Origin of the sequence: Pseudoduganella buxea (assembly GCF_009720835.1) — a bacterium.
GTDB lineage: Bacteria > Pseudomonadota > Gammaproteobacteria > Burkholderiales > Burkholderiaceae_D > Rugamonas > Rugamonas buxea.
Map to the genome: position 1 here is coordinate 56,123 of NZ_WNKZ01000007.1, position 55,562 is coordinate 111,684.

Here is a 55,562-nt window from a genome sequence, read left to right on the forward strand (position 1 = left end):
CGGCGTCATCAGCCAGCCGGCCAGGCGCGTGCCGTCCTTGGCGCGCAGCACGACGGCGCGCGTGCGATGCCCGGCGCTGCGGGGACTCTGCACCTCGCGGATCAGGGTCGGGTTGAACAGCAGCTTGCGCTGGCTGGCCGCGATCATCGACACCAGGCTGGCCCACAGGAAGCTCGCCACACCGACCGTCACCACCACTTTTTTCGAAGTATTCATGAGCAGAGTCTACTCCCAAACCCGGCCGCACGTCGCGTATGGCATTGCGCTTTTATGTATGAAAATTGCACCGGTGTGAAGTAGTTAACTCAGCAGTGGCTGGCCTTGGGCAATGTCGCCCGAACACCGGTCGGTCCGCCACAGCGGTCTGACCGCTGCGGCGGACCGACCGGACTGGGGCGGCGTCAGTGCGAGCGCGTGGGGGTGCCCGCGGCGCGCAGCCGGTCGAGCTTGGCGGCGTAGAGTTCGTGGTCGCGCCGCGTGGTGCTGGCGTCCTTGGCCAGGCGCATATGGCGTTCGGCCGCGCGCAGGTCGCCCAGCTGGTAATGGGCGGCGGCCAGCCAGAAGTGGAACTCGTGATACGTGCCGTCGCGGCGCAGCTCGCGCTCGAACATGGCGCGGGCGCGGCGCCAGTCGCCCGCGGCCATGGCCTGCTGGCCCAGCTGGAAGTAGCGGAACGGCGGGTCGGGCTGCAGCAGGGCCAGTTGTGCTTTCAGCTGCGCCGCTTCGTCGTGGCGGCCCAGGTTTTCCACCACCTGGGCCAGGTTCGACAGGGCCATCGCATTGCGCGGCTCGCGTTGCAGGGCGTAGCGCAGCGTGGTTTCGGCGTGGGTCAGGTCGCCGTGGCGGCGGTAGACGACAGCCAGGGTGTTGTAGGCATACAGCAGGTTCGGATCGGCCAGCACGGCGTTGCGCGCCCACCAGTAGGCGTCATCGAGCTGGCCGCGCGCCAGCGCCTCGGCGGCGCGGTTGTTCATGAACATGGCGACGACGGTGCGCCGGCCGATGGCGATGCCCTCCTTTGCCCGACCTTCCGGCGGCGGCTGGAAATCGATGACGGTGTAGTGCTCGGGATCGTAGCTGCCGGGTCCTTCGCGCAGGATGCGGCCCAGCTTCAGGTTGACGTGGCCGCTGTTGAAGTAGATGTCGCCGCTGCGGCTCCAGCTGTCTTCCACGGGCACGCTCTGGAACACGACGGGGATGTTCAGTTCGTGCGCCAGCGCGGCCGTCATGATGACGAGCGACAGGCAGTTGCCCTGCCGCGCCTCGAAGGCCTGGGCGGCCGTGCGCGTCATGGCCGAATCGTATTCGAGCTGCAACTGGTCGCGGCGGTACAGGGCGTCGAACAGGGCGCGTCGGATTTCCTTGCCGCGCCGTTCGTGCAGCACGGCGGCCGTGTAGGCGCGCATGGCCGGCGTCAGGGCGAAGATCTGCTCTTCGGAGAGCTGGACGGTGGAAGGCTGGAACAGGCGGTCGCCGAACACGCCGGCGGGCGGCGCGGAGACTATCGGGCTGCTGGCGCAGGCCGACAGCAGCAGCACGGCGCAAAGGACGTGCAGTCGGGCCAAGGATGAAGCGAAAGACCGGGCCAGAGACGGGGCCAAAGGCTGAGCCAAGGACCGGACCCACCAGGGGTTGCAGTGACGCGGCAGGGATGGAAACTTCATGGCGCAAGTCCTCCTGGCCCAGTATCCCTCCGCTGCCGCGGCTTGTCAAAACGCGTTCACGCGTGCCGCGCTGTCCCGGTGTTACGGCGACGGCAGGACCAGCACCTCCAGGCCGGACGCCGTGGCCGGCGCGTGGTACACCCGCTGTGTCGCCTTCCTGAAGTCCTCCGGCTTGGCCTTCGGGATGTCCGTGAAGGTCTGCGGATTCAGGTCGACCAGCGGGAACCACGTGCTCTGCACCTGGACCATGATGCGGTGGCCGCGCCGGAACGTATGGTTGACGTCACCCAGGTGGTAATTCACCGCCTCCACCTTGCCGGGGGTGAACGGCTCGGGCTTCTCGAAGCTGTTGCGGAACTTGCCGCGCAGGGGATTGCCCCGCACCAGCTGCTGGTAGCCCGCCATCGAAGGCGCCGGCGGCGGCACGTCCTTGCTGCGTTCGCGCTTGGCGTCGGCCGGATACTCGTTCGGGTACACGTCGATCAGCTTGACCACCCAGTCCGCGTCCGTGCCGGTGGTCGACACGAACAGCTTGGGCCGCACGGGGCCGGCAATCGTCACGTCCTCTTCCAGGGGTTCGGTCTGGTACACCAGCACGTCCGGCCGGGTCGATGCGAAGCGCTGGTCCGACACCATGTACTCGCGCGGCACATTCGTGGCCGGGTAGCCGATATACGGTACCGGCTTTTTCGGATCGCTGACGTATTCGTCGTAGCCGGGGCCCGATTCGGGCTGGGTGGCGGGCTTCTGCCAACCCAGGCCGCCACTGGCGCCGAAGTACAGCACGCGGGGCTTGGCCTGCTGCGGCGGCCACGCCGTGTACTGGCGCCACACATTGCTGCCCGTCTCGAAGGCGGTCACCTCGGCGATGGCGCGCGCCGGCTTGACGCCTTTCAGGTGCTGCTCGAAGAAGGGGAACTGGATGTTCTTGCGGTAGTACTCGCCCGTCTTCGAATCGAACTGCACCCGGCCCAGGCTCTTGCCGTCGTTGCGCGCCCAGCCGCCGTGCACCCACGGGCCCATCACCAGGCCGCTGAAGGTGCCCGGGTTGTTGCGCTTGATGGCGCTGTAGGTGGTAAACGGTCCCTGCGCATCTTCCGCATCGAACCAGCCGCCCACCGTCAGCACGGCCGCCTTGATGTTCTTCAGGTGCGGCGCGATACTGCGGCTCTTCCAGAACCCGTCGTAGGTGGTGTGCTCGATGGTGGGCTGCAGCAGCACGCGCTGCTTTTCCGTGAGGCTCGACAGGATGTTCGACAGTGTCAGGCGCTGCAGGAAGTAGTCGTAGCCGTCGGCCACGCCGTAGTCGAACTGGGCCCACGTCTTCGGCAGCGGCGTCGGATTGGGTTCCTCCGTGAAGGCCGAATAGAAGCCGAAGTTCGCCGCCAGCATGAAGGCGCCGCCGTGGTAGGAATCGTCGCCCATGTACAGGTCCGTCACGGGTGCCTGCGGCGAAGCGGCCTTGATGGCCGGGTGCGAGTCGATGATGCTGGCCGACGTGTAGAAGCCGGGGTAGCTGATGCCGTGGATGCCGACCTTGCCGTTATTGTTCGGCACATGCTTGAGCAGCCACTCGACGGTGTCGTGCATGTCCTGGCTCTCGTTGCCTTCGCCGGCCAGGCGCGCCGTCTTCGCATGCGGTGTCATCTCCTGCCATTTGCCTTCGGACATATAGCGGCCCCGCACGTCCTGCTCGACGAAGATATAGCCGCTGTCCTCGAACTCGCGGGACGGGCCGATCGTCTCGGGCATGAAGTCCACGCCATAGTGCAGCTGGTCGTCGTCGCCTTCGACGCCGGCGCTGTACGGCGTGCGCTGCATCAGGAAGGGATAGCTCCTGCCCGTATCCTTGGGCACGTAGACGACGGTGAACAGCCGCGTGCCGTCGCGCATCGGAATGCGGTATTCATATTTGGTGTAGTGCTCGCGCAGGCTGCGCTTGGGTTCCTTGGCGTCCGCCGCCTCGGTGGTGGCGGCATGCGACTCCAGGCCGTGCGCGTGGGCCGCGCCGAATGCCAGCGCCAGCGACAGGGCCAGGAGGGAGAAGTGACGGGGCATGGTTTCCTTCGGTCAGTGAATACATGGGCTCGCCAGTGTAGCCGAGATCGAAGGATAGATTAAGCGAAGTTCCGTGGCTTCAGCGCCGCAGCACCTTGTCCTCATGCCCGCGCAGCCGTGCCAGCTTGGCGGCATAGATGTCGCGGTCGGCGCGCGTCGTGCTGCCGGCCACCGCCTTGGCCAGGTGATGGTCCGTTGCCGGCCGGTCGCCCAGTTGCGCCGCCGCCAGCGCCAGCCAGAAGTGGAACTCGTGGTAGTCCGGGTCGCGCCGCAGCTCGCGTTCGAACAGGCGGCGCGCGCCGGCGGCATCGCCCGCGGCCATGGCCTTGCGGCCCAGTTCGAAGAAGTGGAAGGGCGGATGGGGCTGCAGCGCCGCCAGCCGCGCCTTGACGGCCTGCGCTTCCCCGGGGCGGCCGGACTGCTCCAGTAGGTAGGCCAGGTTGGACAGCATCATCGTATTGTCGGGATCGAAGCCGAGCGCGTGGCGCAGGGCCGCTTCGGCCAGCGCGCCATTGCCGCGGCGCTGGTGCACGATGGCCAGCGTGTTATACGCCGGCAGCAGGGCCGGTGCGCTGGCGATGGCGCCCTTGGCCCACCAGTAGGCGTCGTCGACGTCGCCCCGCGCCAGGCTTTCCGCAGCGCGGTTGTTCATGAACATGGCCGTGACGGTGGCCTTGTCGATGCGCTCGGCGCGCAGCAAGGCGGCCTCGCTGGGCGGCAGGAAGTCCACCAGCGAATAGGCGTCCGGATCGTACAGGGGGCGAGTGCCGCTGGGCGGGCGCCCCAGCAGCAGGTTGACATGGCCGACATTGAAATACAGGCTGCCGCTGCGGGTCCAGGCCGCCTCCGACGGCACGCTCTGGTAGAGCACCGGCACGCCCAGTTCCTCGGCCAGCGCCGCCGTCATGATCACCAGCGACAGGCAATTGCCATGGCGCGCGGCGAAGGCCTCGGCGGCCGTGCGCGTGACGGCCGAATCGTATTCCAGCTGCAGCTTGTCGCGGTAGTAGAGGGCGTCGACCAGCGCCAGGCGCGCTTCCTTGCCGCCCTTGTTCTGCCGCACGGTGCGGGCATAGGCCTTCATTTCCGGCGACAGCGCGTGGATCGCTTCGGCCGCCAGCACGTGCCTGGGCGGCTGGAAGCGGCTGTCGTCGAACAGTCCCGGCGGCAGCGCCGCCGTGCGCACGCCGGCGCAGGCGCTCAACATCAGGACAATGAACAGTATCGACAGCCGTTTCATGATCGTCTCCCCAGCGTCCGGCCAGTATCCTCCGGCCCGCCGCGGCTGTCAAAAAGGCGCCAAAGAAACGGAATAATCCGGGAAACGGCCGCCGCTTAGTCGGGGCGCTGCGGGTTGACAGGCCGCCCGCCGGCGTCGAACCGCTCGGCCACCAGCACGTCGTCGATGCCAAGGGTAGCCAGGGCGTCGCGCACGTCGTCCACTTCCAGTTGCAGGTCGCTGCCCAGGTCGAACGGCCGCTCGCCGCTGGCCAGCAGCGTGTCGCCGGCCATCAGCTGCACCCGCAGCACCATGTCGCCGCCGGCATCGGCAGGTGCGATCACGGCCGTCGCGGGCCCTGCGTGGGCCGCCAGCGCTTCGTTCAGGACGGCCATCAGCGCCAGCATGGCGCGCTCCGCCATGCCCTGCTGGCGGGCACCGAAGAACAGGTCCTGGTAGAGGAAGTTCAGCTGCAACGAAGCGGCCCGCTCGCCCGTGGCGAGGCAGCGCGCCACCAGCGGCGCGGCGTCCTCGGTCCACTGGCGGTAGCGTTCCATGCGCGCGGCAAAATAGGCATCGGCTGCCGCTTCGCCCTCCGGCACCCGGTAGAACGGGTCGTCGGCGCGCTTCAGGGCAAAGCCCACCAGGAAGCGCAGCTCCACCGCCTCGTCGCCCGGGCCGAAGCCGGACGGCTGCCAGCCGGCGATGCTGCGCAGCAGGGCGGGCGCCTCGCTGACCTTTTTTTCCGTCAGCGCGGCGGCCGCCTCGCGCGCCATCGCGTTCAACTGGCTGTAGGTGATGCGGGCCGCTTCTTCGGCATCGTAGGCGTGGCGTACCAGCACGATCTTGGCCCGTTCGCTTTCCAGCCCGCCCGTGCGAAAACTTGCCAGCAGCGCCTCGTAGGCCTCCTCGTCCTGGAAGCCTTCTGCTTCCACCAGCCCGCCCTTGCTGTGCACGAACAGGGGAATGGCAAAGGCGTCGATTTCCTGCACCGGTGCGTTGTCGCGGCGCAGCTGGACGCTGGCGGCCGCTTCCTCGACAGCCGCACGCAGCAGCTGCCAGGCGCCGACATCCTCGTGACTGGCCAGGTCGATGGCGCCGTACAGGATGTCGTCCTTGCCCTGGGCCAGGTAGCGCCGCACGGTGCGGCCGAAGTCGGCGTTCTTGCGCGCCAGCTCGTCCGCCTCGGACTCGGCTTCTTCCTGCTCGGCCAGGTCCAGCGCCAGGCCGCACAGGGCGGCGATCAGCACTTCTTCCTTTTCCTCGGCGGGCGGGGCGGACTTGCGGGGGGCGGGGCGTTTATTCTTGGGCATGATGGAACCGGCGCAAATTGGAGTGGCGCCGATTCTAACCGATCGGGCAGGGCCGATCAGTGATGCTCGATATGGAAGGTCTCGTGCAGTTCGTCGAGCAGGTCCTCGGCCTCGTCGGCTTCCAGGCCCAGGTGGCGGCAGGCCGGCTCGCCGCCTTTTTCCCATTCCAGCGACGCGCCGTTGCCGTGGTAGCGCTGGATGCCCCGTTCGGCCAGCACCGAGGCGGCCACCAGCGAGCGGATGGCGTCGTCGGTGGCTTCGTCGTCCAGCACGGCGTAGTCGTGGTGATGCAGGATGGCCCACGACACGTCCGGCGACAGGCCCCAGTTGCGTGCCAGCAGGCAGCCGATGGCGGCGTGGTTGGTGGCGTGGCGCGCATCCTCGATGGCGGTGAAGCCACGTTCGCCGTCTTCGGCCGCGATGGCCAGGGTGTCGGCATAGTCCGTGAAGCGGTCCATCAGCAGCGGCACGCCGATGTCGCAGAACAGGCCGAAGGTGTGCGAGATGTCCGGTGGGGCGATGCGCAGGCGGCGTGAAATGAACACCAGCGCCTGGGCGCGGCGGGCCGACGTGTCCCAGAACTGGTTCAGCGAGCCGTCCTTGCCGTCGATGGCCTGGCGTGCCAGCAGCCCCGTCATCAGGGCCGCGCACTGGTTAATACCGAGGAAATTGATGGCCTGCTCGACCGACTTGGCCTTGCGGGCGGCGCCGAAGTAGGGCGAGTTCGCCAGTTTCAATAGCGCCCCGGACATGCCGACGTCGTTGCCGATGATGCGCGCGATGCGGCGCGGCGACGGGTCGTCCTCCGCCAGTTCCCGCTGCAAATCGACCAGCAGGCTGGGACGGGGCGGAATGCGGATCGAGCGCAGCAGGGCATCCTCGACGGAGGAATCCTTGGCGGGAGCGTGGGCTGTCGTCATGATGGTTTGATAGGGACTGCAATGGCGCCATTATCGCCTGTTTCGTTGCGGCAATACCATCCGGCGTCAGGAAAATCTTCGATTTCTGTGTCTAAAACAGCCTATCTGCGCCCTTTCGATGGCGAAAAGACAGCCCTATTTGTCAGCTTGCCAAGGCTGCCGGGCTTGCCGCGCGCGCCGCCGGACGCGGCCGCGCTACAATCGGCGCATGTCTACTCGCGTCTCTAGTGTTCTTGCAGGAATCGATTTCGAAGCCCCCGCGCAGGACGTCGCCCGCCTGCTGATCGGGGTCACGGTACTGGTCGATGGCGTCGGCGGGCGCATTGTCGAGACGGAGGCGTACGACCGGGAAGATCCCGCGTCGCATGCGTTTTCCGGCCCCACCTTGCGCAATATGGCCATGTTCGGCCCCGCCGCCCACGCCTACGTCTACCGCTCCTACGGCATCCACTGGTGCCTGAACTTCGTCTGCCGCGAGGCCGAGCATGGCGCCGGGGTGCTGATCCGCGCCATCGAGCCGGTGCAGGGCCTGGAGACGATGCGGGCCCGGCGCGGCGTGGAGGAAGCGTGGCAGCTGTGCTCCGGCCCCGGCAAGGTGTGCCAGGCGCTGGCCGTCACGCGCGAGCACAACGGCCTGTCGCTGGCGGCGCCGCCCTTCCAGCTGCTGCCGCGCACGGAGGAAGTCGAGATCGTCGCCGGGCCCCGCATCGGCATCTCCAAGGCGATGGACGTGCCGTGGCGCTTCGGGCTGGCCGGCTCGAAGCACCTGAGCCGGCCCTTCCGCGCACTGGCCGCCTGAGCGGCGCCCCCGGGTCAGGCGTGGCGCCGGGGCCGCGCCGGCCGCGCCATGGCGATGCCGCGCATCGGGCTGGCGGCGGCGCGCCGCTCCACTTCGACGATGCCGTCGTCCTTGTCCTCTTCCTCGGCTTCGTCGTCGTCGTCGTCCTCGTCGTCGTCGTCGGGATACTGGTGCGCCGCCGGCGTGCTCGCTCCCTGGTCGAACTCGAACACGTCCACCGCACGCGACAGGTTGATGGCCTGCTCTTGCAGGCTCTCGGCGGCGGCGGCCGCCTGCTCCACCAGGGCCGCGTTCTGCTGCGTCACGTCGTCGATCTGGCCCACCGCCACGTTCACTTCCGAAATGCCGTGCGCCTGTTCGGCGCTGGCCTCGCTGATGCGTTCGATGATGTGATTGACCTGTTGGACCGAGCCGACGATGTCGCCCATGCTGCTGCCGGCCAGGCTGACCGAGGCGGCGCCGTTGTCGATGGTCGTCACCGACGTGGCGATCAGCTCCTTGATCTCCTTGGCGGCGGCGGCCGAGCGTTGCGCCAGGGTGCGCACTTCGGATGCGACGACGGCGAAGCCGCGGCCCTGTTCGCCGGCCCTGGCCGCTTCCACGGCCGCGTTCAGGGCCAGGATATTGGTCTGGAACGAGATGCTGTCGATGACGCCGATGATCTCGACGATCTTGCGCGAGCTGGCGCGGATCGATTCCATCGTCGTCACGGCCTGGGCCACGGCGTTGCCGCCTTTTTCCGCCATCGTCGTGGCGGTGGCGGCCAGGCGGCACGCTTCGCGCGCATTGTCCGCGTTCTGGCGCACCGCCGTCGTCAGGCTCTCCATCGCGCTGGCCGTTTCCTGCAGCGAGCCGGCCTGGCGCTCGGTGCGGTTCGACAGGTCCAGGTTGCCGCTGGCGATTTCATGCGAGGCCGTGTCGATCGACTGCACGGCGCCGCGGATGGTGCGCAGGGTCTGGCCCAGGTTGGCGATGCTCTGGTCCAGCACGCGCGCCGTTTCGGCGATTTCGTCCTTGCCGTGGTTGGCGCGGCCGCCCGTCAGGCGGCCTTCGGCAAGGCTGCGCACGACGTCGGCGATCGAGCGGATATCGCGCAGCAGAACACTGCGCACCCGCATCGACACCAGCAGCGACAGCACCACCGACAGCAGACACAGGCCCGTCATCGTCATGCCCAGCTGGCGGAAGTCCGCGCCGGCTTCGGCGTAGGCCGTTTCGCTCAGCGCCTTCTCACGCGCGGCCAGGCGCACCAGGGCCGCGTCGAGCAACACGAACTGGCTTTCCGCCTTCTGCATCGAATTGGTGGCGATGGCCACGTCCATCTGCGCCATCTCGATGGTTTCCAGCACGCCCTTGCGGTAGGCCGCCAGCGCCGCCGCCGAAGCATCGACCAGCTTGCGCTCCTCGGCGTCGGCCAGGCGTCCCAGGCGGCCCAGCTCCTGCTCGACGGCCTGGTGCCGGCCTTTCAGTTCGGCCGTCAGCGCATCGAGCCGGTTCTTGGCGAAGCTGCCGTTGGTCCAGGCCAGCAGCTGGTAGATATTGGCGTGGGCCTGGCGCGTTTCGCCCGACACGTCGGCCACGGCCTTCAGTCGCGCCGCGCGCACCTGCACCAGGTTTTCCATCGACGCGTTCTGGCGCACCATGCCGTACCAGGCGCAGACCGTGATGGTCACCAGCAGGATCAGCACGACGCCGGGCGCCAGCAGCAGTTTCGGACCGATTCGTAATTTGTTCAGCATGACGACTCCCCGCCAGGGCCCGATGAACTGCCGCGTCGCCGGTGCGCGCGGACAGCCAGGGCCCCGCAATTATTTTTTATAGATGCCCGCTTCCAGCACGACTTCGCCGACGCGCAGGATGTAGGTGGTTTTCGGCTCGATCTTGCCGCTGACGGGGTTCTTGTACATGTAGTCGACCCAGCCCTTGCCGCTCTTGGCGGCCAGCTCGATGATCTCGCGGCGGTACTTCTTGCCGCTGGGGTCCGGCACGTCCGTCAGGTCCTTGCCGACGATGGAAGGATTGATGGGATGGGCCAGCACGATGCCCGTCTTCAGGTCGCGCATGTCGACATACAGCTCGCCCTGGACGAACTCGGGATCCTTGGCGGCCAGCTTCTTCATCATTTCGTCCTTGCCGTGCGCCTTGATGAAGGCGGCGCCCCGTTCGGCCATGGCGATGGCGTCTTTTTCGGTCGGTTCGGTGGCGGCAAAAGCGCTTGCCATGGCCAGGCAGGCCAGGCTGCCGATCAGCAATTGTTTCATGACGGGTTCCTTGAAAGGGTGGGGGTGAAAGGCGAGATGAAGTTCTCGGGAGTAATTTACGTCGCGCCCGGCCGTCCGGATTTGCGCTGGCGCAAACCGTGTCATTTCTGTGTGGAATTTGATTTCTGTCGGGATATTGATATATGGCAACGTCCAATCGTTGCCCGGTGGATAGCATTGACGTTCTCACCGCCCCGCCCATCAGGAGAAAGTCAATGACCTCGGAGTTCGCACCCCAGAAGTTCAAGCCCTTCACGCGCCAGAGCATCCGTCAGGCGCGCCAGTGGCAGTCCTTACCCCCGGACCTGCAGGAAGCCGTGCAGGTGGTGTCCCACGTGATGCCGTTCCGGACCAATGAATACGTGATGGACCAGCTGATCGACTGGAACAACGTGCCGGACGATCCCATCTACCGCCTCGTGTTCCCGCACCGCGACATGCTGCCGATCGACGAATACCGCACCTTGCGCGACCTGGTGATGGTCAAGCAGGACGATGCCGCCATCGCCGCCTACGTGCACCAGATCCGCATGCGCATGAATCCCCATCCGGCCGGCCAGATGACGCACAACGTGCCGCGCGTGAACGACACGCCGCTGCGTGGCCTGCAGCATAAATACAACGAGACGGTGCTGTTCTTCCCCAGCTCCGGCCAGACCTGCCACGCCTACTGCACCTTCTGCTTCCGCTGGCCGCAATTCGTCGGCATGGACGACATGAAGTTCGACGCCAAGGAGACGACGGAGCTGGTGTCGTACCTGAAAAACCACAAGGAAGTAACGGACGTGCTGATCACGGGCGGCGACCCGATGATCATGAACACCCGCTCCCTGGCCGAGTTCATCGAGCCGCTGCTGGGGCCCGAGCTGGCGCATATCCAGAACATCCGCATCGGCACCAAGTCGGTGGCGTATTGGCCACAGCGCTTCGTCACCGACCGCGATGCCGACGACCTGCTGCGCCTGTTCGAGAAGGTGGTCGCCTCCGGCAAGAACATGGCCATCATGGGCCACTACAACCACGCGGTGGAGCTGCGCCAGGAGATCGCCCAGAAGGCCGTCAAGCGCATCGTCGGCACAGGCGCCACCCTGCGCATGCAGGGGCCCCTGATCCGCCACATCAACGAAGACCCGCACAGCTGGGCCGAACTGTGGCGCACCGGCGTGCGCCTGGGCGCCATCCCTTACTACATGTTCGTCGAACGCGACACGGGCCCGCGCGAGTACTTCCAGCTGCCGCTGGCGCGCGCGCACGAGATCTTCCAGCAGGCCTACCAGATGGTGTCCGGCCTGGCGCGCACGGTGCGCGGCCCGTCGATGAGCGCCTTCCCCGGCAAGGTCGCCATCGACGGTGTCGTCACCATCAACGGCGAAAAGCTGTTCGCCCTGCAGTTCCTGCAGGCCCGCAATCCGGACTGGGTGCGCAAGCCCTTCTTCGCCAAGTACGATCCCGAGGCGACCTGGCTCGACCACCTGAAGCCGGCCTTCGGCAAGGAGAAGTTCTTCTTCGAGGAAGGCGGCACGCCCGACCAGGTGCCGCACGGCGCGGCCGTGGAGCGCAAGGTGATTCCGATCGCTTCCAGGCGCGAGGCCTGCGCCACCCACGGCAACGCGGCATAAGCCATGGGCAGCGCGCTTCCGAGGCATGACTGCGGCGCGGACCCGGCGGCGCGGGCGGGCCGGACCGGCCTGGAATGCCCGGTGGTGCCGCTGGCCGCCGCATGCGGCCCCGCCACGGCCGATCCGGTCCCCGCCGCGACGCCGGCGCGGGCCGGGTGGGGCGGGCGCCAGTACGTGCCGGGTGAGTTGTCCGGCGTGGCCGTGCTGTGCCTCGTCTTCATTCCCTACGCGCTGGGGCATTACCTGTCATGCCTGCTGCGCACGGTGAACGCGATCCTGGCGCCGCAGCTGATGGCGGCCGCCACGCTGACGCCGGCCGAACTGGGCGTGCTGACCAGCGCCTACTTCTTCGCCTTCGCGCTGGCCCAGCTGCCCGTGGGGCTGGCGCTGGACCGCTACGGCCCGCGCCGCGTGCAGTTCGCCATGCTGCTCGTGGCCAGCGTCGGCACCCTGGCCTTCTCCGGCAGCCAGACCTTCATGCAGATGCTGGCCGCGCGCACGTTGATGGGCCTGGGCCTGGCCGGCTGCTTCATGGCGGCGGTAAAGGCCGTGTCGACGTGGATCGCGCCGGCCAGGCTGCCGTCGGTGCAGGGCTACCTGATCGCGGCCGGCGGCCTGGGTGCGGCATCCGCCACCTTGCCGGTGCGGCTGTTCCTGCAGCTGGCCGACTGGCGCTGGCTGTTCATCTGGCTGGCGGCCGGCTGCGCCATCGCGGGCCTGTTGATCCTGTTGCTCGCGCCGACGCCGCCGGCCGCGCCGCACAAGCGCTTCGACCGCAAGGCCCTGCTCGACGTCTACCGCCACCCTGTGTTTCGCGAGACGGCGATGCTGGTGCTGATTCCGCACACGGTGTTCTTCGGCCTGCAGGGCCTGTGGATCGGCCGCTGGCTCACCGACGTGGGCCGGTTCCCGGAGCAGAGCGTGGCCTGGCTGCTGTACCTGGGCATGGCCGCCGTGATCTTCGGCGCCATCTCCGTCGGCATGGTGACGGAGTGGGCCGCCAGGCGGGGCGCCGACGCGATCACCGTGGCCGGCGTCGGCGTGTCGCTGTTCCTCGTCGTGCAGTGCGGCTTCCTGCTGGGGTGGAAGCCCAGCTTCCCCTTGCTGTCCGTGCTGTTCACCTTGATCGGGACGATTACCGGCATCGAGTACACCATCGTCGCGCAGGCCATGCCGCCGGCACTGACGGGGCGTGCCTCGACCTGCCTGAACCTGCTCATTTTCACGGGCGCCTTCATCGTGCAGGCGGGCTTCGGCGAGATCGTCGGCCTGTGGCAGCCGGATGCCTCGCACCGGTATCCGGCCAGCGCCTACCAGGCCGCGTTCGGCGTCGTGGTGCTGCTGCAGCTCCCCGGCATCGCCTGGTTTGTCTGGCGCCGCCGCAGGGTCGTCGCGCGGAACACTGTAGAATCTGCGTTTTGACAGCTGCAGTGTGTGGGAGAAAAAATGAAATTGGTGCGTTACGGCCGTATCGGCAAGGAGAAGCCTGGCCTGATCGACGATGAAGGCAAGCTGCGTGACCTGTCCGGCGTGATCGGCGACATCGGTGGCGCGAACCTGTCGGACAAGGCACTGCGCAAGATCGCCAAGATCGCGCCCGATACGCTGCCGCTGGTGCGTGGCAATCCGCGCTTCGGCGTGCCCGTCGCCGGCGTCGGCAAATTCATCGGCATCGGCTTGAACTATGCCGACCATGCAGCCGAATCGGGTCTGCCGATTCCCACCGAACCGATCGTGTTCATGAAGGCCATCAGCAGCCTGTCCGGCCCGGACGACGACATCATGCTGCCAAAGGGCTCGAAGAAGACGGACTGGGAAGTGGAGCTGGGCGTCGTCATCGGCACGCGCGCACGCTATGTCAGCGAGGCCGATGCGGAGAAGTACATCGCCGGCTACTGCGTCGTCAACGACGTCTCCGAACGGGAGTACCAGCTCGAACGGGGACCCCAGTGGGACAAGGGCAAGGGATGCGACACCTTCGGCCCCGTCGGCCCGTGGCTGGTCACGCGCGACGAAGTGTGGGACCTCGACGACCTCGACCTGTACCTGGAAGTGAACGGCAAGCGCATGCAGACGGGCAGCACGGCGACGATGATCTTCAAGGTGCCGCAGCTGGTCAGCTACCTGTCGCAGTTCATGACCCTGGAACCGGGCGACATCATCGCCACCGGCACGCCGCCCGGCGTGGGCATGGGCCGCACGCCCAAGCGCTTCCTGAAAAAAGGCGACTTCCTGCGCCTGGGCATCGCCGGCCTGGGCGAGCAGCAGCAGGAAGTCATCGGCTTCCAGCAGTATTGAAATATTTCCCGGAAAATGGGGACAGACCCCATTTTCCGGGCAACTTTTCAGCTTGGCCGGATCGCTTCCAGCGCCCGCGCCAGCCCATCCGACAGCCTTGCCACGATCTGCCCCAGGTCCGCTTCGGTGGCGATGAACGGCGGGGCCAGCAGGATATGGTCGCCGCGGCGGCCGTCGATCGTGCCGCCCATCGGATACACCATCAGGCCGCAGTCCATCGCCTTCTGCTTCACCGCCGCGTGCAGCTTCAGGTCCGGGTCGAAAGGCCGTTTGGTGTCGCGGTCCTGCACCAGTTCCAGTCCCAGGAACAGCCCGCGGCCGCGAATGTCGCCCACGTTCGGGTGGGTGCCGAAGGCGTCGCGCAGCATGCGCCGGAACGTGGCGCCCCGCACCGTGACGGCGCCCAGCAGGCAGTCGCGCTGGATCAGCTTCTGCACCGCCAGCGCGGCGGCGGCGGCCACGGGGTGGGCGTTATACGTGTGGCCATGCTGGAACACGCCGCTGCCCGCGCGTAAACGCTCGACGATGTGATCGCGCACCAGCACGGCGCCCACCGGCTGGTAGCCGGCCGCCAGGCCCTTGCCGAGGGTGACGATGTCCGGCACCACGCCTTCCTGCTCGATCGCGTACAGGGTGCCCGTGCGGCCCATGCCGCACATGACTTCATCGGCGATGAACAGCATGCCGTACCTGTCGCACAGCGCCCGCACGCCCTTGAAGTAGCCGGGCGTGGGCGGCACGGCGCCAAGGGTCGCGCCCACCACCGGCTCGGCGCAGAAACCGATCACGTTCTTCGGCCCGATATCGAGGATCTTCTGTTCCAGTTCCGCCAGCAGGTCGGCCGTGTACTGGTTGACGTCCTGGCCGGCAGGGCGCTCGCGGTATTCGTAGCAGGGCGACACGCGCGCCACGTCCATCAGCAGCGGTTCGAAGGGCTTGCGGCGCCACTCGTTGCCGCCCAGCGCCAGCGCGCCCAGGGTGTTGCCGTGGTAGCTCTGGCGCCGCGCCAGGAACACGCGCCGTCCCGGCTCGCCGCTTTCGACGAAGTACTGGCGCGCCAGCTTCAGCGACGTCTCGATGGCCTCCGAGCCGCCCGACACGAGGTAGACCTGATTCAGGTCGCCCGGCGCATCGGCCGCCAGGCGCGCGGCCAGTTCCTCGGCGACGTCGGTGGTGAAGAAGCCCGAGTGGGCGTAGGCTGTCGTCTTCAACTGTGCCTGCATTGCCGCCAGCACGTCCGGATGGCTGTGGCCCAGCGACGACACGGCTGCACCGCCGCTGCCGTCCAGGTAAGTCTTGCCTTCGCCATCGCGCACGTACATGCCGAAGGCGCAAACGGCGGCAGGCGGGGTCTGGCGCAGGTTTCTATGGATGAGTTGGGTCATGAAGGGTCTCTTTTTTCAGGTGTTGACGATCGACAATAGCCCGCGCCCCCCACGCCCACTTTGATTTTTCCCTTGCCCTATGCGAATATTTCCCTCATGACAGATCGCCTCGGCCCCATCCCCTTCGACAGCATGACGCCCGCGCAACAGGCTGCCGCCCAGACCGTCATCGACGGCCCCCGCGGCGCCCTGTATGGACCCTTCGTGCCATTGATCCGCAGTCCCGAACTGATGCTGGCTGCCCAGCAGATGGGCGAATACCTGCGCTACCGCAGCGCCATCGGCACGCGCCTGTCCGAACTGGCCATCCTGGTGACGGCGCGGCACTGGAACCAGCAGGTGGAGTGGGCCATCCATGCGCCCATCGCCGCGCAAGAAGGCATCGCCCAGCATGTGATCGACGCCATCGCGGCACGCCGCGTGCCCGAAGGCCTGCGGCCGGACGAACAGGCGGTCTATGATTTCTGCAGCGAGCTGCAGCGGGACAAGGGTGTCGCGGATGCGACCTATGCCGCCGCGCTGCACCTGTTCGGCGAGCACGGGGTGACGGACCTGATGGGATTGAACGGCTACTACACGTTCCTGGCGATGGTCATGAACGCGGCCCGGTCGGCGGTGCCGCCATCGATGGCGGCACCGCTGCCGGAATAATTACCGCCTGGGACTACGCCAGCACCTTCTTCAGCCAGGCGCCGATGTGCACGACCTCTTCCTGGCACAGCGAGTGCTGCATCGGGTACTCATGCCATTCGACCTGGTAGCCCAGTGCCAGCAGCGCGTCGCGCGAGGCGATGGCGCGCTGCACGGGAATGACGGGGTCCATGCGGCCGTGCACGAGGAAGATCGGCGTCTGCTTCGAGGCCTCGGTGCGCTCCGCGGCGACCTTGTCGGCCAGCGGCAGATAGCCGGAAAGGCACATCATGCCGGCCAGCTTTTCCGGATGGCGCAGGCCCGTCTGCAGGGTCATCGCGCAGCCTTGCGAGAAGCCGGCCAGCACGATGCGGCTGGCGGGGATGCCGCGCGCCTTTTCGCGGGCAATCAGGGCTTCCACCTGCAATTGCGCGGCGCGCAGGCCTTTTTCGTCTTCCTGGCGGCCCAGGTCCGTGTGGACGATGTCGTACCACGAGCGCATCACATAGCCGCCGTTGATCGACACGGGCATCGTGTTCGCGTGGGGGAAGACAAAGCGGATGCCCGGCAGGCCGGCCAGGTCCAGTTCATCGACGACGGGGACGAAGTCGTTGCCGTCCGCGCCCAGGCCGTGCAGCCAGATGACGGCGATTTCCGGCTTGTCCGAGGTGCACACTTCGATGTTCTGTAACAGGTCGCTCATGGTTTCCTAGAGTTTTAAAGGCGCGGGGGCAGGGCGCACGGCCGACTTGGGCCGGAACGCCTGGCACACGGCCGCGTCGGTTTCGATATACGGACCGCCAATCAGGTCGACGCAGTAGGGGACGGCGGCGAAGATGCCGGCGACGAGCTGCTTGCCGTCCGCATCCTTCAGGCCTTCCAGCGTTTCCCGGATCGACTTCGGCTGGCCGGGCAGGTTCATGACGAGCGCGGCATGGTCGGCGCTCTCGCGGATCACGGCCACCTGGCGCGACAGGATCGCCGTCGGCACGAAGCGCAGGCTGATCTGGCGCATCTGCTCGCCGAAACCGGGCATTTCCTTGGTGCCGATGGCCAGCGTGGCCTCGGGCGTGACGTCGCGCCGCGCCGGGCCGGTGCCGCCCGTGGTCAGCACCAGGTCGCAGCGGACCGTGTCGACCAGGTCGACCAGCGTCGCCTCGATGACGGCACGTTCATCCGGGATCAGGCGCGTCTCGACCCTGAAGCTGGTCGTGATGGCGCCCTTGAGCCATTCCTCCAGCGCCGGAATGCCCTGGTCCTGGTAGACGCCGCCGCTGGCGCGGTCGGAGATCGAGACGAGGCCGATCAGCAGCTCGCGCGCCGTGGCCCCGTGCTTCACTTCATTCGTCATCGCGGTCCTCGCGGCCATTGTCGTAATCGCCGCCATCCTCGTCCTCGTCCTCGTCTTCCGAAGCGCCGGCGGCGGCCTTGGCGGCGCGGCGTGCCTTGGCATCGAGGTCCTTCAGGATCTGGAAGATCTCGCGGTAGGCCTTGGGCGGCTTGTGCTCGGCCTGTTCCTTGCGGGCGTTGCGGATCAGGGTGCGCAGGTGCTGGCCGTCCAGTTCCGGGTGCTCGCCCAGCAGGGTGGTCAGGGCCTTGTCGTCGGCCAGCAGCTTCTCGCGGCGGCGTTCCAGCGCGTGCAGCGCGGCCGTATCGGCCTTCGATGCGCCCTTCCAGCCTTCGATGGTGCGCACGATGACGGCCACTTCCTCGTCCGACAGGGAACGCATCTTCTTGCCCACGTACTGCAGCTGGCGGCGGCGACCCTCGTGGTTCTTGATGTTCTGGCATTCCAGAATGGCATCCTTGACGTCGTCCGGCATCTCCATGCGCTTGACGCGGTCACGCGGCTGGTCGACCAGCTCATGTCCCAGCGCCTGCAGGGCGTCGGACTGGCGTTTCAGTTCGGTTTTGGAAGGGCGCTCGTACTCTTGTTCGAACTCGGTGGACTGGAAGCCGACGGCACCCCGGTTTGCATTTGGCATGATATGGACGGCGCACCGCGAAAGCGCGCCTGTAAAAACGGTAAACGGCTGCTATGATAACTGTTTTAACGCTTGGACCACCAAAACACCCCATGAGCGACTCCCACTTCACCCACAGCCAGGATCAGTTGAAACAGCTTGCACAGGACGTTCTGGCCTATGCACGCGAGAAGGGCGGCACCGATGCCGCCGTCGAGATCAGCGAAGGCAGCGGGTTGTCGGTGTCGGTCCGCAAGAGCAAGATCGAGACGATCGAGCAAAACAAGGACAAGGGCCTGGGGGTCACGGTCTTCGTCGGCAAGAAGCGTGGTAACGCCTCCACGTCCGACTTTTCCGCCGCCTCGCTGCGCGCCACCGTGGAAGCGGCATACAACATCGCCCGCTTCACGGCCGACGACGATTGCGCAGGCCTGGCCGAAGAGGAGCTGCTGGAAAAGAACCCGCGCGACCTCGAACTGTTCTACCCATGGGACATCACCACCGAGCAGGCCGTGGAACTGGCGCAGCGCGCCGAGGCGGCATCGTTCGCCGTCGACCCGCGCATCACCAACAGCGAAGGCGCCGGCGTGCACGTGCAGCAGTCGCACTTCGTGTCGGCCAACTCGCGCGGCTTCATGGGCGGCTATCCGTATTCGCGCCACACGCTGTCGGCCACGCCGATCGCCGGCAAGGGCGCGCACATGCAGCGCGACGACTGGTACACCTCGGTGCGCGATCCGAAGAAAATGGCCACGCCCGAAGCGGTGGGCCGCTACGCCGCCGAACGCGCGCTGGCTCGCCTGAACGCGCGCCAGATGACGACGCGCACCTGCCCCGTGCTGTTCGAGGCGCCGCTGGCCGCCGGCATCCTGGGCGCCTTCGTGCAGGCCACGTCGGGCGGTGCGCTGTACCGCAAGTCGACCTTCCTGCTCGACACGCTGGGCAAGGCCGTATTCCCCGACCATATCCAGATCAACGAAGATCCGCACGTGGTGGGCGGCATCGGTTCGGCCCCGTTCGACGAGGAAGGCGTGCGCACGCAGTACCGTGACGTCGTCAAGGACGGCATCCTGCAGGGCTACTTCCTGTCGACCTATTCGGCCCGCAAGCTGGGCATGCAGACCACCGGTAACGCGGGCGGCTCGCACAACCTGTCGATGACGTCGACCCTGACGCAGGCGGCGGACGATTTCGCCGGCATGCTCAAGAAGATGGGCACGGGCCTGCTGGTCACGGAACTGATGGGCCAGGGCACCAACTATGTGACGGGCGACTATTCGCGCGGCGCCTCCGGCTACTGGGTCGAGAACGGCATCATCCAGTACCCTGTCGAGGAAATCACCATCGCCGGCAACATGAAGGAAATGTTCCAGCAGATCGTCGGCATCGGCAACGACGTGCTGGTGCGGGGCACCAAGCAGACCGGTTCGATCCTGATTGAAAAGATGGTCGTCGCGGGGAACTGACCTTTCCATTTTTCTGATTGCCAGTTTTACAGCGTTTCCCTACACTGTCTCCAGCAGTAACGTTTTCCGAGCGTAAAAAAATATCCCCAGGAGACAAACGTATGGAACGTCGTTCATTCATCACCAAGGCGGCCGCCGGCGCGGGTGCCGGCATCATCGCCGCGCCCGCCCTGGCCCAGGCCCTGCCGACCATCAACTGGCGGCTCGCCTCCAGCTTCCCCAAGTCGCTCGACACCATCTTCGGCGCCTCCGACACCTTCACCAAGCGCATTTCCCAGCTCACCGGCGGCAAGTTCAATATCCGCTCCTTCGCGGCCGGCGAGATCGTGCCGGGCCTGCAGGTGATGGATGCCGTACAGGCCGGCACAGTCGAATGCGGCCACAGCGCCTCGTACTACTACTTCGGCAAGGACGCCACCTTCGCCTTCGACTGCGCCGTGCCGTTCGGCCTGACGTCGCGCCAGCACACGGCCTGGTACGACCAGGGCGGCGGGCGCGAACTGACGCGAGCCTTCTTCAAGGACTACAACATCATCAATTTCCTGGGCGGGAATTCCGGCACGCAGATGGGCGGCTGGTTCCGCAAGGAGATCAAGTCGGTGGCGGACCTGAAGGGCACCAAGATGCGCGTGGCCGGTTTCGCCGGACGCGTGCTGGAACGCCTTGGCGTGGTGCCGCAGCAGCTGGCCGGCGGCGACATCTACCCGGCGCTGGAAAAGGGCACCATCGACGCGGCCGAATGGGTCGGCCCGTACGACGACGAAAAACTGGGCTTCTTCAAGGTGGCGCCGTTCTACTACGCGCCGGGCTGGTGGGAGCCGTCGGCCTCGTTCTCCTTCTACATCAATATCAAGGAATGGGAAAAGCTGCCGAAGGAATACCAGGCCGCCATCGAAGTGGCCAGCTATGAAGCGCACGTGGGCATGCAGGCCGAATACGACGTGAAGAACCCGACGGCGCTGGCGCGCCTGTTGAAGAACGGCGTCAAGCTGCGCAACTATCCGAAGGACGTGATGGACGCCTGCTTCAAGACGGCGACCCAGGTGATGGACGAGGAAGCGGCCAAGAACGCCAAGTTCAAGAAGATCTACGAACCCTGGAAGCGCTTCCGCCAGGACCAGAACCAGTGGGCTTCCGTGGCCGAGGCAACCATGCAGAACTACCTGATCAGCGCCGGACGGGCGCCGAAGTAATCCCGCCAGCGCTGTCCTGACGGTGCCCCGCATGCGGGGCACTTTTCATTGATGGGCCTTACTTGCACAAGGCGCTGCGCGGCACGCCGCAGCTGATCAGGCTCCCTACGTCCGGATTGGCCAGGTAACCCAGGTGCGCATCGACCGGGTTTTCCAGCCAGCCGAAATACGTCCGCGCATTCGACACCAGCACGTTATGCACCTGCGCACCCTGGGCGCGGTAGCGTTCCGGCGGCAGCGTGTACGACAGCACGTCGTTCGGGTCCGTGAAGGCGATCAGCACCAGCGGGCCGCCGGCCGGCGTGCGGCGCTCGCGCGCCGGGGCACGCCGTTTCGCCAGCAGCTGCGCCAGGCTGTCCGGCGGCGCAGCCTGCATCGTCAGGCTGGCGCCCGCCTGCGGCACCTGCTCGGCCGTCTGCAACAGCGGAATCTGGTTGGCCGCCATGATCAGGTAAGCCATCCTTTCCACGTCGCGCTGGGCCGTCTGGGCCGCGCGGCTGCCCGCTTCCTCTTCGCTCATCGCCAGCAAGGTGTCGAACAGGATCTTGCTGCCGAGGCTTTCCGAGATCACCACCAGCGGCGCGGCCGGGTCGGCGCCTTCCGTGGCGGCCAGGATGGCATCGCGCATGCGCGCCTGGATCTCGCGCCGCGCCACCCCCTGGTAGACCAGCGCGTCGGGCAGGCAGTCGTCCACCAGCCAGTCCTTGACCTGTGCATTGATGCGCGCCCGCGTGGCGGGGAAGGGCGGGGTGCCCGTGCAGATGGCCGATTTATCGGTCTGGTCGTAGCACAGCTGCTGCTTGATGGGCGTCGTCAGGCCGGACCAGATCAGCGACTTGACCTGCAAGGTGCCGTGCGGCGCGGCGATGGTGGCGGGAATGATCTCGATGCCGGTGCCGCCGGTCCGGCTGCGTGGCGCGCTGGTATTGGCCGCCAGTTGCGCGGCCAGGGTCGCCACCGTCTCCGAGGCCCAGCTCGCATCGTGGGTGCACATGCCGTGGACCAGCAGCACGTCGGCGCGCTTGTTCTCGGCGCGGGCGACGAAGTCGATCAGGCCGGGGAAGCGGGTGTCCGCCTCCATGAACTGGGGCGGGCGGTAGGGCATCGTGCAGCCGGCCAGCAGGGCCAGTGCGGCCAGGCCGGCGGCCGAGGTGCGGGAAAAGGTGCGGGAGAAGGTGCAAAAGGAGCTTTGAAGGGAGCTGTGAAGCGAAGTACGCATGATCGTCTCCAGGTGGTCTTGTCATCGCCCTACTTTGCAAGCATTGATGCGCCTGGCGCTGCGCCCGCGCAAATCCGCGGCGCCCAGCGTTCGATCCTGGTCACCGGACCGTCGTCACCTTCGTCGCCGGATCGAGATTGCGGGCGAAACGCACGATCGAATCGGTGGTGATGGTGTCGATATGGCCCGTCATGCGGCGGTCGAACGGATGGTCGTCGAAGGCCACGTTGGCGCGGAACATGCGTGCACCCAGCCGCGTGCCGGAACGGATGCGCAAGGTGATCGGCTCGAAGCCGGCTTTTTTGAGCCAGGCCTGCGCCTCGGCGCGCGTTTCGACCTGGCCGGCCGGCGCGCTGGCGGCGGCATAGGTCTCCAGCACCCACTGGTTCGAATTCTGGTAGCGTGTCGAGAAGGCATACGACAGCATGTTGTACTGCGGCTCGTGCAGGCGGCGCGCCGTGCGGCTGGCCACCAGCTGGGCCAGGCGCGCCTGCGTGTCCGCATTGGGCACGACGATCTCGGCCTCGTAGCGGAACAGGCCGGACATGAAGAAATTGCCCAGTCCCTCGTTGTACAGGTTCGACGACGCCGTGCCGCACTCGTTCAGTTCATGCACGACGGTCCAGCGGCCTTCCGGATGGTCGCGCACGACAATGCCCATGTGCGAGTAGGTCAGGCCGTACTTGCTCAGGTCCTGGCCCACGCGCGAGAGCAGCGCCACCTGGGCGCCACTGGCGTCGAGGGCGGCGAAGGTCTTCTGCGCCAGGTCCATCGACTTGACGGCATCGTCGACGGGCATCGGGTTTTCCTCGCAGGAGCGGCCGGCCCACGCGGGCGCGGCCAGCACCAGGCAGGCGATCAACAGCAGGCGTTTCATCAGACCTTGACCTCCGAATGGTGCAGCAGCACCTTGCCCAGTTCATTCGGGATAAAGGCCAGCACCTTGCCCGAAGCGACCAGCAGATGGCCCGTGGCGCTGGCGACCACCTCCAGCGCGGCGCCCGTGCCGACGGACAGCCCGTGCGCCGCCTTGCCCGAGAACTGCACGGTGGCGCGGCTGCCGTCGGCCACGTTCCTGATGACGACCTCGATGCCTTCGCCGATGGTCTTGACCGATTCCACCACCACGCTGCCGGCACCGCCGACGGTGACGATGGAGCCCAGCACGACGAGGCCGGACAGGTAGCTCAGGCCTTCGGACCCGGCCGAAAGATTGGCCGCCTGGGCCGGCACGGCGGTAAAGTGAAGGGACGCCAGCAGCAGCGCGCAGGCAAGGGAAGGTTTCATCGGTACTCCAGGAAAATCGTCACGCAGCGATCATCGCCCGAGCAGCCCGTTTGCGCAATGCCCCCGGTGCAGCTAGCAGATTGCCAGTAACCGGCGGCAGTTGCCGAAACCGACCGGATGCCTCAGGAAGCCGGCGTGCTGCGCAGCAGCGCCTTGCCCGCTTCGTTGGGGATGAAGGCGATGGCCTTGCCGGACATGACGAGCATGTGGCCGGTGGAACTGGCGACCACCTGCAGCACGGTGCCGGCCGCAATCGACAGTTCCTTGGCCGCCTTGCCCGTGATGCGCACGGTGGCCCTGCTGGCGTCGACGGCATTCTTCAGCACCAGCTCGATGCCATCGCCGACCTTGTCGACGCTGACCACGATCAGGCTGCCGCCGACCAGGCTGGCGACCAGCGAGCCGGCTACCACATAGCCCGACGCTTCGGCGGAAGCATGCGACGGTGCCGAGGCATCGGCGGCGGCGGGGCCGCTGGCGGCGAAGGCGATGGCGAAGAGGGCGGCGAGCAGCTTGGCTTTCATTGGGGGATCCTGTTTGGTGAAGTGCCGCCATCATCGCCGGGTCCGCCCGGAGCCGCAAGCGCCGCGCATGGCGTATCCGCCAGGAAAGCTCGTGGTATCATTTTTCGATACTATTTCCCGAAAGAGAACGATAAATGTCCAGCTCGACACTGCTGATCGACGCGCTCAAGCGCCAGTTGAAGGCGCGCGGCATCACGTATGCGGCGCTGGCGGCGCGGATCGGTATGTCTGAAGCGAGCGTCAAGCGCATTTTCGCCCAGCGTAATTTCTCGCTGGAGCGGCTCGACGAAATCCTGGCCGTGCTGGACATGGACCTGGTCGAACTGGCCCACGCCGCGGCCGACGCGCCGCAACTGATCGCGCAGCTGACGTACGCGCAGGAGGAAGAGCTGATCGGCGACCCCCGGCTGCTGCTGGTGGCCGTGGCGGCGCTGAACGAGGTGCCCGTCGAGGCGCTGGTGGCCACGTATCGCATCAGCGAGGCCGAAGCGGTGCAGTGCCTGCTGCGGCTGGACCGCATCGGCTTCCTCGTCCTGAAGCCGAACAACCGGGTCAAGCTGCTGGTGGCGCGCACCTTCGGCTGGATTCCCGACGGCCCGATCCAGAACTGGTTCCGCCAGGAGGCTTATGGCGATTATCTCGACACTCACTTCAACGGCCCCGGCGAGCTGCTGCGGCTGGTGAGCGTGATGCTGTCGCCCGCTTCATCGCGTGCGCTGCTGGAGCGCCTGCGCCAGGTGGCGGACGAATTCGCGCGCCAGCACCAGGACGATGCGCGCCTGCCCTACGAGGAACGCACCGCCGTTACCTTCCTGCTGGCGGCGCGACCCTGGCTGCCGCAGGCCTTCCAGCAGATGCTGCGCACATGACGTCCACCAAATGAAAAGCCCCGCAACGGCGGGGCTTGCATGCGACGCAGCAGCGGCGAGAATCAGCCGCGCAAGGTGCGCAGCACCGGCTGCAGGATGGCCGCGCCCAGCTTCATCGAGCGGGCACCGTTCCAGCCGTTGACCGGGTCCGGGTCGTTGGCATTGTCCTTGAACGGCATTTCCAGGGTCAGCGCCAGGCAGTCGAAGGCATGGGTGATGTGCGGGGAGCCCATCGTCAGCACTTCCGGCGTGAACGGCGCGTCCGGGTAACCGAACTCACTCTGGAAGTCCGGGCTGGCGACCTTGAAGTCCTCGATGAACTTGTCCTGCTCGGCCTTCTGCGCCGGCGTGAAGTTCTCCAGCGAGTCGCTGCCGGCCACGAACACGTACGGCAGGCCTTCGTCGCCATGGATGTCGAGGAACAGGTCGCAGCCCGTTTCCAGCATCTTCTGCTTGACGAGGAAGACTTCCGGCGAGCGCTCCATCGATGGCGTGTTCCATTCGCGGTTCAGGTTCGCACCTGCCGCGTTGGTGCGCAGGTTGCCGCGCACCGAGCCGTCCGGGTTCATGTTCGGCACCACGTAGAACACGGCCTCCTTCAGGCACTGGCTGGCGAACGGATCGGCCGGGTCCAGCAGCGCTTCGAGCATGCCTTCGACGAACCATTCGGCCATCGTCTCGCCGGGGTGCTGGCGCGCGATGACCCAGACCTTCTTCGGTGCGTCCTCGTCGCCGACGATCAGCATGTTCAGGTCGCGCCCGTCGATGGTGCTGCCCAGGTCGACCAGCTGCGTCAGTGCCGACAACTGGGCGCTGTCCAGCAGTGACAGGTGGCGTTCCCACGAATACGGCTCGAAGTAGGCGTAGTAGACGCTGTCGTATTCCGGCTCGTGCTCGATCGTCATCACGTCGCCGTCGAAGCTGGTCGGCACGCGGAACCACGTGTCGCGGTCATAGCTGGCAACGGCCTGGTAGTCCTTCCAGCCATCCGGGTAGGCGGCCTGGCCGGCATTGAGGAAATTGATCGTCAGTGGGGTCGAGCGCGCGCCTTGCACGCGGAAGTAGAACCACTGGATGATGTCGGCGTGGGAGTCCTTGCGGATGTTCACATCGATATCGCCGGCGCTGGTAACGCCCACGACGTCGATGGCGCCAGCATCGAACTGGCTGCTGATCTTGATAGACATTGTGTGTCCTGGTTAAATGGGGAGCGTGCGTGACGCGACAGGCGCATGATACCGGCTTTGGCGGCCCGCCGCACCGTGGCCGTGGCCTTTTCGACATCCGCCGGCCGACCCGCTACAATGGGCCGGCGCCGGCGCCTCATCCATATGGCGCCCCATGTCGCCTTGATCGAACCATCATTCGACACCACAAGAACCAGCAGGAGACTTCATGCAACGTCGTTCCTTTCTGAAGAATACCGCCGTCGCCGCAGGCGCCGGTACCATCGCCGCGCCGTCCCTGGCGCAGGCGCAGGCCACCGTCAACTGGCGCCTGGCATCGAGCTTTCCCAAGACCCTGGACACCATCGCCGGCTCGGCCGACCACTTCGTCAAGCGCGTGGCCCAGCTGACGGGCGGGAAGTTCCTGATCCGCCAGTTCGCCGCCGGCGAGATCGTGCCGGGCCTGCAGGTGATGGACGCGGTCCAGGCGGGCACGGTGGAGATCGGCCATACCCCGGCCTACTATTACTTCGGCAAGGACCCCACGTTCGCCTTCGACTGCGCCGTGCCGTTCGGCCTGACGTCGCGCCAGCAGACGGCCTGGTTCGACCAGGGTGGCGGGCGCGAGCTGCTGCGCGAGTTCTACAAGGGCTACGGCATCGTCAACTTCATGGGCGGGAACACGGGCACCCAGATGGGCGGCTGGTACCGCAAGGAGATCAGGTCCGTGGCCGACCTGAAGGGCCTGAAGATGCGCGTGGCCGGTTTCGCGGGCCGCGTGATGGAGCGCATGGGCGTGGTGCCGCAGCAGATTCCCGCCGGCGACGTCTACGCCGCACTGGAGAAGGGCACCATCGACGCGGCCGAATGGGTCGGCCCCTACGACGACGAAAAGCTGGGCCTGGCCCGCGTGGCGCCGTTCTACTATTCGCCCGGCTGGTGGGAAGCGGGGCCGCAGCTGTCGTTCTACGTCAACGCCAAGGAGTGGGACAAGCTGCCCAAGCAGTTCCAGGCGGCGATCGAGGCGGCCAGCTACGAATGTCACGTCGTCATGCAGGCCGAATACGACACGAAAAATCCCGGCGCCCTGGCCCGCCTGATGAAGAACGGTGCCAAGCTGCGCAACTTCAGCAAGGACGTGATGGACGCGGCCTACAAGCAGTCCACCCAGGTCATGGAAGAAGAAGCGGCGAAGAACGCCAAGTTCCGCAAGATCTACGAACCCTGGAAGCGCTTCCGCCACGACCAGAACCAGTGGGCGTCCGTGGCCGAAGCAACGATGCAGAACTACCTGATCAGTTCGGGCCGCAAATAACCCCGTCGCCTGCGGCCGGGGCCGCGTCCGCCTTGTTGGGGGTGAAGGAGGGGTTTCAAGGAGCACGGCTCCTCGCCTACGCAGCGGGCAATGGCATGAATGCCAGGGCCTCCTTACAGACCCCGACAAAGACACGAGCTGGACAGTTGTGCAGAAGACGCGTCGATGTGGCTCATAGCCGAGGCCGTGTCCATGTCGGGGTCTGACCCCAAGGTGGACACAGACTCGGCAGTGGGTGGATCAGCCCAGCCCGCCAAACCGGTCATGGAAAGCTTCATGCGCCAGCGGTGCGGCCGGGTCTTCGCGCCGCAGGGCGGCAACGATATGCTCCTCGGCCGCCACATATGAAAGCTTGTACAGCTCGCGCGCCAGCTCGAAGGCGGCGGCGCCGGGCCAGGGGTCGGGCAGCAGCTCGACGGGCAGTTGCGGGTCGTGCAGCTGGACGCGGCGGTAGGCGTGAATCACCAGGGTGCGCACGATAAAGGCCTGTTCGGCCGGCAGCTGGTTCTGCTGCAATTGGCGCAGCAGCTCGCGCAAGGGCGCGAAGCGCTCGACGAAGCGCTCGTAGCCGCTCGCCACTTCCGATAAATCCCACCCCTCGGCCACCAGGTCGCCCAGCGGCTTGCCCTGCACGCCCGGCAGTTGCGCGGCCTGCACGACATACACTTTTCCCCGCAAGTCCAGGCGCCCCAGCAAATCGTCCAGCGCGGCCGCGTCGCCGGCCGGGTGTCCCGCGATACCGGGCGCGATCACGGCATAGCCCTCCCATACCAGCTCCTTGCGCAGCGCAGCCCGTTCCGTGGCCGTGAGGCCGTTCGCGCCCAGCAGGATGGTCCAGCTGCCGTCCCAGTGCACGCTGGGCGCCGCATACACGCGCCGGAACGCGCGCGTGAAGCGCTGCATCGCCTCAGGCGTGATGGCGTAATTGCTGCGCCGCCCGTCCCGCTGCGCGCCCAGCCAGCCTTCCTGCGCCAGCCGGAATACGGACGTGCGCAGCAGCCGGTCGTTGATGCCGAACGGCGCCGTCAGCTCGATCAGGCTGCCCAGCCACGCCAGCCCGCCGTGGGGCACGACGGCATCGCCGAAAATCGTCATCACCAGGGACTTGGAGCGGGGCGGGTCGAGCGTCAGGGACTGGTCGATCCAGTCGTTCAGGGTGGTGGGCGTGCGCATGGGCATATTGTAAGCGGGCCAATCGCCCGCTCAACAGGATACGGGAAAATAAAGTGACACAAAAAAACCGTAGTCAAAGCAGAATTCGTATCGTATTATGTTTCGAACGAGGAAGCGAACCCCGAGGAGACAGCATCATGTATGCACAAATGGTGGAAACCGGCCTGAAGAATGTCCGCACGGCGGCCGACATGGGCGACGATGAGCGCGCCTTCCAGGACCGCATCGACGCCGGCATCAAGATCGAGGCGAAGGACTGGATGCCCGAGGCGTACCGCAAGACCCTGATCCGCCAGATTTCCCAGCACGCGCACTCCGAGATCGTCGGCCAGCTGCCCGAGGGAAACTGGGTCACGCGCGCGCCGACCTTGAAGCGCAAGTCCATCCTGCTGGCCAAGATCCAGGACGAAGCGGGCCATGGCCTGTACCTGTACAGTGCCGCCGAAACCCTGGGCGTCTCGCGTGACGAGCTGCTGGCCGCCCTCCACTCGGGCAAGGCCAAGTACTCCAGCATCTTCAATTACCCGACCCTGTCGTGGGCCGACATGGGGGCCATCGGCTGGCTGGTGGATGGCTCGGCCATCATCAACCAGATTCCCCTGTGCCGCTGCTCGTACGGGCCGTATGCCCGCGCCATGATCCGTGTCTGCAAGGAGGAATCCTTCCATGCGCGCCAGGGCTACGACATCATGATGTCGCTGGCCAAGGGCACGCCGGAGCAGAAGGCGATGGCGCAGGATGCGCTGAACCGCTGGTGGTGGCCGTCGCTGATGATGTTCGGCCCGTCGGACGCGGAATCGGTCAACAGCGCCCAGTCGACGCAGTGGCGCATCAAGCTGTTCTCGAACGACGAGCTGCGCCAGCGCATGGTCGACCAGACCGTGCCCCAGGCCGAGTACCTGGGCCTGACGATTCCCGATCCGGACCTGAAGTTCAACGAGGCCACCGGCCACTACGAATTCGGCGAGATCGACTGGAGCGAATTCCACAATGTCCTGAAGGGCAACGGCCCGTGCAACCGCGAGCGCCTGCGCACGCGGGTCAAGGCCTGGGAAGACGGCCAGTGGTTCCGCGACGCGCTGGTCGCCCACGCGGACAAGCATGTGAAAACCAAGGCCGCGGCCTGAGGAGACAACGATGAGCAAGGAATGGCCCCTGTGGGAAGTATTCATCCGCAGCCAGCACGGCCTGGCCCACAAGCACGTGGGCAGCCTGCATGCGCCGGATGCGGAAATGGCGATCAATAACGCCCGCGACGTCTACACCCGTCGCAATGAAGGCGTGTCGATCTGGGTGGTGCGCGCGGCCGACATCGTCGCCAGCAGCCCGGCCGACAAGGGTGCCCTGTTCGAGCCGGCCAACAGCAAGGTCTATCGCCACCCCACCTTCTTCCCGATGCCGGAAGAAGTGAAGAACCTGTAGTCGAAGGAATGCGCATGGACGCCAAGACCAACTACCTGCTGCGCCTGGGCGACAACGCCCTGGTGCTGAGCCAGCGCCTGTCGGAGCTGTGCGGCAAGGGCCCCGCGCTGGAAGAAGACATGGCGCTGACGAACGTGGCGCTGGACCTGCTGGGCCAGGCGCGCATGTGGCTGACCTATGCGGGCGAGCTGGAAGGCCGGGGGCGCGACGAGGATGCTCTGGCCTACCGCCGCGATGCCCATGACTTCACCAACGTGCTGCTGGTGGAGCAGCCGAACGGGAACTATGCCGACACCCTGATGCGGCAGTTCTACTTCGATACCTGGCACTACTTCCTGATCGGCGCGCTGACCAAGTCCAGCGACGAGCGCATTGCCGGCATCGCGGAAAAGTCGCTGAAGGAGGTGACATATCACCTGCGCCGCAGCGGCGACCTGGTCGTCCGCCTGGGCGACGGCACCGACATCAGCCACCGCTACGCGCAGACGGCCGCCGATGAACTGTGGATGTACAGCGGTGAAGTGTTCAACTACGACGCCGTCGACGACGCGATGGTCGCAGCGGGCATCGCGCCGCCTGCCGCCCACCTGCGGCAGCAATGGCTGGACCACGTGGCCGACATCTTCGCCGAAGCGACGTTGACGATGCCGCCTGCCGACGCCTGGATGCAGAAAGGCGGCAAGCAGGGACGCCACAGCGAACACCTGGGCTACCTGCTGGCCGAGATGCAGTTCCTGCAGCGTGCCTACCCCGGCGCCGAGTGGTGACATGCAGGCCGCCGCGCAGCTGAGGGAAGAGCAGGTCTGGACCTGGCTGGCGGCCGTGCCGGACCCGGAGATTCCCGTGATCTCCGTGGTCGACCTGGGCATCGTGCGCGCCGTGCAGGTTACCGGCGACGATGCCGTCAGCGTGACGATCACGCCCACATATTCCGGCTGCCCCGCCATGCAGGTGATCGAGGATGCCGTGCGCGACGCGCTGCACCAGCGAGGCATTGGTCACGTCGATATCGTCACCCGGCTGTCGCCCGCATGGACGACGGACTGGATGAGCGAGGAGGGCAAGGTCAAGCTGAAGGACTACGGCATCGCTCCACCGTCGCAGCAGGCCAGCGACTTGCAGGTCATCGACACCAGTGGGCTGAAAAGCGGGCTGAAGAGCGGCCTGGCCGGCGCCGTGTCGCGCCGCGCCGTGCCGCCGCCCGTCGTCGCCTGCCCCCACTGCGGTTCGACCCACACGCAACTGACCAGCCAATTCGGCTCAACGCCGTGCAAGGCCCTGTACAAGTGCCTGGACTGCCGCGAGCCTTTCGATTACTTCAAGTGCCACTGACACCATGAGCAAATTCCACCCGCTGCCCGTTTCGAAAGTGCAAAGGGAAACGCGCGACTGCATCGCCGTCACGTTCGACGTGCCGCCCGAGTTGCGCGACAGCTTCCAGTACCAGCAGGGCCAGCACCTGACCTTGCGTGCCCTCGTCAACGACGAAGACCTGCGCCGCTCCTACTCGATCTGCTCGGCCGTGCAGGACGGCACGCTGCGCGTGGCCATCAAGCGCACCCAGGGCGGCGCCTTCTCCACGTGGGCGAACGAGACGCTGCAGCCAGGCGCCGTCATCGAAGTGATGCCGCCCATGGGCCACTTCAACGTGCCGCTGGACGCCGCCAGCCGCAGGAACTACCTGGCCTTCGCCGCCGGCAGCGGCATCACGCCGATCCTGTCGATCGTCAAGACCACCTTGCTGGCCGAGCCGCACAGCCGCTTCACGCTGTTCTACGGGAACCGCGCTTCCTCGTCCGTCATCTTCAAGAACGAATTGATGGAGCTGAAGGATATTTATATGGAGCGGCTCAACATCGTCTACGTGATGAGCCGCGAGCAGCAGGACATCGAACTCTTCAACGGCCGCATCACGAAGGAAAAGACGCGGCAATTCCTGCAGCACTGGATCGATATCGCCGACTACGACACGGCCTTCATCTGCGGCCCGGAAGACATGATGCACGGCGTCTCCGAAGCGCTGCAGGAAGGGGGCATGCCGAAGGCGGCCATCAAGGTCGAGCTGTTCGCCGCGTCGATCCCGAAGCACCAGCACAAGCCACGCGCCCAGCTGGACCTCGATGCGGCGCACCAGCTGACGGAAGTGACGGTGATCCAGGACGGCAATGCCGCCACCTTCACGATGGAGAAGGACAAGGAATCGATCCTGGACGCGGGCCTGCGCGCCGGCCTGGAAATGCGCTACTCGTGCAAGGGTGGCGTGTGCTCGACGTGCCGCTGCAAGGTCGTCGAGGGCAAGGTAGACATGGACGTCAACTACGCGCTGGAAGACTACGAGATCGCGCGCGGCTTCGTGCTCAGTTGCCAGAGCTTCCCGGCCACCGACAAGGTGATCGTCGATTTCGACCAGGCCGAGTAATCGATTACTGAGCAAATACGCAGCAAAGCACGGCGCAAATACGGAGGAGACAACGATGACCGAACAAAAAACCTACGACAACATCCTGTTCACCATCAAGGAAGGCATCGCCCAGCTGACCTTGAACCGGCCCGATAAGCTGAACAGCTTCACGCAGGCGATGCACCTGGAAGTGCGCGACGCCTTCGAGCGGCTGCGCGCGGACCAATCCGTGCGCGTGCTGCTGCTGACGGGGGCCGGCCGCGGCTTCTGTGCCGGCCAGGATCTGTCGGACCGCGCCGTCGAACCGGGCAGCGGTGCCAAGCGCCCCGACCTGGGCGACTCCGTCGAGCGCTTCTATGCACCGCTGGTCATGGCCATCAAGGATTTGCCGATGCCCGTCATCTGCGCCGTCAACGGCGTGGCCGCCGGCGCCGGCGCCAACCTGGCGCTGGCCTGCGACATCGTGCTTGCGGCCAAATCGGCCTCGTTCATCGAAGCCTTCTGCAAGCTGGGCCTGATCCCCGACACGGGCGGCACCTGGCACCTGCCCCGCCTGATCGGCCATGCCCGCGCCATGGGCCTGGCCCTGCTGGGCGAAAAGCTGACGGCCGACCGCGCCGAGCAGTGGGGCCTGATCTGGAAGGCGCTGCCGGACGAGACGCTGATGACGGAAGCGCTGGCGATGGCCGAGCACTTCGCCTGCGCGCCCACCAAGGGCCTGGCGTTCACCAAGCGGGCGATCCAGCTCAGCTACGCCAACAGCCTGCCCGAGCAGCTCAAGCTGGAAGGGGAGATGATGCGCGAGCTGGGTTACAGCCACGACTACCGCGAAGGCGTGGACGCCTTCATCAACAAACGCACACCGCACTTCAAGGGGGAATGATGGCCGCGCTCCAGCCAGGCAGTATCGTCGCCGTCATCGGCAGCGGCGCAATGGGTTCCGGCATCGCCCAGGTGGCGGCCGCCGCCGGTCATACCGTCAAGCTGTACGACACGCGTCCGGATGCGGTGGCGATCGCGCTGGCCGGCATCGGCAATATCTACAGCAAGCTGGCCGACAAGGGCAAGATGACGGGCGCCGAAGCGGCGGCGGCGCGTGCCCGCGTGCATTCCGTGGCCAGCCTGGCAGACGTTGCCGATGCGGCGCTGGTAGTGGAAGCCGTCGTCGAGGACCTCGACGTCAAGCGCGGCCTGTTCGCCGAGCTGGAAGGCATCGTCGCCCACGATGCGATCCTGGCCACCAACACGTCGTCGATTTCCGTCACGGCCATCGGCGCCAAGCTGCACCGCCCGGAACGGCTGGTTGGCATGCACTTCTTCAATCCCGTGCCGCTGATGCAGCTGGTGGAAGTGATCAGCGGCGTGGCCACCGAAGCGGCCGTCGCGCAGACCGTCTACGACACGGCGGCGAGCTGGGGCAAGAGCCCCGTGCACGCCAAGTCGACCCCCGGCTTCATCGTCAATCGCGTGGCGCGCCCGTTCTACGCCGAAGCGTGGCGCCTGCTGCAGGAACAGGCCGCCGATGCGCCCACCATCGACGTCGTGCTGCGCGAGGCGGGCGGTTTCCGCATGGGCCCCTTCGAGCTGATGGACCTGATCGGCCATGACGTCAATTATTCCGTCACGCGCTCCGTGTTCGATGCGTACTACGGCGATCCGCGCTTCACGCCGTCCGTGCTGCAGCAGGAACTGGTCAATGCCGGCTACCTGGGCCGCAAGACGGGCCGGGGCCTGTACCCATACGGAACCGACCACACGCCGCAGCCGGTGGCTACCGAGGCGGCCCAGCCACGGCCGGATTACGTCGGCCACAGCCTGGAAGCGGGCGCTGACGGCCGGCTGACGGCTGCCATGCTGGCCCGCTTCAAGGCCCAGGGTATCGACGTCCACACCCGTAATTCCACCGAAGGCCACCAGCACCGCGAGGCGCCGGCCTTCCATTGCAACGGCGCGGCCATCTACCTGACGGACGGGCGCACCGCCACGGCGCGCGCGCGCGACAACAGCCACGCCGATACCGTGCTGTTCGACCTGGTGCTGGACGCGGCCGGTGCGACCCGCATCGCCGTGGCCTGCGCCGACCAGTGCAGCCCGGCCGCCTTCCACGCCGCCGTCGGCCTGTTCCAGTCGGCCGGCTTCGCCGTCACGCGGCTCGATGACGTGCCCGGCCTAGCCGTGATGCGCACCGTCGCGATGCTGGCCAACGAGGCGGCCGATGCCGTCCACCAGGGTGTGTGCAGCGCCATTGCCGCCGACACGGCCATGCAGAAGGGCGTCAATTATCCGCGCGGGCCGCTGGCATGGGCCGATGCCGTCGGTGTCGACCATGTCGTCACGGTGCTGGAAAACCTGGCCGCCAGCTATGGCGAAGACCGTTACCGCGTGTCGCCGCTGCTGCGCCGCCGCCAGGCGGCGGGCACCGCCATCCACGCAGGAGTGCTGCATGCCTGATACGCGCACAAACACGGGCACAAACGCGGCGGTGGACGCGCAGGCGCTGGCCGAAGCGGCCGGCGCGGCCATGTTCGAACGCGACCCCGCCAGCCGGGGCCTGGGCATGAGCCTGGACGACATCCGCCCCGGCTACGCCCGCATGTCGATGGCGATCCGCCCGGACATGCTCAATGGCCACGGCAGCTGCCACGGCGGCTTCATCTTCACCCTGGCCGACAGCGCCTTTGCCTTCGCCTGCAACAGCCATAACCTCGTCACCGTGGGCGCCGCTTGCACCATCGACTACCTGGCGCCGGGCCGGCCAGGGGACGTACTGACGGCCGAAGCCATCGAGCGCACGCTGGCCGGCCGCACCGGCATCTACGACGTGGACGTGCGCAACGAGGAAGGCCGCGTCATCGCTACGTTCCGGGGCAAATCGCACCGCATCGGTGGCGATGTGGTACCCGCCCACGCCTAGGTTTCACCAAGTTTCATTCACAGGGGAGACACCCATGGTCCAACGCATTCCCGCTTCGGCGGACCTGGAACCGATCGAGCGTGCCAGCCGCGACGAACTGCAGGCCTTGCAGCTGCAGCGCCTGAAGCAGTCGCTGCGCCATGCCTACGACAACGTGGCGCACTATCGCGCCGCCTTCGATGCCAAGGGCGTCCATCCGGAAGACCTGAAAACCCTGGCGGACCTGTCGAAGTTCCCGTTCTCGGACAAGAAGACCCTGCGCGACAACTACCCCTTCGGCCTGTTCGCCGTGCCGCGCGAGAAGGTGGTGCGCATCCACGCTTCCAGCGGTACCACGGGCAAGGCCACGGTGGTGGGCTACACGCAGAACGATATCGACATGTGGGCCGACATGGTGGCCCGCTCGATCCGCGCCGCTGGCGGCCGGGCCGGCGACATGGTGCACGTCTCCTATGGCTATGGCCTGTTCACGGGCGGCCTGGGTGCGCACTACGGCGCCGAACGGCTGGGCTGCACGGTGGTGCCCATGTCGGGCGGGCAGACGGAAAAGCAGGTCCAGCTGATCCAGGACTTCAAGCCCGCCATCATCATGGTCACGCCGTCGTACATGCTCAACATCATCGAGGAATTCCAGCGCCAGGGCCTGGATCCGGCTGCGTCGTCGCTGCAGGTCGGCATTTTCGGTGCGGAGCCGTGGACGGACGCCATGCGCCGCGAAATCGAGGTGCGGGCCGGCATCGATGCCGTCGATATCTACGGCCTGTCCGAAGTGATCGGCCCGGGCGTGGCCAGCGAATGCATCGAGAGCAAGGACGGCCCCGTCATCTGGGAAGACCATTTTTATCCGGAGATTATCGACCCCGAAACGGGCGAGGTGCTGCCGGACGGTTCGGAGGGCGAACTGGTCTTCACGTCGCTGACGAAGGAAGCCATGCCCGTGATCCGCTACCGCACCAGGGACCTGACCCGCCTGTTGCCGCCGACCTCGCGGACGATGCGCCGCATGGGCAAGATCACGGGCCGCTCGGACGATATGCTGATCATCCGGGGCGTCAACGTGTTCCCCACCCAGATCGAGGAACTGATCCTGAAGATGCCGAAGCTGGCACCGCAGTACCAGCTGGTCGTCACGCGCGACGGTCACCTCGACAAGCTCGACGTCGTGGCCGAGCTGCGCCCCGAAGCGACGGTTTCGCTGACCGTCGGCGAGGTGGAGAGCCTGGCGCGCGAGCTGGAACACCATATCAAGACCCATGTCGGCGTCACCACCCGCGTGCGGCTGCTGGCCGCCGACAGCATCGAACGCACCGCCACGGGCAAGGCCCGGCGCGTGCTGGACCAACGCCCACGCGGCTGAGAAATCAGCTTTGAAGACAACCGAGGAAACCATGAACGAAGCCTTTATCTGCGATGCCATCCGTACCCCGTTCGGCCGTTATGGCGGCGCACTGGCCTCCGTGCGCGCCGATGATCTGGCCGCGCTGCCGATCGCCGCGCTGATCGAGCGCAACCCAGGCGTGGACTGGTCGCAGGTGGACGATGTGCTGTACGGCTGCGCCAACCAGGCCGGCGAGGACAACCGCAATGTCGGCCGCATGGCCGCACTGCTGGCCGGTTTGCCGCCTTCCGTGCCGGCCAATACCATCAACCGCCTGTGCGGCTCCAGCCTGGACACCATCGGCACGGCCGCCCGCGCCATCAAGGCGGGAGAAGCCCACCTGATGATCGCTGGCGGCGTCGAAAGCATGACGCGCGCGCCCTTCGTCATGGCCAAGGCCGACACGGCGTTCTCGCGCGCGGCCAAGATCGAGGACACCACCATCGGCTGGCGCTTCGTCAATCCGCTGATGAAGGCGAAATACGGCATCGACAGCATGCCGGAAACGGCGGAGAACGTGGCCGAGCAGTTCAACGTGAACCGGGCCGACCAGGATGCCTTCGCGCTGCGCAGCCAGCAGCGCTGGGCCGCCGCCCACGCGGCCGGCGTGTTCCAGGCCGAGATCGTGCCGGTGACGATCCCGTCGAAAAAGGGCGAGCCGAAGGTGTTCGACACGGACGAGCATCCCCGCCCCGACACGGGCATCGAGCAGCTGGCGAAGCTGAAGGGCGTCGTCAAGCCGGACGGTACCGTCACGGCCGGCAATGCCTCCGGCGTCAACGACGGCGCCTGCGCCGTGCTGCTGGCCTCCAGCAAGGCCGTCGAGCAGTATGGCCTGAAGCCCCGCGCCAAGGTGCTTGGCATGGCAACGGCGGGCCTGGAACCGCGCATCATGGGCTTCGGCCCGGCGCCGGCGTCGAAGAAGCTGCTGGCCCAGCTGGGCCTGACCATCGAACAGATGGATGTGATCGAACTGAACGAAGCCTTCGCGGCCCAGGGCCTGGCCGTCACGCGCGACCTGGGCTTGCCGGACGACGCGCCGCACGTCAATCCGAACGGCGGGGCAATCGCCATCGGCCACCCGCTGGGTGCCTCCGGCGCGCGCCTCGTCACGGCCGCCGTCAACCAGCTCGAGCGCACCGGTGGGCGCTATGCGCTGTGCACGATGTGCATCGGCGTGGGCCAGGGCATCGCCCTCGTCATCGAGCGCGTCTGAACGAAAGGCGCCGGATATGGTCAAGGTCTATGAGATCAACGGCGTGCGCCCGGTGGTGCACCCGAGCGCGTATGTGCACCCGACGGCGGTACTGATCGGCGACGTCATCGTCGGCCCCCGTTGCTATGTGGGGCCGCTGGCGTCGCTGCGGGGCGACTTCGGCCGCCTGATCCTGGAAGAGGGCGTCAATGTGCAGGATACCTGCGTGATGCACGGCTTCCCGGGCGCCGATACGGTGGTGGAGGTGGACGGTCATATCGGCCACGGCGCCGTGCTGCACGGCTGCCGCATCGGGCGCAACGCGCTGGTGGGCATGAACGCCGTCGTCATGGATAACGCCGTCGTCGGCGCCGAAAGCATCGTCGCCGCCATGTGCTTCGTCAAGGCGAACATGGCGATCCCGCCGCGCAGCATGGTCGTCGGCACGCCGGCGCGCATCGTGCGCGAAGTGACCGATGAGGAACTGGCGTGGAAGAACGTCGGCACGGGCCAGTACCATGAACTGGCCGTGCGCTCGCGCGAAACCATGCGCGAGGTCGAGGCAGCCACTGAGGTGGAGCCGGACCGCCAGCGCATGCAGTGGGAAAGTTCGCTGCCGCTGCATGAGCATAAGAAGAGCAAACCCTAGGAGACAACGATGGCAACGACACTGCAAAGCTTTATCGCCGGCCGCTGGCACGGCAAGGAAGCGCACACGCCGCTGCACGGCGCGCTGGACAACCAGCTGATCTATCACACCCACGCCGAGGCGATCGACTTTGCCGAGGCGCTGGACTATGGCCGCAGGACGGGCATTCCCGCGCTGATGAAGCTGGACTTCCAGGGCCGCGCGGCCGCACTGAAGGCGCTGGCGCTGTACCTGATGGAACGCAAGGAAGAACTGTACCGCATCAGCCACCTGACGGGCGCCACCCGTGCGGACAGCTGGGTCGACGTCGAAGGCGGCATCGGCACCTTGTTCGCCTACGCCAGCATGGGCAGCCGCGAGCTGCCGTCGTCGAACGTGCTGCATGAAGGCCCGGCGCTGGCGCTTGGCAAGCGGGGCGGATTCGCCGGCACCCATATCCTGGTGCCGAAAGGCGGCGTGGCGGTGCACATCAATGCCTTCAACTTCCCCATCTGGGGCCTGCTGGAAAAGTTCGCACCGTCCTTCCTGGCGGCGATGCCGTGCATCGGCAAGCCCGCCACGGCGACCAGCTACCTGACCGAGGCGCTGGTGCGCATGGTGCACGAGTCGGGCCTGCTGCCGGACGGCGCGCTGCAACTGGTCATCGGCAGCACGGGCGACCTGCTCGACCGCCTGGGCGGCTTCGACGCCGTTACCTTCACCGGTTCGGCCGACACGGCGGCCAAGCTGCGCGGCAACCGCAACCTGATCGCCAATTCGGTCGCCTTCACGGCCGAAGCGGATTCGCTGAACTGCGCCATCCTGGCGCCGGACGTGACGCCCGACGATCCCGAGTTCGACCTCTTCGTCAAGGAAGTGGCGCGCGAAATGACGGGCAAGGCCGGCCAGAAGTGCACGGCTATTCGCCGCATCATCGTGCCGCGCACCCAGGCGGACGCGGTGGCCGAGCGCCTGCGCGAGCGCCTGGCGAAAATCACGGTGGGCGACCCGTCCATCGACGGCGTGCGCATGGGCGCGCTGGCCTCGAAAGACCAGCAGCGTGACGTGGCGGCCCAGGTCGAACGCCTGCTGGCAGGGAACGAGCTGCTGTTCGGCCATCCGGAAGAACTGAAGCTGGTCGGCGACGGCGTGCACGAAGGCGCCTTCTTCTCGCCCACGCTCGTCATGTGCCGCAACGCGATGGAAAACGACGCCGTGCACGATGTCGAGGCCTTTGGCCCCGTCAGCACCTTGATGACCTACGACGGCATCGACGAAGCATTGGCCCTGGCCGCACGCGGCAAGGGCAGCCTCGTGTCGACCCTGGTGACGAAGGACCCGGCCACGGCGGCGTATGCGGTGCCGATGGCGGCGGCCCAGCACGGGCGCGTGCTGGTGCTCGACCGCGAGGCCGCCGTCGATTCGACCGGCCACGGTTCGCCCCTGCCGCAGCTGAAACACGGTGGCCCGGGCCGCGCCGGTGGCGGCGAGGAGCTGGGCGGCATCCGCGCCGTCAAGCACTTCCTGCAGCGCGCCGCCGTGCAAGGCTCGCCCACGATGCTGACGGCCATCACCGGCGAGTACGTGCGCGGTGGCGCCGTGCGCGAGAACGACGTGCATCCCTTCCGCAAGCATTTCGAGGACCTGGTGGTGGGCGACTCGCTGCTGACGCACCGCCGCACCGTCAGCGAGGCCGACATCGTCAATTTCGGCGGCGTCTCGGGCGACTACTTCTACATGCACTTCGACGAGATCGCGGCCAAGGACACGCAGTTCGGCAAGCGCATCGCGCACGGCTACTTCGTGCTGTCCGCCGCCGCCGGCCTGTTCGTCTCGCCCGCACCGGGCCCCGTGCTGGCCAACTACGGCCTGGACAACCTGCGCTTCATCACGCCGGTGGCCATCGGCGACACCATCCGTGCCCGCCTGACCTGCAAGCGCAAGGTCGACCGCAACCGCAAGGACGACAAGGGCGTCGGCCAGGGCGTCGTCGCCTGGGATGTGCAGGTGACGAACCAGCACGACGAGCTGGTGGCCAGCTATGACATCTTGACGCTGGTCTCGAAGAAGGCTTGATGCCGTTGCCCGACTGCGGTCGGTATGCCATCATGGTTTATTGCGCTTCGGGAGACCATGATGGCCATGCTGTTCCGCAAGGCGGAAATGGGGCGTAACCCTTTCGCCAGCCGGCGTAACGTGACCCTCATGGGTGTCGTTGCCGCTGGCTTTACGCTGTTCGTCTACACGTTGTTCTTGGACTGTCCCATGCTTGCATCTGCGCTCGCCGGCGGATTGCTGGGTTCCCTGCCTTCCGTTCTGATGGTGCTGCCAGTGCATGGCGCGCGTTCCCCATGAATGCCGTGCGGGTTTCGCATATCGTATTGCGGAGCTGGGTTTCATCGACAAGGGCGTTGGCCCGAACGGACACCTGTTCGAATACCAGGGGCCAAGCTGGGCGCGCTGGGATTCGAACTGCATCGTCATGCGCGAGCGAGCCGATGGCGATATCGATGCCACCATCCCGCTGTACGTTCATTGGCGGATCCATCGTTTAGCCGCAGTGGCTTGAGCGTGCTTGAACTTCACGCAGCCCGCCGCCACCAGCGCGACAGCAACCCACCGCGCCCGCCCCCCTCGACGGCATACGCCAGTGCCCCCGCCAGCGTCACTTCGATCCTCGTTCCCTGATCGAGCTGGCTGGCCAGGTGCATGTCCGCACCGATGCACGCCGCCCGTTCGCTCATTCCCACCAGGCCCCAGTGGCCCGGTCGCTGGCGTGCCTGCGCCACGGCCTCGGCCAGGCCGCGGCCGTCGTCGCCGACCCGCAAGGTGAACGCGCGCTTGCCGTACTCCAGTTCCAGCACGATGTTTTTCGCCTGCGCGTAGCGGGACGCGTTGAACAGTGCCTCGCGCGCGATCGCATAGATTTCCTCGTGCACGCGGGGCTGCAGGGGCCGCACGTGGCCGGTCACGCGGGCCTCGAAGCGGTGCGGCCGGTGCTCGGCCAGACCCTTGCCGAATTCCTTCAGTGCCAGGCCCAGTTCCTCGGGCGAGGCGGCCGCGCGCAGGTCGAGGATCTGGTCGCGCCCCTCGATCAGCAGCTGGTCGGCCAGGTTCAGGGTCTGGTCCAGGCGTGCCCGTTCGCGCGTGCCGGGCGGCAGCAGGTCGACGTGTGCATGGAACGACATGATCAGCCCCTGCACGCTTTGCAGCAGCGTGTCGTGCAGGGCGCGCGCAATGCGGGAGCGCTCGGCCAGCCGTTCGGCCAGCCGAGCTTTCATGCTGCGCTTGATGACGCGGATGCGCAGCACGTACGCGGCGCTCAGCAGCAGTGCCGCAAGTACCCCCAGCAGAAGCTTGAACCACGGCGTCTGCACGAAGGTGGGGGCGATGTGCAACGCCAGGGAAGCGCCCTGCCGGTTCCACACGCCGTCTTCGTTGGCGGCACTGACCCGGAAGCGGTAGCTGCCCGGCGCCAGGTTGGTGTAATGGGCCGCGCGCCGCCCACTCGGCTCCTGCCAGTCCGGATCGACGCCTTCGAGCCGGTAGCGGAAGCGCACCCGGTCAGGCATCGACAGGCTCAGTGCCGTGAAGGCGATCTCCAGGCTGTCCGTGCCTTGCGGCAGCTGCAGCACGGCGCCTTCACTGGCGGGATAGTCGCGGCCATGCACCTTGACGCCCCGGATCGCCACCGGCGGCGGCAGCGGGTTGCGGCGGATATCGGCCGGGTCGAGGCGGGCGACCGAGCTGACGGTGCTGGCCCACAGCTGCCCGTCCGGCCCGTGCAGCAGCGAGGGCAGGGGCCGGAATTGGGGCGCGCGACCCTGCAGGCCGTCGCGGGCGTCGAAACGTTCGTAGTCGACGGCGTGCGCCGGGTCGGCCAGCCACGCTTGAATCTCGGCCGTGGGGATGTGGAAGATGCCGTCGGCGCCGTGCAGCCACAGGGCGCCTCCGGGCAGGCGCACGATGCCGGACACGCCGCGGAAGGTTTCGCCGCCGCGGCCGTGCAGGGTGGCGAAGCGTCCGTCCCGATACAGGGCGGTGCCGCTTTCGCCGCCGGCCCACATCGTGTCGCCGTCCGGCCCCAGGTGCAGCACGGTGCCCAGGCGCAGGCCCTGGCGTTCGTCGAACCGCCGCACGGTGCCATCCACGTCCACCAGACTGACCTGATTGCGGGCGTGGCCCAGCCACACGGCGCCCTTCGAGTCCAGCGCCATTGACGTCGCCAGCACGTGCGGGAAGCCGGACAGGCCGCCGTCGCGCAGCCAGCGGCCCTGCGCCAGCTTGAACAGGCCGCCGCCGGAGAACGATACCCACAGGGCGCCGGCCCGGTCCTGCACGATGGCCTGCGGATCGAGGCCGGCCACGCCATCCGGCGGCGCGATGGTCGTGACGGTACCGTCGGCTGCTCGCCGCGTCAGGCCCCGGTCGTTGCCGGTCCACAGCGTGCCGTCGGCCGCGCGGTGGCTGGCCGACAGCCTGCCGCGCTGGACGACGGCACCGGCCCGGCCGGCCGCGTAGCTGCGCACGTCGTCGGCATAGCTGCCTACCCACACGTCCTGGTCCGGCCCCGGGACGATGGCCGGGTTTTCCAGCTGGTGCGGCACCTGCAGGGTCTCGATGCGGTTGCGCCGCAGGCGATCCAGGCCTGCGGCCGTGCCGATCCAGATATTGTTTTCGCGGTCCTGGAAGAAGGTCTGGGGCATCGGGCCGGACAGGCCCTGCTGGCGCGTCAGCCGCTGCTCCGGGTGCGCTGCGCCATCGGGCTGCCGGCGTTCCAGGCCATCGTTCTGCATCAGCCACTGGTTGCCCTGCCGGTCGAAGTGCATGCCGGTGCCCTGCAGGATGGGCCGTTGCGGATCGGCGGCCGTAGGCGCGGTGGTGCGCAGCCGGTAGTAGTCGTTCTTGCCGTCGGCGCCCCAGATAGTGCCGTCCGGGCCTTCGGCGAGGGCCATCAGTTCGCTGCGCGGCCACGCCTGCGTGTAGCGAGTATCGCCAGGGCGGCGGAAGAAGGCGCCGCCGTTGGAGCCGATCCACTGGGTGCCGTCACGTGCGAACAGGATCTGGTAGATGCGGCGTTCGGGCAGGCCGGCGTTGCCGGCAAGGCGCTGGAACCGCCGGGCGCCGGGCGCCAGGTAAGCCAGGCCATCGCGCGCGGCCACCCACACGGTGCCGTCGCGCGCCACTTCGATATGGAAGACGGCGCCGGCCGGCAGGCCCTCGCTTTCCATATAGGTGCGGGCGCCATCCTTGCGGAACACCGTGATGCCGCCCAGCTGATAGCCCACCCACAGGGCGCCATCGGACGTTGCCGCCAGCCCCAGCACGTTGGTGGAATGCAGGCGGTGACCGTGAACGGTGTCGGTGCGTTCGAACTGGAAGCCGTCATAGCGATACAGGCCCGTCGGCGTGGCCAGCCACAGCCAGCCGTCGGGGCCCTGGGCGAACTTGCGCACGTCGGCCGGGGCCGATTGCAGCGTGCCCCAGGCGTCGTGGGTGTAGTCGGACAGAAGCGGGGCGGCCGGCATCGCCGCGCAGTGCAGGTGGAAGGCCAGCAGCAAGCCGGCGAGGCAGCGGACACGGGGCGCGAAGATCAAGGCGGCCAAACGGAAGTTGCAGAACATCTACTATAGCGCAGCGGCGACAGCCGCATCCGGCAGTGCTCATGGCGCATCGAATGTTTCTTCTAACCCGCGCTCATGTGACAATTCGAGAGTTTTCTTTTTGGAAAATAATGTAGCATTACCGCCATGAAGAATTCCTACTTTCGCTGCGTGGTGGCTGCGCTGGCAGTCATGCTGACCGGCTGTGCCGTGCAGCATGTGCCGGCCACGCTGGCTGCCATTTCCCCGGCGTCAGCTGTCCTGTCGACCGCGGGAGTGATCACGCTCGATACGGGTTACACAAGGGTCCTTAATTCCGGCAGTCGCTGGCTGGCCGTCGGCACCGTGGCACAGGGAACCGTCCATAAGCCGGTGGGCGACGTGTTCACGCTGGAAGGTTCGCATATCCATGAGGCCTGGCTGGTGCTCGACCAGGGGCGCCTGGTGGGGTTCTATCTGCCGGCCGAACGGAGCTTTTCGCCGCTGGCGACACCCATTCCGCTTTCATTCAACTAATAACATCACTCCAGGGGAAACCATGAAAAAGATACTGCAACTGGGCGCCATCGCCCTCGCCACCGCGCTGACCGGCTGCGCCGCCACAGGTCCGAAATTCACGGAACAGCAAGCGACGACGCCGAAGCTGGCCGCGGACCAGGGCCGCGTCTACTTCTACCGCGTTAACAGCTTCGTCGGCGCCGCCGTGCGTCCTGACATCAAGCTCGACGGCGCAGCGGTGGGCGAGTCCACGCCGGGCGGCTATTTCTATGTCGATACGGCAGCGGGCAGCCATGAAGCGCAAACCAGCACGGAAGTGTCGAACAAGCTGACCTTCGTTCTCGACAAGGGCGAAACCAAGTACGTCCGCACGTCGGTGTCGATGGGCCTGATGGCCGGTCACGTCAAGCCGGAACTGGTGGGCCAGGAAGAAGCGCTGAAGGAACTGCCGGAACTGAGCTACACGGGCAAGGCTGCCGCGAAATAAGCCGGAAGGCGCTTGCCGCTGCGGCTACTACGCCGCAGCGTGCTGTTAGCGATATTTAATTAGGACTCCTTGACAAATCATCCGGGCATGGTATTCTGCATCCATGGACATTCAACCAGAAACCCCCTGGGACGGCACGCCGGATATCTCGGCCCGCATCGTCACCGCCATCGCCCGCATCGGCACGGTGCTGCGCGCGGGGATGTGGGAGGTGTCGACGGCCGAAGGCCTCAATCCGGCCCAGGCGGAAATCCTGCAACTGCTGCAGCATCGCACGCGCGGCGTGCGCCTGACGTGGCTGGCCAGGCAGTTGTCGATTTCGGCGGCCAGCACCAGCGATTCCGTCGCCGCGCTTGTGTCGAAGGGGCTGGTGCGCAAGGCCCGGGCGGACGACGACGGCCGCGCCACGGCCCTGCACCTGACGCCGGCGGGCGAGGGCGTGGCCGCGCGCCTGGGGCATGCGCTGTCGTTTGCCGACACGGCCGCGGGCGCGCTGCCGCAGGCCCAGCAGGTGCAATTGCTCACAGGCCTGTTCAAGCTGATCGCCCAGCTGCAGAAGACGGAACGTTTTCCGGAATTGCGGGCCTGCCTGTCGTGCCGCCATTTCGAGCCGAACAAGTATCCCGGCCAGCCGGTGCCGCACCACTGCGGCCTGGTCGACGCGCCGCTGCCGATCTCGTTCCTGCGCATCGACTGCGCCGAGCACGAGCCGACGGACCCCGCCAGCCAGCGGCGCAACTGGGAGAGCTTTGCCTGAGTTTTTTTTTGCGCCATATAGTTAGGAGTCCTATTTTAAAAGGGTGAATCGGCCGCACCCCTTCCACGGCCCGCTTCCGAAGGAGTACATCATGTCCCGCATCGAACTCGTCAACACCACCAATCTCACCGGCGCCCAGGGCGAAGCCGGCCAGTTGCTGGAGCAGATCCATGGCGCCTTCGGCGTCGTGCCGAACATGTTCCGCGCCGTGGCCAATTCGCCGGCCGCCTTGCGCAGCATGTGGAGCGCCTTCGGCGCGCTGGGCCAGGGCACCTTGGAGGCGCTGCTGGGCGAACAGATCGCCGTCGCCATCGCCGACCGCAATGCCTGCGAATACTGCCTGGCCGCCCACACGGCCCTGGGCCGCAAGGCCGGTGCCAGCGCGCAGGAGATGGCGGCGGCCCAGGCCGGGCAGTCGGACGACCCGAAGACGGCGGCGGCATTGACGTTCGCGCTGGCCGTGGTGGAGACCCGCGCCCAGATCGGCGACGCCGATGTCGCCGCCGTGCGTGCGGCCGGCTATACCGATGGCGAGATCGTCGAAATCATGGCGCACGTGGCCCTGAACCTGTTCACCAACTACGTGAACGTGGCTTTCCAGGTGCCGGTCGACTTTCCTGGCGTGAAGCTGCGCGCGCGATGATCGCCCCGACCTCGCAATCCGCCCCGGAATTCGAGGTCACGGCCTGGCTCAATGCGCCAGGCCCCGTGACCCTGGCATCGCTGCGCGGCCGGTTCGTTGCCGTGTATGCCTTCCAGATGCTGTGTCCCGGCTGCGTCGCGCACGCGCTGCCGCAGGCCAAGGCGCTGGCCCAGCATTTCGGGCCCGGCGAGCTGGCCGTGCTGGGCCTGCACACGGTGTTCGAACACCACGCGGCGATGAACGAACAAGCGCTGGCCGCTTTCCTGCACGAGTACCGGATCGGTTTTCCCGTCGGCGTCGACCGGCCGGGCGACCCGGGACCGGTACCGTCCACGATGGCGCGCTACGGCCTGCGCGGCACGCCGACCCTGCTGTTGTTCGACCGCGCCGGCGTACTGCGCCACAGCCTGTTCGGCCACCTGCCGGACCTGCAGGTGGGCGCGCTGATCGGTCGTCTGCTGGCCGAGGCGCCGGCGGCGGACATGTGTGACGATGGCGGCTGCCGCCTGCCGCAAAGGAGCGCTGCATGAACTGCCTGGCTGTGTATCACATCGCTTTCGAGGACCTGGGGACATTCGCGGCGCCGCTGCGCGAACGCGGCTACGCCATCGCGTACCGGCACGCCGGCGCGGCACCCCCGACGATGGAGGAGTGGCTGCGAGCGGACCTGGTGGTGGTCCTGGGCGGACCGCTCGGCGTGGGCGACATCGCGGCGTATCCGTGGCTGCACGGAGAACTGGCCGGCCTGGGCGAACGGCTGGCGCGGGGCCTGCCGACCCTGGGCATCTGCCTCGGCGCCCAACTGATGGCCGTGGCGCTGGGCGGGCACGTAACCCCGCGACCGCAGGGCAAGGAGATCGGCTGGGGCGAGCTGGCGCTGGCGGCGCCAGGCACCGTTCTCGACCCCCTGCGCGGCACGCCGGTGCTGCACTGGCATGGCGACAATATCGTCCTGCCATCCGGCGCACAAGCGCTGGCGGCAACGGCCGGCACGCCCTGCCAGGCCTTCGCGATGGGCACGCACGCGCTGGCGCTGCAATGCCACGTGGAGTTCGACGGCGCCGCGCAGGAGGCATGGCTGGCTGGCCACGCCATCGAGCTGGCGCACGCGGGCGCCGACCTGGCGACGCTGCGTGCCGGCACCGCGCGGCATGCCGTTGACCTGGCGGCGGCGGGAGCGGCCGTGCTGGAGCGTTGGCTGGACGGCCTGGCGGCTTAGGCCAGCCCGAACGGATCGTCGATCGACCGGGCCGGCTGGGTGAACCAGGCCGGCCCGTTTTCCGTCATGTAGAAGTGGTCTTCATGGCGGATGCCGAATTCGCCCGGCACGCAGATCATCGGCTCGTTCGAGAAGCACATGCCGACGTCCAGCGGCGTCGTGTCGCCGCCCACCAGGTAGGGCCACTCGTGGATGTCCAGCCCGATGCCGTGGCCGGTGCGGTGGGGCAGGCCGGGCAGCTTGTAGCCGGGGCCGAAGCCGTCCGCTTCCAGCGCGCGGCGGGCGGCGGCGTCGACGTCCTGGCAGGGTACGCCCAGCCGGGCCGCGGCAAACGCCGCCGCCTGCGCCGCCTTTTCGCTGTTCCACACGGCCCGCTGCCGGTCGCTCGGTTCGCCGTACACGTAGGTGCGGGTGATGTCGGAAATGTAGTTGTGCAGCTTGCAGCCCGTGTCGATCAGCACCGTGTCGCCCGGCTTCAGGCTCTGCACGTAGCTGACGCCATGCGGGAAGGCGGTGGCCGCGCCGAACAGCACGATGCAGAAGTACGAGCCGCTGGCACCGACCTTGCGGTGCGCGCGGGCGATGAATTCTTCCACTTCCACCGTCGTGATGCCTTCATGGAGGATGCTGGCCGTGGCCACGTGCACGGCCAGGGTCATGTCCATGGCGCGCTGCATCAGCGCGATCTCGGCGGCCGACTTGCGCGTGCGGCAGTGGGCCGTCACGCTGCGGGCATTCTCCAGCGCGTAGCCGGCGGCCAGCGGGCGGATGCCGTCGTAGATGAAGAAGGCGGCGCTCTCGCAGATGCCGATGCGGGGCGGCTTGCCCGTATCGGCGGCGATGCCCATGCGTGCCAGCACGGCGACGAACAGGGCGTACGGGCTTTCATGCTCTTCCCAGCAGTTCACGTGGCCCTTGACCAGCATGAAGTCGACCAGGGTGTCGTGCTCGAAGGCCGGCGCGATATATTCCAGTGCGCCCGTGGCGGGCAGGATGGCGCCCACCATGCGTTCGCTGGCATACCATTTCGTGCCGGTGAAATACAGCAGGTTCGAGCCGGCGTTCAGGTAGACCACCGCGATGCCTTCGGCGCGCATGAAGGCCTGGGCCCTGGCGATGCGGGCCTCGTGCTCCTCTCGCCCGATGGGCACCGCGCCTGCTGTCATATCCGACAGGGTTGCCAGTGCTTCGTCGAAGGTCTTGCCGCCGATGCCGTTCCTAGGTGTGCTGCTCATGCCGTGCTCCATGATGGTCTGTGTGGTCGAAAAATGCCTGCAATTGCACGGCGCCCGCGTCGCCGGCCTTCACCGTCAGCTTCGCGCCGCCCTTGAAACGCAAGGCGATATGGTAATGGGGGCCACCCCGGTCGCCGTATTCATCGTGGACTTCGTCGGCGATGGACTCGACGTCGGCGGCCTGCCACAGGTACAGGTAGTCCTCGTACGTGATGCCGCAGCGGCCGTTGTCGTCGCGCCAGGCCGTCAGGTTGCTGCGGTACAGGGGCTCGGGCACGGGCAGGATGCAGCCTGGCGCGAAACCGTACACGCTGCCGATGCCGGAACTGCGGATCGCAAACGAATGGCGCGGCGCGAAATCGGTCCGGTAGCGTGGATCGGCCCGCAGCATGCGCCGGTAGTGGCCCGGCGCGAAGGCGAGCGAGCCGAAACCGGCCGAGCGGTCGTAGCTGAGCTCCAGTTCCAGGGCTGGGCCGCGCAATTGCAGGAAGGTGCTCCAGCCGGCGTGGAACTCGACGCTCCAGCCGCCGGCCAGGGTCTTCGCCCAGCGTTTCACTTCATCCTTCATCCTCGCCGGGTGCGCTTCGCCATTGACGGTGGAGAAGCGGAAGAAGAACCGGCGTGGCGGCAGGTGGGCTTGATGGTGTTCTTGCCGCGAGGCTTCCAGCCGGGGGATCGAAAGCCCGTTCAGGTCCACCGGGCCGGGCAGGTTTGCTGCGGCCAGCGCAGCAGCTGTCGCGTCGTCGAGCGGTCCGAGACCGAGGTCGCCCAAGGTGGACAGCACGGTCAGCCACCGTTCGTCGTCGGCATCGAGGAAGTCGCGCAAGGTATCCGGTGCCAGCAGCCCCCGCGTGATGAGCTGGCGGTAGAACGGGTGTGACGGATCTTCCGGCATGGACACGGTGACGTCGCCCTTTTCCCAGCCGAGGATGGCCTGCAGCACCGGCAGATGATTCGTGTCGACGGCCTGCTTGGAAAAATGAATGACGCTCAAAGCTTCCCAGTCGACGCTGCCGGACTCGCCGTGGCGGGTGAACTCGATGCGCCCGGCCGTCACGCGCCCGACCGGGTCGCCCCGGAACATGACGGGCGAGCGGAAGGCCGTGATGGCGCGGGGTTTGGCGTCCAGGGTCCAGCGAGGCTTGACGCCGACGGGCGGGATGACGATCTTCTTCCAGGCCGACGCGGCGAAGCTGCGTTCTACCAGATCGACCAATACTTCGCGCCGCACCCAGCCCGCCTGCGGCAAATCCGGCTCGTCGCACAGGGGCGGCACCCATTTGACTTCCCACGCATACAGCTTGCGACCAATGGCATCGGGCTGCGGCGGCGTGAAGCGCGCGTGGCGGCCCCAGTCGCAGTCGCCGATGGCCAGGCTGACCAGCGGAAAACGGGTGCGGCTGTCGGTGAAACGGTGCTGGAAGGCGTTGCAGGTCGAATAGGAGAGCGGCGCGGACCCTGGCGGGGCTTGCCTGAAGATGCGGAGGAATTCGAACATGCCTGGCCGTTGACGATCTTGCGAGATTGACGAACAGGCATGATAGCAGGCAGGCGCCGGGGCGGCACCTGCCTGCGCTGCTACTTAGTCGCTTACTGGGTCAGCAGGCTGACCTTGTCGACCACGAACGAGGTCTGCGCAGCCGAGTCTTCCGTCATGGCGAACGACAGCGTCACGGTCTGGCCCTTGTACGGCAGCAGGTTGAAGGTACGCACCTGGTAGCCGGCGGCCGCGTTGACGTTGGTGTACGTCGCCAGGGTGCCCAGTACCGCGCCGGTGCTGTTCTTCACCGTGACCACCAGCCTGTCGTACACCGTGCTGCCCGTTTCCGCCGTGTCGATATGCAGCGCGAAGCTCAAGTTGGCCGCCGTCGCGGTGGACGGGATCGTGACGGCTTGCGTCAGCGTCTCGGTCGCCGTGGTGCCGTTGCCGCCCAGGTAGGCGTAGCGGGTGCCTTCGTAGGCCGTCTGGCCCGTGAAGGTGCCGATGGCGCCGGTGGTGCCGGCCCAGCCGGTGGTGCTCGACTCGAAGCCGCCGTTGGTCACGCGCTCGGTGGTGGTGCCGCCGCCGGTGCTGCTGACGGTCAGGGTGGCGTTACCGGAGGTGACGGTGACGGGGGTGGACGACGAATCCGTTACAGTGGCCTTGTAGACGGCGCCGTTGTCGGTCGACTGCGCGGTGAACGAATACGTGGCCGCGGTGGCACCGCTGATCAGCGCATTGTTCTTGTACCACCTGTAGCTGTAAGGTGCGGTGCCGCCGCTGGCCGCCACGGTGAAGCGTGCCGTGCCGCCCGGAGCCACGGTCAGGCTGGCCGGCTGCGTCGTGATCGACACACCCGTGCCGCCGGCCGTTTCAGGCACGTCGGTACCGACGTTGATGGCGGCGTAGGCACGCTTGACGGCCGTGGCTTCCTTGCTGCCCACGCCATACAGTTCTTCCGCTGCCTGCAGCACCTTGTTGCGCGCGTCGGCATAGTTGGTCGACGAGGTGAACTTGGTGGTATTGGCCTTGAACCAGATACGGAAGGCCTTGTCGCTGCCGATACCCGTCATGTTCTTCGGGTTCTGCGTCAGGTACTGGCTGTAGTAGTCGCTGGTGCTGGTGGCGTTCGAACCGTTGGCCAGGAAGTAGAACATGCGGTTGTTCGGGCCCGAGCTGTAGTGCACGTCGATGTTCTTGATCGTGCTGCTCCAGGCGTTCGGGCTGGAGCCGTCCTTGCTCGGCTTGTACATGTAGCGCAGTGGCGTGCCGGTCTTGCTGATTTCGGCGCCCATCACCCAGTCGTTGCCCGATGCCGGGATCACGGTGCCGGTACCGCCGGCACGTGCGTAGGCTTCCGTCATCTCGCCCTGGATGTCCGAGTTCGATTCGTTCAGGCCGCCCGATTCGCCGGCATAGACCAGGTTCGACGTGGCGTCCGTGACACCGTGACCCATCTCGTGGCCGATGACGTCGATCGAACCCAGGTTCTTGAAGCTGTTGCCGTCGCCGATGAACATGCATTTGCAGTTCGGATCGAAGAAGGCGTTGTCGTACTGGTTGTCGACGTGGACGGCGATGTAGGTTGCCGTGTTGTTGCCGTCCAGGCTGCGCCAGCCGATCACGTTCTTCATCGTGTCGTAGGTGTTCATCAGGCCCCACAGCGCGTTCACGGCCGCGGTCTGGCCATTGGCGTTGGTGGTGCTGCCGCCGTTGATGTACTGCTGGCCGTCGCCCCACACGTTGGTGGTGTTGGTGTAGATCGAGCCGGGCTGCGGATTGCTTTCGGGGCTGTGGTTGGCGTTCGTGATGGCCGCGCCGCCGAACTTGCCGCCGGTACCGCGCGTCGCGTCCAGCATCTGGTAGGTGCTGCCTGACAGCGTGGTGTTGATCGGCACGGTGCCGTTGTACTGGCTCTTGCCTTGGCCGACGACGGTCTGCAGCGCGTTCCATTCCTGCAGCACGGCACCCGTCTTGGCGCTGACGATGGTGTCGCGGTACACCAGTTTCTTGCCGGTGGCCATGCGCGTCTTGACCAGGTAGGCCAGTTCGTAACGGTCGACCACTTCTTCCAGGTCCAGCGCGTTCAGCGCCGCTTCCGCCTTCTTCTCGGCGCCCGCCACGCGCACCGTTTTCATCACAGGGTAGATCAGCAGTTCGGCTTCCGGCTTCCAGCGGTGCACGCCGACCGGCGCGACGCGCTTGACGACGCTGTTGATGGCTTCGTCGGCGGAGACCGTCGCCGTCACATCCGGCAGGCCCTGGCCACCGGCCACGGCAGCACGCGAGCTGTCCAGGCCACGGCGGCGGTCCGACGCGGACTCGCTGATCACTTCACCGTCGTCATCGCTGACCACGACCGATTCGGAGCCGAACACGCGCAGGCCACGGTAGGTGTGCTGGGCGCGCGTGATGCGCGTACCAGCCTCGCCCGGGTGCTGCAGCGTGATCTTGTAGCCATGTTCGTCATCCAGGCCTGCCGCGGCCCGGCGTGCGGCGAGACGGTTTTCGATATTGGCTTTGGCGGTGGCGTTCATGGGCTGGACCGGGGCGGCCATCAGGCTCTCTGGGAGGACGCCACGGGTCTGGGCGTTCGCATGCAGAGCAGGGAGTGCCGCGATAGCGGCCGCAATGATGCTCAAACGAAGGTTCATCTCATCTCCAAATAGTGCGGGTGTGGGGGAAGGCGGGCCGCCGGATGGGGCGGGTGTCGGCACACTATTCCTCCCCTTGTCGGGCTGTCAAAAAACTTGAGAAATGAGTCGCGTGGCCGAATTTTGTTAAGAATGAGACAGGTTCGACTTTCGGTAAGCGCAGTATTGCTCGCGTGAACATTATGTTTATTGTGTAGGTCGACGGATTGCCGCACGGCATTTAAGCACAAAAAACATTTTCGTGATGCATGCAACAAAACGCGCGTGCGGCAGTTGCCATGAATGAATCTGGCACCGTACACTACAGTGGCACCGAACGGCCACGTATGCCCGACGGGCTTATATAAGACAGCGCAGCTGGGTAAGGGGTAGTGAGTACCGGATGAGCCGCGGAAGTTCCCGCCAGTGGAACCAGTCAGGCTCGCAGGGTGCTCCAGGAACGTGTCGGAACCAGCATCGCCGCCGACGACCGGAAACGGACCTCGCGAGCGTCAGCAGTTTCGCCTTCCTTTCGCGCTGAGGCAAACTTCAGGGACGCAATCATGAAACACGAATCTGGCCTTCTCATTAGTACGCACATCCCCCTTTACCGGCCGGGCGCCGTCGCGCCACCCACATAGGCAGCAACCTTTCCGCGTCCACGCCGGCTCGATGCACGGGCGTCGCCGCGTCTCTTGAAAATTCAGACATGCCATTCTCCGCTGCCCGCGGCGGAGTGGCGTATTTCCTGTTCATTCAGAAAGGATGCCCTTGCGGGCAATTGCCATGCTGTCCATTGCTACCAAAGTAGAACGCATCGTCATGGACTCGCCCTTCCTCAGCGAAGGATTGCGGCGCGGTTTGATCAACCTGTCGGAACTGGCGCGCCAGTTGCAGCCGCAGCTGGAAAGCGATTTGTGGAAGCCGGTCGGCCAGGCGGCCGTCGTGATGGCCCTGCGCCGCGTGTCCGAGCGCCTGCCGGACCATGCCGCCAGCGATATCGTGCTGGCCCAGAAAACCGGGCAACTGACGGCCCGCACCGACCTGGTCGAACTGACCTACCGCCAGTCCGAATGCACCGACGAGTGCCACCGCCAGCTGCTGGCGCAGGCCGGCCGGCGCCGCGACCTGTTCCTGACCGTGACGCGTGGCGTCAATGAAGTGATGGTGATCTGCAGCCGCCTGTTGATTCCCCTCGTCGAGGAAGTCTTCGCCGGCGAGCGCCAGCTGGCGCGGCTGGAAAACCTGAACGCCGTCACCTTGCAGCTGACAGCCGAATCGCACCGCACCCCGGGCATCTACCACGCCATCCTGAAGAAGCTGGCATGGGACAAGATCAACCTGGTCAACCTGATCTCGACGCATTCGGAGCTCACGCTCATCATCGACAAGGACCAGACCGGGGCCGCGTTTGCCGTGCTGTCGAAGCTGGTGACGCACTAGCCGCCTGACCGGCCGGCGGCAGCCGGCCGGTTCCCCATTATTTTTTCTCCGCCTCGTCCGTCGAGAAGTTCAACTGCGGCGACTCTTCCTCCTTCGGCGTCTCCGACGGCGGCGTGCCGTAGTCGGCCGGCGCCTCGATCTGCAGTTCCAGCTGTTCCGTCATGTCCGTCTTGGTGGCCACCGAGACCAGGTTGGGGAAGGCGATGATCAGCGTCACCATCACCACCTGGATGCACACGAACGGAATCGCGCCCCAGTAGATGTCGGAGGTCTTGACCTCCTTCGGCGCGACCGAACGCAGGTAGAACAGCGCGAAGCCGAACGGCGGGTGCATGAACGACGTCTGCATGTTCACGCCCAGCAGCACGCCGAACCAGATCAGGTCGATCCCCAGCTTTTCCGCCACCGGCCCCACCAGCGGCACGAGGATGAAGGCCAGCTCGAAGAAGTCGAGGAAGAAGGCCAGGCCGAAGAACATGATGTTGACGACGATAAGGAAGCCCGTCACGCCGCCGGGCAGGTTCGTCAGCAGGTGCTCGACCCACAAGTCGCCGTTCACGCCGCGGAATACCAGGGCAAATACGGTCGAGCCGATCAGGATGAAGATGACGAAGCACGACAGGCGCGTGGTCGACATCATCGCCTGCTGCAACAGGCTCCAGCTCAGCCGCCGGTTCATCATCGCCAGCAGGATCGCGCCCAGCGCGCCCATGCCGCCGCCTTCGGTGGGCGTGGCCAGGCCGATGAAGATGGTGCCCAGCACGAGGAAGATCAGCGCCAGCGGCGGGATCAGCACGAACACGATCTTCTCGGCCATCTTCGACAGCAGGCCCAGTTTCAGGTAGCGGTTGGCACAAGCGAAGGCGAAGGCCCCGATGATGCCCAGCGCCGCCGAGAAGATGCCCACTTCGTCGGCATGCGCCTCGGGGTGGCTGCTTTCATAGTAGTGCGCGAAGCCGTAGGACGCAGCGACCGTGGCCGCCACCAGCACCAGCAGCGAACGCACGCCGGAGTCGCCGTTCGGCTCCTTCAGGTTGCGCGCCTCTTCCGGCAGCGCCGGTGCATGGTGCGGCTTGAAGATCGACACGGCCAGCACATAGCCGGCATACATCGCCGTCAGCAGCAGGCCCGGGACAAAAGCGGCCTTGTACATGTCACCCACCGAGCGGCCCAGCTGGTCGGCCATGACGATCAGCACCAGCGACGGCGGAATGATCTGGGCCAGCGTGCCGGAGGCGGCGATGACGCCGGTGGCGAGGCGCTTGTCGTAACCGTAGCGCAGCA

General features: G+C 66.6%; 53 protein-coding genes (2 of these 53 running past the window's edge). 30 read left to right on the forward strand and 23 right to left on the reverse strand.

What is annotated here, in order from left to right; genetic code table 11:
- The 6 genes from GM672_RS04415 to GM672_RS04440 form a co-directional block, all read right to left on the reverse strand.
- On the reverse strand, positions 1–216 hold the beginning of the coding sequence (locus tag GM672_RS04415; RefSeq protein ID WP_155469318.1) for an alpha/beta hydrolase. Its footprint begins 651 nt before the window's first position; only the first 216 of its 867 coding nucleotides appear in the window; its start codon is at positions 214–216; its stop codon lies beyond the left edge, outside the window.
- Between the two features lie 185 nt (positions 217–401).
- Positions 402–1,565, reverse strand: coding sequence for a tetratricopeptide repeat protein (locus GM672_RS04420; protein ID WP_170299929.1), 1,164 nt, complete (start codon positions 1,563–1,565; stop codon positions 402–404).
- A 180-nt stretch (positions 1,566–1,745) separates the two neighbouring features.
- Positions 1,746–3,722, reverse strand: coding sequence for a CocE/NonD family hydrolase (locus GM672_RS04425; RefSeq protein WP_155469320.1), 1,977 nt, complete (start codon positions 3,720–3,722; stop codon positions 1,746–1,748).
- A 79-nt stretch (positions 3,723–3,801) separates the two neighbouring features.
- Positions 3,802–4,962: a tetratricopeptide repeat protein gene (locus GM672_RS04430; RefSeq protein ID WP_155469321.1), complete on the reverse strand. Its 1,161-nt coding sequence runs from the start codon at positions 4,960–4,962 to the stop codon at positions 3,802–3,804.
- A gap of 95 nt (positions 4,963–5,057) precedes the next feature.
- Complete coding sequence (locus GM672_RS04435; RefSeq protein WP_155469322.1) at positions 5,058–6,254, reverse strand: hypothetical protein; 1,197 nt, start codon at positions 6,252–6,254, stop codon at positions 5,058–5,060.
- A 56-nt stretch (positions 6,255–6,310) separates the two neighbouring features.
- Positions 6,311–7,174 carry an HDOD domain-containing protein gene (locus GM672_RS04440; RefSeq protein ID WP_155469323.1) on the reverse strand — a complete coding sequence of 288 codons (864 nt, stop codon included), beginning with the start codon at positions 7,172–7,174 and terminating at the stop codon, positions 6,311–6,313.
- A gap of 208 nt (positions 7,175–7,382) precedes the next feature.
- Between GM672_RS04440 and GM672_RS04445 the strand changes: the two genes are divergently transcribed.
- Entirely contained in the window at positions 7,383–7,973 is a 591-nt protein-coding gene (locus GM672_RS04445) for a DNA-3-methyladenine glycosylase (RefSeq protein WP_155469324.1), read from the forward strand.
- A gap of 14 nt (positions 7,974–7,987) precedes the next feature.
- On the opposite strand, the gene GM672_RS04450 is transcribed toward GM672_RS04445, so the two are convergent.
- Both GM672_RS04450 and GM672_RS04455 read right to left on the reverse strand, forming a co-directional pair.
- Positions 7,988–9,712 (reverse strand): methyl-accepting chemotaxis protein, encoded by a 1,725-nt coding sequence (locus tag GM672_RS04450; RefSeq protein WP_155469325.1) that lies wholly within the window; start codon positions 9,710–9,712, stop codon positions 7,988–7,990.
- 69 nt (positions 9,713–9,781) lie between these two features.
- Entirely contained in the window at positions 9,782–10,234 is a 453-nt protein-coding gene (locus GM672_RS04455) for a cache domain-containing protein (RefSeq protein ID WP_155469326.1), read from the reverse strand.
- Between the two features lie 215 nt (positions 10,235–10,449).
- Between GM672_RS04455 and GM672_RS04460 the strand changes: the two genes are divergently transcribed.
- The 3 genes from GM672_RS04460 to GM672_RS04470 are packed head-to-tail and all read left to right on the forward strand — an operon-like array spanning position 10,450 to position 14,151.
- Positions 10,450–11,853 (forward strand): KamA family radical SAM protein, encoded by a 1,404-nt coding sequence (locus GM672_RS04460; RefSeq protein ID WP_155469327.1) that lies wholly within the window; start codon positions 10,450–10,452, stop codon positions 11,851–11,853.
- A gap of 3 nt (positions 11,854–11,856) precedes the next feature.
- The gene (locus GM672_RS04465) at positions 11,857–13,275 is read left to right on the forward strand and encodes an MFS transporter (RefSeq protein WP_170299930.1); all 1,419 of its coding nucleotides are present in this window, start codon (positions 11,857–11,859) and stop codon (positions 13,273–13,275) included.
- A gap of 24 nt (positions 13,276–13,299) precedes the next feature.
- Positions 13,300–14,151: a fumarylacetoacetate hydrolase family protein gene (locus GM672_RS04470; protein WP_155469328.1), complete on the forward strand. Its 852-nt coding sequence runs from the start codon at positions 13,300–13,302 to the stop codon at positions 14,149–14,151.
- 47 nt (positions 14,152–14,198) lie between these two features.
- On the opposite strand, the gene GM672_RS04475 is transcribed toward GM672_RS04470, so the two are convergent.
- On the reverse strand, positions 14,199–15,536 hold the full coding sequence (locus GM672_RS04475) for an aspartate aminotransferase family protein (protein WP_155469329.1): 1,338 nt from the start codon (positions 15,534–15,536) through the stop codon (positions 14,199–14,201).
- A gap of 96 nt (positions 15,537–15,632) precedes the next feature.
- Between GM672_RS04475 and GM672_RS04480 the strand changes: the two genes are divergently transcribed.
- Entirely contained in the window at positions 15,633–16,187 is a 555-nt protein-coding gene (locus GM672_RS04480; RefSeq protein WP_155469330.1) for a carboxymuconolactone decarboxylase family protein, read from the forward strand.
- A gap of 13 nt (positions 16,188–16,200) precedes the next feature.
- Here GM672_RS04480 and GM672_RS04485 read toward each other — a convergent pair whose 3' ends face one another.
- From GM672_RS04485 to yjgA, 3 genes are read right to left on the reverse strand one after another with little or no spacing between them, the layout of a single operon-like run.
- Complete coding sequence (locus tag GM672_RS04485; protein ID WP_155469331.1) at positions 16,201–16,869, reverse strand: alpha/beta hydrolase; 669 nt, start codon at positions 16,867–16,869, stop codon at positions 16,201–16,203.
- Positions 16,870–16,875: 6 nt separating this feature from the next.
- Positions 16,876–17,517: a molybdopterin adenylyltransferase gene (gene mog / locus GM672_RS04490; protein ID WP_155469332.1), complete on the reverse strand. Its 642-nt coding sequence runs from the start codon at positions 17,515–17,517 to the stop codon at positions 16,876–16,878.
- Positions 17,507–18,151 (reverse strand): ribosome biogenesis factor YjgA, encoded by a 645-nt coding sequence (gene yjgA / locus GM672_RS04495; protein WP_155469333.1) that lies wholly within the window; start codon positions 18,149–18,151, stop codon positions 17,507–17,509. The genes mog and yjgA overlap by 11 nt, the downstream gene beginning before the upstream one ends.
- Before the next feature lie 92 nt (positions 18,152–18,243).
- On the opposite strand from yjgA, the gene pmbA reads away from it, so the two are divergent.
- Together pmbA and GM672_RS04505 are read left to right on the forward strand one after the other, a co-directional pair.
- On the forward strand, positions 18,244–19,596 hold the full coding sequence (gene pmbA / locus GM672_RS04500) for a metalloprotease PmbA (protein WP_155469334.1): 1,353 nt from the start codon (positions 18,244–18,246) through the stop codon (positions 19,594–19,596).
- Positions 19,597–19,697: 101 nt separating this feature from the next.
- Positions 19,698–20,789, forward strand: a complete 1,092-nt coding sequence (locus tag GM672_RS04505) for a TRAP transporter substrate-binding protein (RefSeq protein WP_155469335.1) — start codon at positions 19,698–19,700, stop codon at positions 20,787–20,789.
- Positions 20,790–20,847: 58 nt separating this feature from the next.
- Here GM672_RS04505 and GM672_RS04510 read toward each other — a convergent pair whose 3' ends face one another.
- From GM672_RS04510 to GM672_RS04525, 4 genes are all read right to left on the reverse strand, one after another.
- Positions 20,848–22,008 carry a hypothetical protein gene (locus GM672_RS04510; protein ID WP_155469336.1) on the reverse strand — a complete coding sequence of 387 codons (1,161 nt, stop codon included), beginning with the start codon at positions 22,006–22,008 and terminating at the stop codon, positions 20,848–20,850.
- Between the two features lie 100 nt (positions 22,009–22,108).
- Entirely contained in the window at positions 22,109–22,885 is a 777-nt protein-coding gene (locus GM672_RS04515; protein WP_155469337.1) for a DUF2145 domain-containing protein, read from the reverse strand.
- The gene (locus GM672_RS04520) at positions 22,885–23,295 is read right to left on the reverse strand and encodes a hypothetical protein (protein ID WP_155469338.1); all 411 of its coding nucleotides are present in this window, start codon (positions 23,293–23,295) and stop codon (positions 22,885–22,887) included. Before GM672_RS04520 ends, GM672_RS04515 begins: the two co-directional genes overlap by 1 nt.
- Positions 23,296–23,417: 122 nt before the next feature.
- Entirely contained in the window at positions 23,418–23,819 is a 402-nt protein-coding gene (locus GM672_RS04525; protein ID WP_155469339.1) for a hypothetical protein, read from the reverse strand.
- Positions 23,820–23,953: 134 nt separating this feature from the next.
- Here GM672_RS04525 and GM672_RS04530 point away from each other — a divergent pair, with 134 nt between their 5' ends.
- A complete protein-coding gene (locus GM672_RS04530) occupies positions 23,954–24,688 on the forward strand; it encodes a helix-turn-helix domain-containing protein (RefSeq protein ID WP_155469340.1) in 735 nt (244 codons plus the stop codon).
- 62 nt (positions 24,689–24,750) lie between these two features.
- On the opposite strand, the gene GM672_RS04535 is transcribed toward GM672_RS04530, so the two are convergent.
- Positions 24,751–25,875, reverse strand: a complete 1,125-nt coding sequence (locus GM672_RS04535) for a M14 family metallopeptidase (RefSeq protein ID WP_155469341.1) — start codon at positions 25,873–25,875, stop codon at positions 24,751–24,753.
- Between the two features lie 208 nt (positions 25,876–26,083).
- On the opposite strand from GM672_RS04535, the gene GM672_RS04540 reads away from it, so the two are divergent.
- Positions 26,084–27,169: a TRAP transporter substrate-binding protein gene (locus GM672_RS04540; protein ID WP_155469342.1), complete on the forward strand. Its 1,086-nt coding sequence runs from the start codon at positions 26,084–26,086 to the stop codon at positions 27,167–27,169.
- 240 nt (positions 27,170–27,409) lie between these two features.
- Here the strand turns inward: GM672_RS04540 and paaX are convergent, their stop codons facing one another.
- Positions 27,410–28,342 (reverse strand): phenylacetic acid degradation operon negative regulatory protein PaaX, encoded by a 933-nt coding sequence (paaX, locus tag GM672_RS04545; RefSeq protein WP_155469343.1) that lies wholly within the window; start codon positions 28,340–28,342, stop codon positions 27,410–27,412.
- 137 nt (positions 28,343–28,479) lie between these two features.
- Between paaX and paaA the strand changes: the two genes are divergently transcribed.
- From paaA to GM672_RS04615, 14 genes are read left to right on the forward strand one after another with little or no spacing between them, the layout of a single operon-like run.
- Complete coding sequence (paaA, locus tag GM672_RS04550; protein WP_155469344.1) at positions 28,480–29,469, forward strand: 1,2-phenylacetyl-CoA epoxidase subunit PaaA; 990 nt, start codon at positions 28,480–28,482, stop codon at positions 29,467–29,469.
- A gap of 10 nt (positions 29,470–29,479) precedes the next feature.
- Positions 29,480–29,764, forward strand: coding sequence for a 1,2-phenylacetyl-CoA epoxidase subunit PaaB (paaB, locus tag GM672_RS04555; protein WP_155467427.1), 285 nt, complete (start codon positions 29,480–29,482; stop codon positions 29,762–29,764).
- Positions 29,765–29,778: 14 nt separating this feature from the next.
- Positions 29,779–30,531: a 1,2-phenylacetyl-CoA epoxidase subunit PaaC gene (gene paaC, locus GM672_RS04560; protein WP_155469345.1), complete on the forward strand. Its 753-nt coding sequence runs from the start codon at positions 29,779–29,781 to the stop codon at positions 30,529–30,531.
- 1 nt (position 30,532) lies between these two features.
- Complete coding sequence (gene paaD / locus GM672_RS04565; RefSeq protein WP_155469346.1) at positions 30,533–31,096, forward strand: 1,2-phenylacetyl-CoA epoxidase subunit PaaD; 564 nt, start codon at positions 30,533–30,535, stop codon at positions 31,094–31,096.
- Between the two features lie 4 nt (positions 31,097–31,100).
- Positions 31,101–32,183, forward strand: a complete 1,083-nt coding sequence (paaE, locus tag GM672_RS04570) for a 1,2-phenylacetyl-CoA epoxidase subunit PaaE (protein ID WP_155469347.1) — start codon at positions 31,101–31,103, stop codon at positions 32,181–32,183.
- 55 nt (positions 32,184–32,238) lie between these two features.
- Positions 32,239–33,048 carry a 2-(1,2-epoxy-1,2-dihydrophenyl)acetyl-CoA isomerase PaaG gene (gene paaG / locus GM672_RS04575; protein WP_155469348.1) on the forward strand — a complete coding sequence of 270 codons (810 nt, stop codon included), beginning with the start codon at positions 32,239–32,241 and terminating at the stop codon, positions 33,046–33,048.
- Positions 33,048–34,616, forward strand: a complete 1,569-nt coding sequence (gene paaH / locus GM672_RS04580) for a 3-hydroxyacyl-CoA dehydrogenase PaaH (protein ID WP_155469375.1) — start codon at positions 33,048–33,050, stop codon at positions 34,614–34,616. The genes paaG and paaH overlap by 1 nt, the downstream gene beginning before the upstream one ends.
- Positions 34,609–35,079, forward strand: a complete 471-nt coding sequence (gene paaI, locus GM672_RS04585; RefSeq protein ID WP_155469349.1) for a hydroxyphenylacetyl-CoA thioesterase PaaI — start codon at positions 34,609–34,611, stop codon at positions 35,077–35,079. The genes paaH and paaI overlap by 8 nt, the downstream gene beginning before the upstream one ends.
- A 34-nt stretch (positions 35,080–35,113) precedes the next feature.
- Complete coding sequence (gene paaK, locus GM672_RS04590; protein ID WP_155469350.1) at positions 35,114–36,436, forward strand: phenylacetate--CoA ligase PaaK; 1,323 nt, start codon at positions 35,114–35,116, stop codon at positions 36,434–36,436.
- 31 nt (positions 36,437–36,467) lie between these two features.
- Positions 36,468–37,673, forward strand: a complete 1,206-nt coding sequence (gene pcaF / locus GM672_RS04595; RefSeq protein WP_155469351.1) for a 3-oxoadipyl-CoA thiolase — start codon at positions 36,468–36,470, stop codon at positions 37,671–37,673.
- Positions 37,674–37,689: 16 nt separating this feature from the next.
- Positions 37,690–38,301 (forward strand): phenylacetic acid degradation protein PaaY, encoded by a 612-nt coding sequence (locus tag GM672_RS04600; protein WP_155469352.1) that lies wholly within the window; start codon positions 37,690–37,692, stop codon positions 38,299–38,301.
- A 9-nt stretch (positions 38,302–38,310) separates the two neighbouring features.
- Positions 38,311–40,356, forward strand: a complete 2,046-nt coding sequence (gene paaZ, locus GM672_RS04605) for a phenylacetic acid degradation bifunctional protein PaaZ (RefSeq protein WP_155469353.1) — start codon at positions 38,311–38,313, stop codon at positions 40,354–40,356.
- Between the two features lie 57 nt (positions 40,357–40,413).
- Entirely contained in the window at positions 40,414–40,635 is a 222-nt protein-coding gene (locus GM672_RS04610) for a hypothetical protein (protein ID WP_155469354.1), read from the forward strand.
- Positions 40,616–40,849, forward strand: a complete 234-nt coding sequence (locus GM672_RS04615; protein WP_155469355.1) for a hypothetical protein — start codon at positions 40,616–40,618, stop codon at positions 40,847–40,849. The genes GM672_RS04610 and GM672_RS04615 overlap by 20 nt, the downstream gene beginning before the upstream one ends.
- Positions 40,850–40,862: 13 nt before the next feature.
- Here the strand turns inward: GM672_RS04615 and GM672_RS04620 are convergent, their stop codons facing one another.
- The gene (locus GM672_RS04620) at positions 40,863–43,886 is read right to left on the reverse strand and encodes a sensor histidine kinase (protein WP_229417550.1); all 3,024 of its coding nucleotides are present in this window, start codon (positions 43,884–43,886) and stop codon (positions 40,863–40,865) included.
- A gap of 144 nt (positions 43,887–44,030) precedes the next feature.
- Here GM672_RS04620 and GM672_RS04625 point away from each other — a divergent pair, with 144 nt between their 5' ends.
- The 6 genes from GM672_RS04625 to GM672_RS04650 all read left to right on the forward strand — a co-directional run bounded on the left by GM672_RS04625 (position 44,031) and on the right by GM672_RS04650 (position 47,487).
- On the forward strand, positions 44,031–44,399 hold the full coding sequence (locus GM672_RS04625) for a hypothetical protein (protein ID WP_155469356.1): 369 nt from the start codon (positions 44,031–44,033) through the stop codon (positions 44,397–44,399).
- Positions 44,400–44,421: 22 nt separating this feature from the next.
- Positions 44,422–44,868 (forward strand): DUF2846 domain-containing protein, encoded by a 447-nt coding sequence (locus tag GM672_RS04630; RefSeq protein ID WP_155469357.1) that lies wholly within the window; start codon positions 44,422–44,424, stop codon positions 44,866–44,868.
- A 103-nt stretch (positions 44,869–44,971) separates the two neighbouring features.
- Positions 44,972–45,625, forward strand: a complete 654-nt coding sequence (locus GM672_RS04635) for a MarR family winged helix-turn-helix transcriptional regulator (RefSeq protein ID WP_155469358.1) — start codon at positions 44,972–44,974, stop codon at positions 45,623–45,625.
- Positions 45,626–45,716: 91 nt separating this feature from the next.
- Positions 45,717–46,268 carry a carboxymuconolactone decarboxylase family protein gene (locus tag GM672_RS04640; protein ID WP_155469359.1) on the forward strand — a complete coding sequence of 184 codons (552 nt, stop codon included), beginning with the start codon at positions 45,717–45,719 and terminating at the stop codon, positions 46,266–46,268.
- Positions 46,265–46,798 carry a redoxin domain-containing protein gene (locus GM672_RS04645; protein WP_155469360.1) on the forward strand — a complete coding sequence of 178 codons (534 nt, stop codon included), beginning with the start codon at positions 46,265–46,267 and terminating at the stop codon, positions 46,796–46,798. The genes GM672_RS04640 and GM672_RS04645 overlap by 4 nt, the downstream gene beginning before the upstream one ends.
- Positions 46,795–47,487, forward strand: coding sequence for a glutamine amidotransferase (locus tag GM672_RS04650; RefSeq protein WP_155469361.1), 693 nt, complete (start codon positions 46,795–46,797; stop codon positions 47,485–47,487). Before GM672_RS04645 ends, GM672_RS04650 begins: the two co-directional genes overlap by 4 nt.
- Here GM672_RS04650 and GM672_RS04655 read toward each other — a convergent pair.
- The 3 genes from GM672_RS04655 to GM672_RS04665 all read right to left on the reverse strand — a co-directional run bounded on the left by GM672_RS04655 (position 47,484) and on the right by GM672_RS04665 (position 52,856).
- Positions 47,484–48,722 carry a M24 family metallopeptidase gene (locus GM672_RS04655; RefSeq protein ID WP_155469362.1) on the reverse strand — a complete coding sequence of 413 codons (1,239 nt, stop codon included), beginning with the start codon at positions 48,720–48,722 and terminating at the stop codon, positions 47,484–47,486. The two genes, GM672_RS04650 and GM672_RS04655, sit on opposite strands and share 4 nt — an antisense overlap.
- On the reverse strand, positions 48,706–50,220 hold the full coding sequence (locus GM672_RS04660; protein ID WP_155469363.1) for a hypothetical protein: 1,515 nt from the start codon (positions 50,218–50,220) through the stop codon (positions 48,706–48,708). Before GM672_RS04660 ends, GM672_RS04655 begins: the two co-directional genes overlap by 17 nt.
- Before the next feature lie 92 nt (positions 50,221–50,312).
- Entirely contained in the window at positions 50,313–52,856 is a 2,544-nt protein-coding gene (locus GM672_RS04665; RefSeq protein WP_155469364.1) for a M4 family metallopeptidase, read from the reverse strand.
- Positions 52,857–53,621: 765 nt separating this feature from the next.
- Here GM672_RS04665 and GM672_RS04670 point away from each other — a divergent pair.
- Complete coding sequence (locus GM672_RS04670) at positions 53,622–54,278, forward strand: hypothetical protein (protein WP_155469365.1); 657 nt, start codon at positions 53,622–53,624, stop codon at positions 54,276–54,278.
- A gap of 37 nt (positions 54,279–54,315) precedes the next feature.
- On the opposite strand, the gene GM672_RS04675 is transcribed toward GM672_RS04670, so the two are convergent.
- A protein-coding gene (locus tag GM672_RS04675) for a TRAP transporter large permease (protein WP_155469366.1) crosses the window boundary here: on the reverse strand, positions 54,316–55,562 show its 3' portion. It continues 415 nt past the right edge of the window; 1,247 of the gene's 1,662 nt are visible here — the last part of the coding sequence; its start codon lies beyond the right edge, outside the window; the stop codon is at positions 54,316–54,318.

Excerpts from the sequence above, each read along its gene's own strand:
- GM672_RS04425 (WP_155469320.1), bottom strand. The coding sequence starts at position 3,722 with ATGCCCCGTCACTTCTCCCTCCTGGCCCTGTCGCTGGCGCTGGCATTC.
- GM672_RS04430 (WP_155469321.1), bottom strand. The coding sequence starts at position 4,962 with ATGAAACGGCTGTCGATACTGTTCATTGTCCTGATGTTGAGCGCCTGC.
- GM672_RS04435 (WP_155469322.1), bottom strand. The coding sequence starts at position 6,254 with ATGCCCAAGAATAAACGCCCCGCCCCCCGCAAGTCCGCCCCGCCCGCC.
- GM672_RS04440 (WP_155469323.1), bottom strand. The coding sequence starts at position 7,174 with ATGACGACAGCCCACGCTCCCGCCAAGGATTCCTCCGTCGAGGATGCC.
- GM672_RS04445 (WP_155469324.1), top strand. The coding sequence starts at position 7,383 with ATGTCTACTCGCGTCTCTAGTGTTCTTGCAGGAATCGATTTCGAAGCC.
- GM672_RS04450 (WP_155469325.1), bottom strand. The coding sequence starts at position 9,712 with ATGCTGAACAAATTACGAATCGGTCCGAAACTGCTGCTGGCGCCCGGC.
- GM672_RS04455 (WP_155469326.1), bottom strand. The coding sequence starts at position 10,234 with ATGAAACAATTGCTGATCGGCAGCCTGGCCTGCCTGGCCATGGCAAGC.
- GM672_RS04460 (WP_155469327.1), top strand. The coding sequence starts at position 10,450 with ATGACCTCGGAGTTCGCACCCCAGAAGTTCAAGCCCTTCACGCGCCAG.
- GM672_RS04465 (WP_170299930.1), top strand. The coding sequence starts at position 11,857 with ATGGGCAGCGCGCTTCCGAGGCATGACTGCGGCGCGGACCCGGCGGCG.
- GM672_RS04470 (WP_155469328.1), top strand. The coding sequence starts at position 13,300 with ATGAAATTGGTGCGTTACGGCCGTATCGGCAAGGAGAAGCCTGGCCTG.
- GM672_RS04475 (WP_155469329.1), bottom strand. The coding sequence starts at position 15,536 with ATGACCCAACTCATCCATAGAAACCTGCGCCAGACCCCGCCTGCCGCC.
- GM672_RS04480 (WP_155469330.1), top strand. The coding sequence starts at position 15,633 with ATGACAGATCGCCTCGGCCCCATCCCCTTCGACAGCATGACGCCCGCG.
- GM672_RS04485 (WP_155469331.1), bottom strand. The coding sequence starts at position 16,869 with ATGAGCGACCTGTTACAGAACATCGAAGTGTGCACCTCGGACAAGCCG.
- mog (WP_155469332.1), bottom strand. The coding sequence starts at position 17,517 with ATGACGAATGAAGTGAAGCACGGGGCCACGGCGCGCGAGCTGCTGATC.
- yjgA (WP_155469333.1), bottom strand. The coding sequence starts at position 18,151 with ATGCCAAATGCAAACCGGGGTGCCGTCGGCTTCCAGTCCACCGAGTTC.
- pmbA (WP_155469334.1), top strand. The coding sequence starts at position 18,244 with ATGAGCGACTCCCACTTCACCCACAGCCAGGATCAGTTGAAACAGCTT.
- GM672_RS04505 (WP_155469335.1), top strand. The coding sequence starts at position 19,698 with ATGGAACGTCGTTCATTCATCACCAAGGCGGCCGCCGGCGCGGGTGCC.
- GM672_RS04510 (WP_155469336.1), bottom strand. The coding sequence starts at position 22,008 with ATGCGTACTTCGCTTCACAGCTCCCTTCAAAGCTCCTTTTGCACCTTC.
- GM672_RS04515 (WP_155469337.1), bottom strand. The coding sequence starts at position 22,885 with ATGAAACGCCTGCTGTTGATCGCCTGCCTGGTGCTGGCCGCGCCCGCG.
- GM672_RS04520 (WP_155469338.1), bottom strand. The coding sequence starts at position 23,295 with ATGAAACCTTCCCTTGCCTGCGCGCTGCTGCTGGCGTCCCTTCACTTT.
- GM672_RS04525 (WP_155469339.1), bottom strand. The coding sequence starts at position 23,819 with ATGAAAGCCAAGCTGCTCGCCGCCCTCTTCGCCATCGCCTTCGCCGCC.
- GM672_RS04530 (WP_155469340.1), top strand. The coding sequence starts at position 23,954 with ATGTCCAGCTCGACACTGCTGATCGACGCGCTCAAGCGCCAGTTGAAG.
- GM672_RS04535 (WP_155469341.1), bottom strand. The coding sequence starts at position 25,875 with ATGTCTATCAAGATCAGCAGCCAGTTCGATGCTGGCGCCATCGACGTC.
- GM672_RS04540 (WP_155469342.1), top strand. The coding sequence starts at position 26,084 with ATGCAACGTCGTTCCTTTCTGAAGAATACCGCCGTCGCCGCAGGCGCC.
- paaX (WP_155469343.1), bottom strand. The coding sequence starts at position 28,342 with ATGCGCACGCCCACCACCCTGAACGACTGGATCGACCAGTCCCTGACG.
- paaA (WP_155469344.1), top strand. The coding sequence starts at position 28,480 with ATGTATGCACAAATGGTGGAAACCGGCCTGAAGAATGTCCGCACGGCG.
- paaB (WP_155467427.1), top strand. The coding sequence starts at position 29,480 with ATGAGCAAGGAATGGCCCCTGTGGGAAGTATTCATCCGCAGCCAGCAC.
- paaC (WP_155469345.1), top strand. The coding sequence starts at position 29,779 with ATGGACGCCAAGACCAACTACCTGCTGCGCCTGGGCGACAACGCCCTG.
- paaD (WP_155469346.1), top strand. The coding sequence starts at position 30,533 with ATGCAGGCCGCCGCGCAGCTGAGGGAAGAGCAGGTCTGGACCTGGCTG.
- paaE (WP_155469347.1), top strand. The coding sequence starts at position 31,101 with ATGAGCAAATTCCACCCGCTGCCCGTTTCGAAAGTGCAAAGGGAAACG.
- paaG (WP_155469348.1), top strand. The coding sequence starts at position 32,239 with ATGACCGAACAAAAAACCTACGACAACATCCTGTTCACCATCAAGGAA.
- paaH (WP_155469375.1), top strand. The coding sequence starts at position 33,048 with ATGGCCGCGCTCCAGCCAGGCAGTATCGTCGCCGTCATCGGCAGCGGC.
- paaI (WP_155469349.1), top strand. The coding sequence starts at position 34,609 with ATGCCTGATACGCGCACAAACACGGGCACAAACGCGGCGGTGGACGCG.
- paaK (WP_155469350.1), top strand. The coding sequence starts at position 35,114 with ATGGTCCAACGCATTCCCGCTTCGGCGGACCTGGAACCGATCGAGCGT.
- pcaF (WP_155469351.1), top strand. The coding sequence starts at position 36,468 with ATGAACGAAGCCTTTATCTGCGATGCCATCCGTACCCCGTTCGGCCGT.
- GM672_RS04600 (WP_155469352.1), top strand. The coding sequence starts at position 37,690 with ATGGTCAAGGTCTATGAGATCAACGGCGTGCGCCCGGTGGTGCACCCG.
- paaZ (WP_155469353.1), top strand. The coding sequence starts at position 38,311 with ATGGCAACGACACTGCAAAGCTTTATCGCCGGCCGCTGGCACGGCAAG.
- GM672_RS04610 (WP_155469354.1), top strand. The coding sequence starts at position 40,414 with ATGATGGCCATGCTGTTCCGCAAGGCGGAAATGGGGCGTAACCCTTTC.
- GM672_RS04615 (WP_155469355.1), top strand. The coding sequence starts at position 40,616 with ATGGCGCGCGTTCCCCATGAATGCCGTGCGGGTTTCGCATATCGTATT.
- GM672_RS04625 (WP_155469356.1), top strand. The coding sequence starts at position 44,031 with ATGAAGAATTCCTACTTTCGCTGCGTGGTGGCTGCGCTGGCAGTCATG.
- GM672_RS04630 (WP_155469357.1), top strand. The coding sequence starts at position 44,422 with ATGAAAAAGATACTGCAACTGGGCGCCATCGCCCTCGCCACCGCGCTG.
- GM672_RS04635 (WP_155469358.1), top strand. The coding sequence starts at position 44,972 with ATGGACATTCAACCAGAAACCCCCTGGGACGGCACGCCGGATATCTCG.
- GM672_RS04640 (WP_155469359.1), top strand. The coding sequence starts at position 45,717 with ATGTCCCGCATCGAACTCGTCAACACCACCAATCTCACCGGCGCCCAG.
- GM672_RS04645 (WP_155469360.1), top strand. The coding sequence starts at position 46,265 with ATGATCGCCCCGACCTCGCAATCCGCCCCGGAATTCGAGGTCACGGCC.
- GM672_RS04650 (WP_155469361.1), top strand. The coding sequence starts at position 46,795 with ATGAACTGCCTGGCTGTGTATCACATCGCTTTCGAGGACCTGGGGACA.
- GM672_RS04655 (WP_155469362.1), bottom strand. The coding sequence starts at position 48,722 with ATGAGCAGCACACCTAGGAACGGCATCGGCGGCAAGACCTTCGACGAA.
- GM672_RS04660 (WP_155469363.1), bottom strand. The coding sequence starts at position 50,220 with ATGTTCGAATTCCTCCGCATCTTCAGGCAAGCCCCGCCAGGGTCCGCG.
- GM672_RS04665 (WP_155469364.1), bottom strand. The coding sequence starts at position 52,856 with ATGAACCTTCGTTTGAGCATCATTGCGGCCGCTATCGCGGCACTCCCT.
- GM672_RS04670 (WP_155469365.1), top strand. The coding sequence starts at position 53,622 with ATGCTGTCCATTGCTACCAAAGTAGAACGCATCGTCATGGACTCGCCC.